Annotated in this window: 54 protein-coding genes (1 of these 54 cut by a window edge); 34 read left to right on the top strand and 20 right to left on the bottom strand. The window is 58.4% G+C overall.

Going from position 1 to position 57,208, the window contains the following annotated elements:
* From MXM41_RS16090 to MXM41_RS16080, 3 genes are all read left to right on the top strand, one after another.
* Positions 1–266: the final stretch of an MBL fold metallo-hydrolase gene (locus MXM41_RS16090; RefSeq protein WP_325933054.1), read on the top strand. Its footprint begins 838 nt before the window's first position; only the last 266 of its 1,104 coding nucleotides appear in the window; its start codon lies beyond the left edge, outside the window; the stop codon is at positions 264–266.
* Positions 267–298: 32 nt separating this feature from the next.
* Entirely contained in the window at positions 299–640 is a 342-nt protein-coding gene (locus tag MXM41_RS16085; RefSeq protein ID WP_325933053.1) for a RamA family antibiotic efflux transcriptional regulator, read from the top strand.
* 234 nt (positions 641–874) lie between these two features.
* Positions 875–2,443, top strand: a complete 1,569-nt coding sequence (locus MXM41_RS16080; RefSeq protein ID WP_325933051.1) for an alpha/beta hydrolase-fold protein — start codon at positions 875–877, stop codon at positions 2,441–2,443.
* On the opposite strand, the gene MXM41_RS16075 is transcribed toward MXM41_RS16080, so the two are convergent.
* Complete coding sequence (locus MXM41_RS16075; RefSeq protein ID WP_325933050.1) at positions 2,429–2,677, bottom strand: DUF1158 domain-containing protein; 249 nt, start codon at positions 2,675–2,677, stop codon at positions 2,429–2,431. The two genes, MXM41_RS16080 and MXM41_RS16075, sit on opposite strands and share 15 nt — an antisense overlap.
* 492 nt (positions 2,678–3,169) lie before the next feature.
* Between MXM41_RS16075 and MXM41_RS16070 the strand changes: the two genes are divergently transcribed.
* The 3 genes from MXM41_RS16070 to MXM41_RS16060 all read left to right on the top strand — a co-directional run bounded on the left by MXM41_RS16070 (position 3,170) and on the right by MXM41_RS16060 (position 10,549).
* Positions 3,170–5,881, top strand: a complete 2,712-nt coding sequence (locus MXM41_RS16070) for a cation-transporting P-type ATPase (protein WP_418936798.1) — start codon at positions 3,170–3,172, stop codon at positions 5,879–5,881.
* A 462-nt stretch (positions 5,882–6,343) separates the two neighbouring features.
* A complete protein-coding gene (locus MXM41_RS16065) occupies positions 6,344–7,405 on the top strand; it encodes an efflux RND transporter periplasmic adaptor subunit (protein ID WP_325933048.1) in 1,062 nt (353 codons plus the stop codon).
* 9 nt (positions 7,406–7,414) lie between these two features.
* Positions 7,415–10,549 carry an efflux RND transporter permease subunit gene (locus MXM41_RS16060; RefSeq protein WP_325933047.1) on the top strand — a complete coding sequence of 1,045 codons (3,135 nt, stop codon included), beginning with the start codon at positions 7,415–7,417 and terminating at the stop codon, positions 10,547–10,549.
* Here the strand turns inward: MXM41_RS16060 and MXM41_RS16055 are convergent.
* The gene (locus MXM41_RS16055) at positions 10,500–11,621 is read right to left on the bottom strand and encodes a YbdK family carboxylate-amine ligase (protein WP_325933046.1); all 1,122 of its coding nucleotides are present in this window, start codon (positions 11,619–11,621) and stop codon (positions 10,500–10,502) included. The genes MXM41_RS16060 and MXM41_RS16055 overlap by 50 nt on opposite strands.
* A 144-nt stretch (positions 11,622–11,765) precedes the next feature.
* Between MXM41_RS16055 and MXM41_RS16050 the strand changes: the two genes are divergently transcribed.
* The 6 genes from MXM41_RS16050 to MXM41_RS16025 all read left to right on the top strand — a co-directional run bounded on the left by MXM41_RS16050 (position 11,766) and on the right by MXM41_RS16025 (position 14,923).
* Positions 11,766–12,011, top strand: coding sequence for a YmjA family protein (locus MXM41_RS16050; RefSeq protein ID WP_325933045.1), 246 nt, complete (start codon positions 11,766–11,768; stop codon positions 12,009–12,011).
* 94 nt (positions 12,012–12,105) lie between these two features.
* A complete protein-coding gene (locus MXM41_RS16045; protein WP_103178570.1) occupies positions 12,106–12,594 on the top strand; it encodes a cold-shock protein in 489 nt (162 codons plus the stop codon).
* A gap of 190 nt (positions 12,595–12,784) precedes the next feature.
* Positions 12,785–13,498 (top strand): GNAT family protein, encoded by a 714-nt coding sequence (locus MXM41_RS16040; RefSeq protein ID WP_325933044.1) that lies wholly within the window; start codon positions 12,785–12,787, stop codon positions 13,496–13,498.
* A gap of 553 nt (positions 13,499–14,051) precedes the next feature.
* Positions 14,052–14,261: a hypothetical protein gene (locus MXM41_RS16035; protein WP_325933043.1), complete on the top strand. Its 210-nt coding sequence runs from the start codon at positions 14,052–14,054 to the stop codon at positions 14,259–14,261.
* A gap of 47 nt (positions 14,262–14,308) precedes the next feature.
* Positions 14,309–14,524 carry a hypothetical protein gene (locus tag MXM41_RS16030; RefSeq protein WP_325933042.1) on the top strand — a complete coding sequence of 72 codons (216 nt, stop codon included), beginning with the start codon at positions 14,309–14,311 and terminating at the stop codon, positions 14,522–14,524.
* 246 nt (positions 14,525–14,770) lie between these two features.
* Entirely contained in the window at positions 14,771–14,923 is a 153-nt protein-coding gene (locus tag MXM41_RS16025) for a Hok/Gef family protein (RefSeq protein ID WP_325933041.1), read from the top strand.
* Between the two features lie 96 nt (positions 14,924–15,019).
* Here the strand turns inward: MXM41_RS16025 and MXM41_RS16020 are convergent, their stop codons facing one another.
* From MXM41_RS16020 to MXM41_RS16005, 4 genes are read right to left on the bottom strand one after another with little or no spacing between them, the layout of a single operon-like run.
* Positions 15,020–16,519, bottom strand: coding sequence for an FGGY-family carbohydrate kinase (locus tag MXM41_RS16020; protein WP_325933040.1), 1,500 nt, complete (start codon positions 16,517–16,519; stop codon positions 15,020–15,022).
* A 14-nt stretch (positions 16,520–16,533) separates the two neighbouring features.
* Complete coding sequence (locus tag MXM41_RS16015; protein ID WP_325933039.1) at positions 16,534–17,952, bottom strand: L-fucose/L-arabinose isomerase family protein; 1,419 nt, start codon at positions 17,950–17,952, stop codon at positions 16,534–16,536.
* Between the two features lie 34 nt (positions 17,953–17,986).
* Positions 17,987–18,937: a transketolase family protein gene (locus tag MXM41_RS16010; RefSeq protein WP_325933038.1), complete on the bottom strand. Its 951-nt coding sequence runs from the start codon at positions 18,935–18,937 to the stop codon at positions 17,987–17,989.
* Positions 18,930–19,760, bottom strand: a complete 831-nt coding sequence (locus MXM41_RS16005; protein ID WP_325933037.1) for a transketolase — start codon at positions 19,758–19,760, stop codon at positions 18,930–18,932. The genes MXM41_RS16010 and MXM41_RS16005 overlap by 8 nt, the downstream gene beginning before the upstream one ends.
* 317 nt (positions 19,761–20,077) lie before the next feature.
* Between MXM41_RS16005 and MXM41_RS16000 the strand changes: the two genes are divergently transcribed.
* From MXM41_RS16000 to MXM41_RS15985, 4 genes are all read left to right on the top strand, one after another.
* Positions 20,078–21,031: a sugar-binding transcriptional regulator gene (locus MXM41_RS16000; RefSeq protein ID WP_325933036.1), complete on the top strand. Its 954-nt coding sequence runs from the start codon at positions 20,078–20,080 to the stop codon at positions 21,029–21,031.
* Positions 21,032–21,435: 404 nt separating this feature from the next.
* Positions 21,436–21,573, top strand: coding sequence for a hypothetical protein (locus MXM41_RS15995; protein WP_325933035.1), 138 nt, complete (start codon positions 21,436–21,438; stop codon positions 21,571–21,573).
* A gap of 5 nt (positions 21,574–21,578) precedes the next feature.
* Complete coding sequence (locus tag MXM41_RS15990; RefSeq protein WP_325933034.1) at positions 21,579–22,829, top strand: PAAR domain-containing protein; 1,251 nt, start codon at positions 21,579–21,581, stop codon at positions 22,827–22,829.
* A complete protein-coding gene (locus tag MXM41_RS15985) occupies positions 22,822–23,214 on the top strand; it encodes a DUF943 family protein (RefSeq protein ID WP_325933033.1) in 393 nt (130 codons plus the stop codon). The genes MXM41_RS15990 and MXM41_RS15985 overlap by 8 nt, the downstream gene beginning before the upstream one ends.
* Before the next feature lie 226 nt (positions 23,215–23,440).
* Here the strand turns inward: MXM41_RS15985 and MXM41_RS15980 are convergent, their stop codons facing one another.
* The 11 genes from MXM41_RS15980 to hypA form a co-directional block, all read right to left on the bottom strand.
* Complete coding sequence (locus MXM41_RS15980; protein ID WP_325933032.1) at positions 23,441–24,529, bottom strand: ABC transporter permease; 1,089 nt, start codon at positions 24,527–24,529, stop codon at positions 23,441–23,443.
* Position 24,530: 1 nt separating this feature from the next.
* Positions 24,531–26,057 carry a sugar ABC transporter ATP-binding protein gene (locus MXM41_RS15975; RefSeq protein ID WP_325933031.1) on the bottom strand — a complete coding sequence of 509 codons (1,527 nt, stop codon included), beginning with the start codon at positions 26,055–26,057 and terminating at the stop codon, positions 24,531–24,533.
* The gene (locus MXM41_RS15970; RefSeq protein WP_325933030.1) at positions 26,057–26,665 is read right to left on the bottom strand and encodes a DUF2291 family protein; all 609 of its coding nucleotides are present in this window, start codon (positions 26,663–26,665) and stop codon (positions 26,057–26,059) included. The genes MXM41_RS15975 and MXM41_RS15970 overlap by 1 nt, the downstream gene beginning before the upstream one ends.
* Before the next feature lie 11 nt (positions 26,666–26,676).
* Positions 26,677–27,618 (bottom strand): D-ribose ABC transporter substrate-binding protein, encoded by a 942-nt coding sequence (locus MXM41_RS15965; RefSeq protein WP_325933029.1) that lies wholly within the window; start codon positions 27,616–27,618, stop codon positions 26,677–26,679.
* Positions 27,619–27,753: 135 nt separating this feature from the next.
* Positions 27,754–28,398, bottom strand: coding sequence for an enterobactin synthase subunit EntD (entD, locus tag MXM41_RS15960; protein WP_325933028.1), 645 nt, complete (start codon positions 28,396–28,398; stop codon positions 27,754–27,756).
* Positions 28,399–28,455: 57 nt separating this feature from the next.
* Positions 28,456–30,540, bottom strand: a complete 2,085-nt coding sequence (gene flhA, locus MXM41_RS15955) for a formate hydrogenlyase transcriptional activator FlhA (RefSeq protein ID WP_325933027.1) — start codon at positions 30,538–30,540, stop codon at positions 28,456–28,458.
* A gap of 51 nt (positions 30,541–30,591) precedes the next feature.
* Positions 30,592–31,602, bottom strand: a complete 1,011-nt coding sequence (hypE, locus tag MXM41_RS15950) for a hydrogenase expression/formation protein HypE (protein ID WP_325933026.1) — start codon at positions 31,600–31,602, stop codon at positions 30,592–30,594.
* Positions 31,599–32,720 (bottom strand): hydrogenase formation protein HypD, encoded by a 1,122-nt coding sequence (gene hypD, locus MXM41_RS15945; RefSeq protein WP_325933025.1) that lies wholly within the window; start codon positions 32,718–32,720, stop codon positions 31,599–31,601. The genes hypE and hypD overlap by 4 nt, the downstream gene beginning before the upstream one ends.
* Positions 32,720–32,998: a HypC/HybG/HupF family hydrogenase formation chaperone gene (locus MXM41_RS15940; protein WP_325933024.1), complete on the bottom strand. Its 279-nt coding sequence runs from the start codon at positions 32,996–32,998 to the stop codon at positions 32,720–32,722. Before MXM41_RS15940 ends, hypD begins: the two co-directional genes overlap by 1 nt.
* Positions 32,989–33,861, bottom strand: a complete 873-nt coding sequence (hypB, locus tag MXM41_RS15935; RefSeq protein WP_325933022.1) for a hydrogenase nickel incorporation protein HypB — start codon at positions 33,859–33,861, stop codon at positions 32,989–32,991. Before hypB ends, MXM41_RS15940 begins: the two co-directional genes overlap by 10 nt.
* A gap of 3 nt (positions 33,862–33,864) precedes the next feature.
* On the bottom strand, positions 33,865–34,215 hold the full coding sequence (hypA, locus tag MXM41_RS15930; protein WP_325933020.1) for a hydrogenase maturation nickel metallochaperone HypA: 351 nt from the start codon (positions 34,213–34,215) through the stop codon (positions 33,865–33,867).
* Between the two features lie 232 nt (positions 34,216–34,447).
* Here hypA and MXM41_RS15925 point away from each other — a divergent pair, with 232 nt between their 5' ends.
* The 11 genes from MXM41_RS15925 (at position 34,448) to MXM41_RS15875 (ending at position 43,417) form a co-directional block, all read left to right on the top strand.
* Positions 34,448–34,906: a transcriptional regulator gene (locus MXM41_RS15925; protein ID WP_325933018.1), complete on the top strand. Its 459-nt coding sequence runs from the start codon at positions 34,448–34,450 to the stop codon at positions 34,904–34,906.
* A gap of 77 nt (positions 34,907–34,983) precedes the next feature.
* Positions 34,984–35,589, top strand: a complete 606-nt coding sequence (locus MXM41_RS15920; protein ID WP_325933016.1) for a 4Fe-4S dicluster domain-containing protein — start codon at positions 34,984–34,986, stop codon at positions 35,587–35,589.
* Positions 35,589–37,421, top strand: a complete 1,833-nt coding sequence (gene hycC / locus MXM41_RS15915) for a formate hydrogenlyase subunit 3 (RefSeq protein WP_325933014.1) — start codon at positions 35,589–35,591, stop codon at positions 37,419–37,421. The genes MXM41_RS15920 and hycC overlap by 1 nt, the downstream gene beginning before the upstream one ends.
* Before the next feature lie 2 nt (positions 37,422–37,423).
* Positions 37,424–38,347: a respiratory chain complex I subunit 1 family protein gene (locus MXM41_RS15910; RefSeq protein ID WP_325933013.1), complete on the top strand. Its 924-nt coding sequence runs from the start codon at positions 37,424–37,426 to the stop codon at positions 38,345–38,347.
* Positions 38,348–38,362: 15 nt separating this feature from the next.
* Positions 38,363–40,072, top strand: coding sequence for a formate hydrogenlyase subunit HycE (gene hycE / locus MXM41_RS15905; protein WP_325933010.1), 1,710 nt, complete (start codon positions 38,363–38,365; stop codon positions 40,070–40,072).
* Positions 40,073–40,081: 9 nt separating this feature from the next.
* Complete coding sequence (locus MXM41_RS15900; protein ID WP_325933009.1) at positions 40,082–40,627, top strand: formate hydrogenlyase complex iron-sulfur subunit; 546 nt, start codon at positions 40,082–40,084, stop codon at positions 40,625–40,627.
* Positions 40,624–41,388 (top strand): NADH-quinone oxidoreductase subunit B family protein, encoded by a 765-nt coding sequence (locus tag MXM41_RS15895; RefSeq protein ID WP_325933008.1) that lies wholly within the window; start codon positions 40,624–40,626, stop codon positions 41,386–41,388. The genes MXM41_RS15900 and MXM41_RS15895 overlap by 4 nt, the downstream gene beginning before the upstream one ends.
* Positions 41,388–41,798, top strand: a complete 411-nt coding sequence (locus tag MXM41_RS15890) for a formate hydrogenlyase maturation HycH family protein (protein WP_325933007.1) — start codon at positions 41,388–41,390, stop codon at positions 41,796–41,798. The genes MXM41_RS15895 and MXM41_RS15890 overlap by 1 nt, the downstream gene beginning before the upstream one ends.
* Positions 41,791–42,246 carry a hydrogenase maturation peptidase HycI gene (hycI, locus tag MXM41_RS15885; RefSeq protein ID WP_325933006.1) on the top strand — a complete coding sequence of 152 codons (456 nt, stop codon included), beginning with the start codon at positions 41,791–41,793 and terminating at the stop codon, positions 42,244–42,246. Before MXM41_RS15890 ends, hycI begins: the two co-directional genes overlap by 8 nt.
* Before the next feature lie 262 nt (positions 42,247–42,508).
* Positions 42,509–42,841 carry a DUF1493 family protein gene (locus tag MXM41_RS15880; RefSeq protein ID WP_325933005.1) on the top strand — a complete coding sequence of 111 codons (333 nt, stop codon included), beginning with the start codon at positions 42,509–42,511 and terminating at the stop codon, positions 42,839–42,841.
* A gap of 168 nt (positions 42,842–43,009) precedes the next feature.
* On the top strand, positions 43,010–43,417 hold the full coding sequence (locus MXM41_RS15875) for a cell envelope integrity TolA C-terminal domain-containing protein (RefSeq protein WP_325933302.1): 408 nt from the start codon (positions 43,010–43,012) through the stop codon (positions 43,415–43,417).
* A gap of 82 nt (positions 43,418–43,499) precedes the next feature.
* Here the strand turns inward: MXM41_RS15875 and MXM41_RS15870 are convergent, their stop codons facing one another.
* Both MXM41_RS15870 and MXM41_RS15865 read right to left on the bottom strand, forming a co-directional pair.
* Positions 43,500–45,350, bottom strand: a complete 1,851-nt coding sequence (locus MXM41_RS15870; protein ID WP_325933004.1) for an ATP-dependent nuclease — start codon at positions 45,348–45,350, stop codon at positions 43,500–43,502.
* A gap of 347 nt (positions 45,351–45,697) precedes the next feature.
* Positions 45,698–46,153: a hypothetical protein gene (locus tag MXM41_RS15865; protein WP_325933301.1), complete on the bottom strand. Its 456-nt coding sequence runs from the start codon at positions 46,151–46,153 to the stop codon at positions 45,698–45,700.
* A gap of 595 nt (positions 46,154–46,748) precedes the next feature.
* On the opposite strand from MXM41_RS15865, the gene MXM41_RS15860 reads away from it, so the two are divergent.
* The 7 genes from MXM41_RS15860 to fdhF (MXM41_RS15830) all read left to right on the top strand — a co-directional run bounded on the left by MXM41_RS15860 (position 46,749) and on the right by fdhF (MXM41_RS15830) (position 56,581).
* Positions 46,749–47,438: a hypothetical protein gene (locus MXM41_RS15860; RefSeq protein WP_325933002.1), complete on the top strand. Its 690-nt coding sequence runs from the start codon at positions 46,749–46,751 to the stop codon at positions 47,436–47,438.
* A 216-nt stretch (positions 47,439–47,654) separates the two neighbouring features.
* Positions 47,655–48,134: an Hcp family type VI secretion system effector gene (locus MXM41_RS15855; protein WP_325933001.1), complete on the top strand. Its 480-nt coding sequence runs from the start codon at positions 47,655–47,657 to the stop codon at positions 48,132–48,134.
* Positions 48,135–48,292: 158 nt separating this feature from the next.
* On the top strand, positions 48,293–48,838 hold the full coding sequence (gene hydN / locus MXM41_RS15850; RefSeq protein WP_325933000.1) for an electron transport protein HydN: 546 nt from the start codon (positions 48,293–48,295) through the stop codon (positions 48,836–48,838).
* 37 nt (positions 48,839–48,875) lie between these two features.
* On the top strand, positions 48,876–51,026 hold the full coding sequence (fdhF, locus tag MXM41_RS15845) for a formate dehydrogenase subunit alpha (RefSeq protein WP_325932999.1): 2,151 nt from the start codon (positions 48,876–48,878) through the stop codon (positions 51,024–51,026).
* The gene (gene hypF / locus MXM41_RS15840) at positions 51,027–53,249 is read left to right on the top strand and encodes a carbamoyltransferase HypF (protein ID WP_325932998.1); all 2,223 of its coding nucleotides are present in this window, start codon (positions 51,027–51,029) and stop codon (positions 53,247–53,249) included. It begins immediately after the preceding gene.
* Between the two features lie 20 nt (positions 53,250–53,269).
* Positions 53,270–54,283 (top strand): HoxN/HupN/NixA family nickel/cobalt transporter, encoded by a 1,014-nt coding sequence (locus MXM41_RS15835; protein WP_418936797.1) that lies wholly within the window; start codon positions 53,270–53,272, stop codon positions 54,281–54,283.
* A gap of 150 nt (positions 54,284–54,433) precedes the next feature.
* Positions 54,434–56,581, top strand: coding sequence for a formate dehydrogenase subunit alpha (gene fdhF, locus MXM41_RS15830; protein WP_325932996.1), 2,148 nt, complete (start codon positions 54,434–54,436; stop codon positions 56,579–56,581).
* A 407-nt stretch (positions 56,582–56,988) separates the two neighbouring features.
* Here fdhF (MXM41_RS15830) and MXM41_RS15825 read toward each other — a convergent pair.
* On the bottom strand, positions 56,989–57,208 hold a 220-nt coding region (locus MXM41_RS15825; protein ID WP_325932994.1), incomplete at its 5' end, for a hypothetical protein.

The following is a 57,208-nucleotide window of genomic DNA, read 5'->3' as shown; positions in this document are numbered from 1 at the left end:
TGGAGAACGGCCAGTACGACCAGGACTGGAAGTACATCCACATGCAGCCAGCCGAAACGGCGCAGGCGGCGGCGGATCTGAATGCCAGCGCGGTAGTACCGGGCCATTCCGGGCGCTTTGTGCTGGCAAAACACACCTGGAACGATCCACTGATCCAGCTTACGCAGGCCAGCAAAGATAAAAAGTATCGCCTGCTGACCCCGGAGATTGGTGAGCCGGTCAGGGTGGATGATGCCACGCAACAATTTCGCGCGTGGTGGGAATAATGTTAAATCGAAGAGCAGAGGGGGAGAGCAGCATGACAATTTCCGCTCAGGTTATCGACACTATCGTCGAGTGGATCGACGATAACCTTCATCAGCCGTTGCGTATTGATGAGATCGCCCGCCATGCGGGCTACTCAAAATGGCACTTACAGCGGCTGTTTATGCAGTATAAAGGTGAAAGTCTGGGACGTTATATACGTGAGCGTAAGCTGCTGCTGGCGGCGCGGGATCTGCGTGAATCGGATGAAAAGGTTTACGACATTTGCCTGCGTTATGGCTTTGACTCCCAGCAGACTTTCACCCGCGTGTTTACGCGCACCTTCAACCAGCCGCCTGGAGCCTATCGCAAAGAAAATCACAGTCGGGCACATTAAACACACTGCATGCAGGCCGGGTAAGGCGTAGCCGTCCCCGGCAATAACATTTTTCCCGTTATACCCACCGTCACCGTACGACCTCTCCCACAGAAGTACGCTGTATCGCTTGCCGTGCGGCAACGTACTGGATTTCCGCCGCAGCGAACTGCCAGGCCCGATCACAGATGATATTGCAAATTATTACCATTTGCATTAGCGTTGATGGCAAATTTCGTCGGGGAACACGCGGTAATGAAAAGGACATGGAGTGGATTGTTATTAGGAGTGGGAGCGCTGCCCGCCCTGGCGGCAACCTGTGAACAGTCGTCCCTGCAGGGAGAGGTACAGGGAAGGTTTGATGCCAGCGGTGAAGTCTGTTTTGTGCTGCCTTCACTCAGTGAAAACTATGTTTCTGCCACGCTGAACGGCGTGACCGATGCCCGCCTGCTGGACGAACAAAATCGCCGTATTCGCACCCTGATCGACAAGGGGCCCGCCGACGGTGAGCACCATCTTCTGTTTGCCCTGCCGGTGAGGCAGGGCAGCGCGCTGCTGCTGCACGGTGAAGCAGGTAAACCCTGGCGTTTTCAGTGGCGGATAAAAGAGACCTCTGCGTTACCGCGCGTGCAAATGCTGACGCCTGAAAGCCCGACGCTGCAGGCGCTGGCAAAATCGATTTCTGCCGGTGGGAGTACCGATGCGTTCTGGCAGGCGCAAATTCGGCAGGGAACGCCGATGGTGGAGCCGGTCGATGCGCGCCATAAGCGTGTCACCTTCCTGTGGCGCGGCGCGCGCGAAAACGTCTTTATCCTCGGTTCGCCGGCGGGCGATCACGATCCGCTGTTCCGTCTGGGCAAAAGCGACGTCTGGTTTCGCAGCTACGTCGTACCCGCCGATACGGTGATGCAGTACAAACTCGCGCCGGATGTGCCAGCGATCGACGGCTCTCCACGCGACAGGCGACGGGCGATCCTCGTCAGCGCCCAGGCCGATCCGCTCAATCCGGACACCTTTGGTAATCAGAAGGCGGATCGCTGGAACCGCTATTCGCTGCTTGATCTCAGCCCGGCTCGCTATTGCTCGATGCAGGCCACGACGCAGCCGCTGGTACAGGGCGCGCTGAGCCGCCAGAGGCTAAGCAGCAACATTCTGGGTAATACGCGTGAAGTGACGATCTACAGGCCGCGCAGTAGTCAGCCTGCACGCTGGACGTTAATCCTCTTCGACGGGCAGATCTATCAGGACGAGTACCATTTCGCCAACGTGCTGGATGGCCTGATTGCCCGCCATCATCTCCCGCCGGTTAACGTGGTATTTATCGACAGCCTCGATCATCCCCGACGCGGTAAAGAGCTGCCGCCGAACCCGGATTTTGCCGACTTTATGGCGCATGAACTGCTGCCCTGGTTGCGCGGGCAGGGGATAGCCATGCAGCGGCAGAAAACGGTGCTGGCGGGATCCAGCTACGGGGGGATTGCCTCTTCCTGGGTGGCGCTGCGCTATCCGCGTCTGTTTGGTAATGTGCTGAGCCTTTCCGGATCATACTGGTGGGCACCAGAAGGCGAAGCGCCCGGCTGGCTGACGCGTCAGTATCAGCAGTCTCCACAGTATCCGGTACGCTTCTGGCTCCAGGCCGGAAAATTCGAAACCACGGGGCCGGGCGGGGGGATCTACCGTACCACGCGGGATTTTGAACAGGTTCTGCAGCAGAAAGGCTATCGCGTCAGCTTTCATCCGTGGTCCAGCGGCCACGACTATGCGGCCTGGTGTGAAGCACTGATCCACGGCATGCGCGATTTCGCCGGCTTACGACGCCAGTGAAAACCAGCGGCGCCAGATGAAGCGCAGAACAAAGAATTCAATGGCGCCGAGCAGTAAAAACCACAGGCAGAAGATGATGGTATAAAGCTGATTGAGATCCATCAGATGGAAGGTGCTCATCAGCTTTTGCGCCACTACCAGCCCCAGCGACGGCGCAGGCAGCAGTAAAACGGAGATAAAGGCCATCAGCAAAATTCCGCCAGCCGTTAACAGCGATTCTAACGGGTGTTTCATGAGAATGTTAATCGTCAGTTAAAAATAACATTGTCATGGATAGGGCTTCGTAAAGCAATATCAACCGTCAACGGCGCACAGGATAAATAATCCTGCGTTAATACACTGAAATTTGCCTGCGAGAAAATAATTAATTCATTTAATCTGCACTAATGTAAATTACTGTCATCCTCCGGCAAATGCTTTTACAAAAGTATAGGTGCTCATTCCAATTAACGTCGCAATAACAATGGCAACGAAAATATATAACGCCAGGCGTCGTCCGCGATAAATTCCAAACATGGTTCCCTCTCGTTTAGTTTCGGTTTAGAAATAATTTGTAAAAATCGCCTTATTGAAATGAAACGTTATCTGTTGAATGCCGTCGACAGCAATAATAGTGCGATAAATTAATTTCCCTGACAACTTATTATTGTCGGCAGATTTATAAAAGCAGACATGGAATTCAGGCTTTTGCTCACCGCAATCTGAAGGAGCTGAAATATGACCAAAATGCATCACACCCAGACGCCACCACCCACCCAGGGCACTACGCCTGACCTCGCTTATCAGCAGACCGTAGAGCAGACGCTTGCCGCCCAGCAGAGCACGGCGGCGGGTCTGAGCCGCGCACAGGCGCAGGCGCGCCTGCAACAGCATGGCCCCAATGCCCTGCCGGAGAAAAAAGCCCGCCCGGCCTGGCTGCGTTTTCTGGCGCATTTTAACGATGTCTTAATTTATGTCCTGCTGGCCGCCGCGGTATTAACCGCAATAATGGGCCACTGGGTCGATACCCTGGTTATTCTGGGCGTGGCGGTTATTAATGCATTAATTGGTCATATTCAGGAAAGCAACGCCGAAAAATCACTGAACAGTATCCGAAATATGCTCGCCAGCGAGGCGCGCGTTATTCGTGACGGCGATCATGAAACAATACCCACAACTGAAATAGTCCCCGGGGATATTATTGTTTTACGGGCCGGGGATCGTATTCCGGCGGATATGCGTTTAATTGAGGCGCATAATTTACGCGTGGAAGAGGCGATTCTGACCGGTGAATCCACGGTAGTGGATAAACACACCCAGCCGCTGAGGGGTGAATTACCGTTGGGCGATCGCACCAATCTGGTGTTCTCCGGCACCACGGTGAGCGCAGGCGGCGGCATCGGGGTGGTGACCGCCACCGGTCAGGAGACCGAACTGGGCCACATTAACCAGATGATGGCCGGGATCGAAAAACACCGCACGCCGCTGCTGGTGCAGATGGACAAGCTCGGCAAGGCTATCTTCGGGCTGATCATGGCGATGATGGCCGCGCTGTTCGTCTTCAGCCTGCTGCTGCGCGACATGCCGCTCGGCGAGCTGCTGCTGTCGTTGATCAGCCTGGCGGTAGCGGCGGTACCGGAAGGGCTGCCTGCCATCATCTCAATTATCCTGTCGCTGGGCGTGCAGGCGATGGCCCGCAAGCGCGCCATTATCCGTAAACTGCCCACTGTCGAAACCCTGGGGGCGATGACCGTGGTCTGCTCGGATAAAACCGGCACCCTGACCATGAACGAGATGACCGTCAAGGCAATCATCACCGCCGACAGCTGCTACCGCGTTGAGGGTGACAGCTACGCCCCGCAAGGCAATATCTGCCTGGAGGGCAGCGATGAGCCGGTGAAAATCCAGCCGGGCACGGTACTGGAGCAGTACCTGCGCACTATCGACCTGTGTAACGACAGCCAGATGATTCAGGACGAGCGTGGCCTGTGGGGCATCACCGGCGGGCCGACCGAAGGCGCGCTGAAGGTGCTGGCCGCAAAAGCACGGCTGACCCCCGTTACCGCCACGCTTATCAACAAGATCCCGTTTGACTCGCAGTACAAATACATGAGCACCCACTACCGGATCGGTGGCGAGGAGCAGATCCTGATCACCGGCGCGCCGGACGTGATTTTCGCCCTCTGTGCGCAGCAGCAGTCCCGCAACGGCGCCGAAGCCTTTAACCGCACCTACTGGGAAGCCGAGATGGAGCGCTATGCCCGTCAGGGGCTGCGGATGGTGGCGGCGGCGTTCAAGCCAGCGAACGGGGAGCAGACGTTAACCCACGACGACCTCAGCCACGGCCTGATCTTCCTCGGCATCGCCGGGATGATGGATCCGCCGCGCCCGGAGGCGATCGACGCCATTCACGCCTGCCAGCAGGCAGGGATCCGCGTCAAGATGATCACTGGCGATCACCCGCAGACGGCGATGAGCATCGGCCAGATGCTGGGCATTGCCAACAGCGCCCAGGCGGTAACCGGCTATCAGCTTGAGCATATGGATGATGGCGAGCTGGCCAAAGCGGCGGTGGAGTACGATATCTTCGCCCGCACCAGCCCGGAGCATAAGCTGCGCCTGGTGAAAGCCCTGCAGGAGAAAGGCGAGATCGTCGGCATGACTGGCGACGGGGTAAACGATGCCCCGGCGCTGCGCCAGGCGGACGTCGGCATCGCGATGGGCATCAAGGGCACCGAAGTGACCAAAGAGGCGGCGGACATGGTCCTGACGGACGACAACTTCGCCACCATCGCCAGCGCGGTGAAAGAGGGGCGTCGCGTCTACGACAACCTGAAGAAGACCATTCTGTTCATCATGCCGACTAACCTCGCGCAGGGTCTGCTAATTGTGATTGCCCTGCTGGCGGGGAACATGATCCCGCTGACGCCGGTGCTGATTTTGTGGATGAACATGGCGACCTCCGCCACGCTCTCCTTCGGGCTGGCGTTTGAGGCCGCCGAGCGCAACATCATGAAGCGCCCGCCGCGTCAGACCGGGCAGCACGTGATGGATGCTTATGCCGTCTGGCGCGTGGCCTTTGTCGGCACCCTGATCGCCGTCGCCGCCTTTGCGCTGGAAGCCTGGCTGGCTCCGCGCGGCCACAGCGCCGAGTTCATCCGCACCGTACTGCTGCAGATGCTGGTCTGCGCCCAGTGGGTCTACATGATTAACTGCCGCAACACCGAAGGCTTCTCACTGAACCGCGGTCTGCTGGCGAACAAAGGGATCTGGCTGGTCACCGGCGTGCTGTTGCTGTTGCAGCTGGCGATTATCTACCTGCCGTTTATGCAGATGCTGTTCGGCACCGAAGCCCTGCCGCTGCGCTACTGGGGTGTGACTCTGGCGACTGCGGGCGCGATGTTCTTCATCGTCGAAATCGAGAAGCGACTGACTCGCCGGTTCCGTAAGGCTGTATAACAAAAACTAACCCCTCACCCTAACCCTCTCCCCATAGGGGAGAGGGAACCGCCCGGTTTTCTCCCTCGCTCCTGTGGAGAGGGAACCGCCCGGTTTTCTCCCTCGCTCCTGTGGAGAGGGAACCGCCCGGTTTTCTACCTCGCCCTATGGAGAGGGAAACGCCCGGTTTTCTACCTCACCCCTGTGGGGAGAGGGAAGCGCCCGGTTTTCTCCCTCGCTCCTGTGGGGAGAGGGAACCGCCCGGTTTTCTCCCTCGCCCCTTCGGGGAGAGGGAAGCGCCCGGTTTTCTCCCTCGCTCCTGTGGAGAGAGGGAACCGCCCGGTTTTCTCCCTCGCTCCTGTGGGGAGAGGGAAGCGCCCGGTTTTCTCCCTCGCTCCTGTGGGGAGAGGGAACCGCCCGGTTTTCTCCCTCGCCCCTTCGGGGAGAGGGCCGGGGTGAGGGGAAAAACACTGAGAGACTCCCATGAAATATCCACTCCTGTTCGCGCTACTCGTCTGCACCCTGAATTCCGCTTTCGCCGCCATTCCGGTGCGCGTCGCCACCGTTGAGCAAACCGCCCACGCCGCGGAGCGGCAAATCCCCGGCCGCGTGGAGGCCATTCACAGCGTTGAGCTACGGGCCCGCACCGAAGGTGTCATCACGCGGATCCACTTTCGTGACGGGCAGTACGTGAAAAAAGGCGACGTGCTGTTTGAACTGGACGATGCCGAGCCGCGTGCCGCCGTGCGTCTGGCGCAGGCGGAGGTAAAGAGCGCGGAAGCCACGCTGCGTCAGGCGCAGCAGCAGCTTTCACGCTTCGAGAGTCTGGGCAGCAATAACGCCATCAGCCGCCACGACGTGGACAACGCCCGGATGCAGCGCGACGTGGCCAGCGCCGCGCTGGAGCAGGCACGGGCCCGGCTTGAGGCCCGCAACCTGACCCTGACTTACACCCGCATCAGCTCGCCCATTGACGGGCGCGTGGGGCACAGCCCGTTCCACGCGGGCAGCCTGGTGAATCCCGCCAGCGGCGTGCTGGCCGACGTGGTGCAGCTTGATCCCATCCGCATCGCTTTTGCGCTGGAAGAGGGGGCGTTTGCCACCAAAGCCGGGCAACATGCGGATATCCACGCCATGAAGAGGGCCTGGCAGGCGCTGATCGACAGCAACGGCCAGCGCGTGCGCGGCGAACTCACCTCGGTGGACAACCGCATCGACCCGCGTACCGCCAGCGTGATGCTGCGCGCCGAATTTGCCAACCCGCGCCATCAGCTACTGCCCGGCGGCAACGTCAACCTGTATCTGCGCCCGGCAAGCCCCCAGCCTGTGCTGACGCTGCCTGCCGCGGCGGTTCAGCAGAACGGAGAGGGTTTTTTCGCCTGGGTGGTTAACGCCGACGGCAAAGCCGAAAAGCGTCAGCTCAGCATTGCCGGGCAGATCGGCCAGCTGATGCGCATTGCTTCCGGCGTCCAGGCCGGTGAGCGAGCCATCACTGACGGTGCGCAGCGCGTGCAGCCTGGCGCAGCCGTCCAGATACTCAATTAAGGAGCCCTCATGCTGACGTTTTTCATCAAGCGCCCGCGCTTCGCGATGGTGATTGCGCTGGTCATTACCCTGCTGGGTGCCATCGCGCTGAGAATGATTCCGGTGGAGCAGTACCCGCAGATCACGCCGCCGGTTGTCAATGTCAGTGCCTCATGGCCCGGCGCCAGCGCGGCTGACGTGGCACAGGCCATCGCCACGCCGCTGGAGACCCAGCTTAACGGCGTGGATCGTATGCTGTATATGGAATCCACCAGTTCCGACGAAGGCAGCTACAGCCTGAACATTACCTTTGCGGCGGGCACCGACCCGGATCTCGCCGCCATCGACGTGCAAAACCGCGTGGCGCAAGCCGTAGCGCAGCTGCCCACCGAGGCCCAGCAAAATGGCGTGCAGGTGCGCAAGCGTGCCACCAACCTGATGATGGGGGTAAGTCTTTACTCACCGAATAACACCCACACGCCGTTGTTTGTCAGCAACTACGCCAGCACCCAGGTGCGCGAGGCGCTGTCCCGCCTGCCGGGAGTCGGGCAGGTGCAAATGTTTGGCGCCCGGGACTACAGCATGCGCATCTGGCTGCGGCCGGATCGCATGAACGCCCTGAACGTCACCACCGACGACGTGGCTCAGGCGCTGCGCGAGCAGAACGTGCAGGGGGCGGCAGGCCAGGTCGGCACGCCGCCGGTGTTTAACGGCCAGCAGCAGACCCTGACCATCAACGGGCTGGGGCGCTTAAACCGGGCCGAAGACTTTGCCGGGATCATCATTCGCGCGGGGGAGATGGGCCAGCTGGTGCGCCTGAAGGATGTCGCCAGCATTGAGCTGGGCTCGCGCAGCTACAGCTCGGGCGCCCGGCTGAACGGGCATGATTCCGCCTATCTTGGCATTTATCCCACGCCGTCCGCCAACGCCCTGCGGGTGGCGGAATCGGTGCGTGCAGAGCTGGAGCGCCTTTCGACGCGCTTCCCGGACGATCTCACGTATGAGGTCAAATTCGATACCACCACTTTTGTCGCCGCCACTATTAAGGAGATCGGCGTCTCGCTGGCGCTGACCCTGCTGGCCGTCGTGGTGGTGGTCTCGCTGTTTCTGCAGAGCTGGCGCGCCACGCTGATTGTGACCCTCGCCATTCCGGTGTCGCTGGTGGGAACCTTTGCGGTGCTCTACGCGCTGGGCTATTCCGCCAACACGCTCAGCCTGTTCGCCATCATTCTGGCGCTGACCATGGTGGTGGATGACGCCATCGTCGTGGTGGAGAGCGTCGAGACGCTGATGGCGGAAGGGCTGAGCCGCACGGCGGCCACCGCGCTGGCGCTGCGCCAGATTGCCGGGCCGGTGATTGCCACTACCCTGGTGCTGCTGGCGGTGTTTGTGCCGGTGACGCTGCTGCCGGGGATTGTCGGGGAGCTGTACCGTCAGTTTGCGGTCACCCTCTCGACGGCTGTCACCCTCTCAAGCCTGGTGGCCCTGACCCTGACGCCCGCCCTGTGCGCCATGCTGTTGCGCCCGCGCCCTGAGCGTCCGGCAGCGTTCTTCCGCGGTTTCAACCGTGGTCTGAACGCCACGCGCAGTGTTTACACCCGTATCGTCAGCCTGGTTAACCTGCGCCCGTGGCTGGCGTTGCTGACGACCGCTGGCGCGGCTGCGGTGGTGGTATTCAGCTTTACCGCCATGCCCAAAGGCTTCCTGCCGCAGGAAGATCAGGGCTACTTCTTCGCCAGCGTCCAGCTGCCGGAAGCGGCCTCGCTGGCGCGTACCGAAGCGGTGATGGCGACGGCGCGGGGGCTGATCGCTAAAAATCCGGCGGTAGAGGATATCATTCAGGTTTCCGGGTTTAACCTTCTCAACGGCACCAGCGCCTCGAACGGCGGCTTTATCTCCGTGATGCTGAAAGACTGGCGCGAGCGACCGCCACTGGATGAAGTGATGGGGACGTTACAGCGTCAGCTGCTGGCCCTGCCGGAAGCGACCATCATGACCTTTGCGCCGCCGACGCTGCCAGGGTTGGGCAACGCCTCCGGCTTCGATCTGCGTATTCAGGCCCTGGCGGGGCAGAGTCCGGCGGAGCTGGAGCGCGTGACGCGTGAAGTCGTCATGAAAGCCAACCAGCATCCGCAGCTGAGCCGGGTGTTCACCACCTGGAGCAGCAACGTGCCGCAGCTGACGCTGACCGTGGATCGCGAGCGGGCCGCGCGGCTCGACGTGCCGGTTTCGCGCATCTTCAGCAGTCTGCAAACGGCCTTTGGCGGCACCCGCGGCGGGGATTTCAGCATCAACAACCGCGTGTATCACGTGGTCATGCAAAACGAGATGGCGTGGCGCGAGCGGGCGGAGCAGATCGGCGAGCTGTTCGTGCGCAGCAACAACGGTGAGCGGGTGCGCCTGAGCAACCTCGTCACCATCACCCCAACCGTCGGCGCGCCCTTTCTGCAGCAGTACAACCAGTTCCCGTCGGTGTCGGTAAGCGGTTCGGCGGCGGAAGGGGAGAGTAGCCGCACGGCGATGGCGGTGATGGAACAGCTTCTGGCGGAGCACCTGCCAGCCGGGTACGACTACGTCTGGAGCGGCATCTCGTATCAGGAGCAGCAGACCGGTAACCAGGCCGTCTGGATCGTACTGGCGGCGGTGGTTATGGCGTGGCTGTTCCTCGTCGCCCAGTATGAGAGCTGGACGCTTCCGGCAAGCGTGATGCTTTCGGTACTGTTTGCCCTCGGCGGAGCGCTGGTTTGGCTGTGGATAGCCGGATACGGCAACGATGTTTACGTGCAGATTGGCCTGGTCTTACTGATCGCCCTCGCCGCGAAAAATGCGATCCTGATCGTCGAGTTTGCCCGCGCGCGGCGCAATGAGGGGATGACGATTGTCGATGCGGCCCGCGACGGGGCCTCCCGCCGTTTCCGGGCGGTGATGATGACCGCCGTGTCGTTCATTATCGGCGTTTTACCGATGATGCTGGCGACCGGGGCGGGTGCCCAGAGCCGCCGAATCATTGGTACCACGGTGTTCAGCGGGATGCTGGTGGCCACCCTGGTAGGGGTTATCTTTATCCCGGCGCTGTTTGTCCTGTTCCAGCGCCTGCGGGAGTGGGGGCACCGGCTTACGGACCCGTCGCCCACACCTCGCAGTGTTTCTGCACCAGAGAAATAAGTGAGCCGCCGTCCGCGATAAAGTCTCGCATATGCTGTGCCTCGCTCTTGCCCTGCTTTAACCGCAGGGCAATTTCCTGGATTGCACTGGACGCCCCCAGCTTTTCGGCGGAGGGCGCCACGCGCTCCAGCAGCCAGGCGATATCTTCGGCGATAGTTTTCTGCTCCCCGGTATGGACGTCCGTCAGGATCCCCTCCAGCCCATAGCGGCAGGCCTGAAAGCGGTTAAAGCGATAGAGCAAAAAATCACGCTCCTGATGCTTATAAGGCCGGGTGGTCAGCAGCCAGTGGGCGGTGGCCTGAATCAGCCCGGTGATATTAATGGCATGGGCGAGGGTGAGCGGCGTATCCATTACCCGCACCTCCACGGTGCCAAAATGCGGGCTCGGGCGAATGTCCCAGTGCAGATCTTTAATGCTGTCGATCATGCTGGTGTGGCTCAGGCGGCGGAACAGTCCTTCAAACTCCTGCCAGCTGTTGACCCATGGCATCAGGCCGTTATCCGGGAAGCCGGAGAAAATATTGAGCCTTGATGAAGCGAACTTCGTATCGGTGCCCTGCATATAGGGTGAGGTGGCCGCCAGGGCGATAAAGTGCGGCACAAAGCGCGACAGCCCGTGCACCAGATAAATGGCGTCATCCCCGGTTCGACAGCCCACATGCACGTGCTGGCCGAACACCGTCGCCTGCAAAATCAGATAGCCAAAGCGCTCCAGCGTGGCGTTATAGCGTTCGTCCTCGCATACCTCCTGACGCTGCCACTTCTGAAACGGGTGCGTGCCGCCGCCGCAGATCTGGATATGGTGCTGCGCCGCCGCGCGCAGGATGCTCTGCTGCATGGCAGAAAACTGTGCTGCCGCCTGGTCGATGTTGTGACAGATGCCGGTGGCGATCTCCAGCATGCTTTCGGTGATATCGTGCTTTACTTCCCCGGCTTTGATGTCGTCTTTGACGGCGGTGATAAGCGCGGAAGAGTCCTGGCTCAGATCGTAGCCCGGCGGGTTAACCACCTGCAGTTCCAGTTCGATGCCGAGGGTGAAGGGGTCAGAGGAATGAAAGTCGGGTAAAGGCATGGCGCACTCCGTTGTCGTTGATGAGTTGAGTATAGACAACGGGTGAGGTTCCCCCTCAGCCTCAAGAGAAGGTTACTCCCGGGAAGGCAAAACCCTGTAAGAATGCTAAAATCCTGGCAATAACTGACACCCGGAGGACGCCCTATGAGCAACGACGTACCGATTAAATATTACGACATCGTGGATGAGTACACGACGGAAGCCGCCGAGCCGGTAGACGAGTCAGAGCGTGATTCGCTGGCGCTCTATTTCCAGCTGCTGATCGCTCGCCTGATGAACAACGAAGAGATCAGCGAAGCAGCGCAGACCGAGATGGCGGTGGAAGCGGGTATCAACGCCCAGCGCATTGATGATATCGCCAATTTTCTTAACCAGTGGGGCAATGAGTAGTTCTGCATTAAAGACGTGGTCTGCGCAGGCATTGTGCTTTACACTGCGCGCGGCAAAAATTGAGTGAGCAACGATTAATTAGGCGGTAACGGCGATGGCGATGAACGGAACAATCACAACCTGGTTTGCGGATAAGGGCTTTGGATTTATCAAAGATGAAAACGGCGATAACCGCTATTTTCATGTGATTAAGGTCGCCAACCCTGACCTGATTAAGAAAGATGCCGCGGTGACCTTTGAGCCCACCACCAACAACAAAGGCTTGTCAGCCTATGCGGTGAAGGTGATCCCGGAGAGCAAATACATCTATCTCGACGGCGAACGCCATAAAATCACCTCCATTAAGTCTTACCTGGTTTACAGCGAAGAAGAGCCCGCCGAAACCCGGATTGATAAAGAGAACGGTGTGCTGTCAGTAAAGAGCCTGATGGGCAATATTGCACCGAAATCAACGGCAAAAGCGGGCGAGATGCGCACGGTAAGAAAACTGGCTATCACCACCTTCCAGGGCAAAACCTTTATCTTCTCGGAAGATGAGATTGACCTGGACGCCACGGTGAAAATGCTTAAAAACCTGAAGTAATCTTCACCCTGCCGGGTGGCGCTAACGCTTACCCGGCTTCGAACCACAACGACGCCCCCCATCAGCGACCTTCTCTCCTCCGTCGCCATCCCTGAACAATCTAAAAAAATCAGCCTGCGCAACAGTAGTGTTATACAGATAATGCTGTATTGTGAAATAACAAACTGTTAACAAAAAAAGGGGTGTCAGCGTGCCGGAGATGAATATCTGGGGGCAGATGGTTAACGATCCTGTTCCCGGCTGGCAGGGAGCCAGCGTATTAGCGCCAGGAGTGCTGGAAGGGCGTTTTTGCCGCCTTGAACCGCTAGATGCGCAAAAGCATGCATGCGATCTGTTCGGGGCTTATGCGCTCGGCGACGACAGCGACTGGACCTGGCTTGCCAGCAATCAGCCGGCCAGCGTTGAAGAGACTGCCGGGTGGGTACAGGGCAAAGTGCAGGATAAAGGGCTGGTGCCTTTCGCGGTGATCGCGCGTCAGAGCGAGCGTGCTGTCGGGCTGGTCTGCTATATGGCCATTGAGCCGCAGCTGGGCTCGGTGGAGATAGGGCATGTCACCTGGTCGCGTAAAATGAAAAATAGCCCGCTGGGCACCGAAGCCGTCTGGCTGCTGCTGAAACATGGCTTTGAGCAGGGCTACCGTCGTATCGAATGGAAGTGCGATTCGATGAACATCGCCTCCCGCCGGGCCGCTGAACGGCTGGGGTTTACCTGGGAAGGGCGGCTGCGCCAGAAGCTGGTGCGTAAAGGCCGTAACCGCGACAGCGATATGCTTTCAATCATTGACGGCGAATGGCCGGACCGGGATGCGGCCCTGCGCGGCTGGCTGGCGGCGGACAATTTTGATGACCAGGGGCGACAAATCAGGCGCCTTGAGGCGTTTCACGCTCGCCCCGAAACGGCATGATAGTAAGCTTATCGCAGGCGCTTCTCTGAAGAGAGGTGCCTGCGGCGTGCCGTTTTCATTTGACTAATGTCAAACTTTTATAACTTATTTAATTGTCTTAACTATGCGATTTTGTCATTGTTTTTAAAAAGTTGTTACAGAAACATCTAATCATGCGGTAGTCTTAAAGATGTTAAATTTTACGATGGGTGCCGCAAGTCATTCTCGCTTCAGTTCATAACACACTTACCCTACGTTTCTTATCATGACCCCCTTCTCACTTTTGTAATGCTTTGGTACAGCATACAATTATGCTGATACAGGAAAGATTTCACACTGTCCAGACAATGAAGTCTTCATGATTAAGACTGGTTGTAAACATAAGTGTTTATAGTTATGCTTTTTATCATCAGACAGGATGATCACTTTCAACTGAAAAATACCTGTCATTAAGGTCTTGTTGATTTAACACTTATTCTACAAAAATCCTCTCCGATACAGAGTGTTGACTTGTTTTAGACAGACTTTCATATTTCAGGAAGTGAAATAACTGCATGCTTAAGACGGAGGGAGTGTGGACAAAATCAGAAGCTATCCATCAAAGCGCAGGCCGCGGGGAGAAAGTAAAAATGCCCGGTTAACCATGCTGAGCGCACGCATCGATGATGAACTTTGCGAATACGTTCAGGCTACGGCTTACGAAACGCGAAAAAGCAAACAGGACATTATCGCTGAGGCCTTGATGCTTCATCGGCAGCACCATCAGGTCAATCCCGGAGGCTGACGAATGCCCCAGTGTACAGGTTCGTCAAAAGAAAAAGATTTTACAGAATGACGGTTCTACGCGCCTGGCGTCTGCTGACCTGGGTTACGAGCCTCACGCTACTGTTAACCATGGCTGTCATGACAGGATCGATTTTGACGCTGGGACTGACGCAGGTTCTCTTTCCCGGTTCGCTGGAAACTCACATGACGTCACTGACGCACGCCGTACAGTTTGTGCTTCTGGCGTTTCTGCACTCTGCACCCGTGATGGTGTCGGTTTAACGTCTGAAAAGGCAAAATCTAAACGTTTTCTGAAAGAGAAACTTAACTGGCTAAATAACCAGTAAAAAGGCGGTTTTTTCACCCGCCCGAGCGTAGTATTGCGGCGGGTGCCTGATGCTTTCTGAGCTCAGGCTGGTGCGGAGATGCAGAAAGCAAAAGCCCCGGAGATGTTTCCATCAACCGGGGCTACCACTCCAAACCCAAACAATTTGGATGGTAGCCTCTTCTTAGCAAGGAGGCAATGACATGCTTAACAAGTACGCCTTTTGGGCGATCCTGGTGCTGGCTTTAACGGTGCTGGGCGTCACGTTTCTGGTTCGTGAGACGTTATGCGAACTGAGCGTTAAGGAGCGTGATGTGGAAGTGAAAGCTGTTCTCGCTTACGAAGTGAAGAGGTAGCGGTACGCGGGGAGCAATCCCCGCCTATCCGGTTGTCGGTTTGGTACAGGCACCCGTTTATTTGCCCCGTCTGGCTTACCCCCAGGCGGGGCATTTTTACATCCGTACCCGCTTAACCGTCGCCTGCCAGTCCTGCCAGCGGCTCTGCAACCGGGCGTGGCGCGCCATATCCGGTGTAAAGGTGACATGCTCCGGCAGATACTGGCGCAGCTGGGCGGTCGACAGGTTAAACAGCGCCTTACGGGCCAGCAGGGCGGCCCCCATCGCCGAGAGTTCCGCCACGTCGCTGCGCATTACCGGGCAGCCGAGAAGATCCGCCTGGTACTGCATCAGCCAGTCGTTTTTCGTCGGGCCGCCATCCACCATCAGCGCGTTCAGGGTGAAGCCCGGATGGGCGCGCATCGCCTGCACCACGTCGGCAATCTGATAGGCGATCGATTCCAGCGCCGCGCGGATCAGGTGCGCACGCTTCACGCCGCGGCTCAGGCCGTGGATCATCCCGCGGGCATTTTCGTCCCACCAGGGCGCGCCAAGGCCGGTCAGCGCCGGCACAAAATAGACCCCGAGGGTGGAGTCCACCGAGCGGGGGAGGGTGTTCAGCTCATGAGTCAGTTCCGCCTGCGACAGCTCGCTTAAGCCGGTGCTGTCCGCCATCCACGCCACCGCGTCGCCGGTATGGGGGATATTGCCCTCCAGCCCGTAGACCAGCGTCTCGCCGTCATGCCAGGCCACGGTGGTGGCCAGCGCGCTCACCTCGCTACGGGCGGAGGCCACCGGGGCCATCACCGACGAGCCGGTGCCGTAGGTTGCTTTCACGCAGCCTTCGGCGCCCAGACCGTGGGCAAAGAGCGCGGCGTGAGAATCACCGATCATCGCCATCATCGGCACTCCGTCAGGGATCGACGGGCAGCCGCGGGTATAACCAAACAGGCCGCTGGAGGGTTTAATCTGCGGCAGCGCCGCGCGCGGGATGCCAAACAGCGCCAGCATCTCCGGGTCCCAGTCGGCGCTGTGCAGGCTCATCAGCTGGGTGCGGGCGGCGTTGGCGTAGTCGCAGCTAAACGCCTGGCCCTGCGTCAGGTGCCACAGCAGCCAGCTGTCCACGGTACCAAGGCAGATCTCTCCCCGTGCCGCGCGCGCTGCGCCGTCGGGGGTGTTATCAAGCAGCCAGCGCATTTTAGAGGCAGAGAACAGCGGCGCGATGGGCAGGCCCGTTGCCGCTTTGATCTGCGGGCCGTGGCCCTGCTCACGCAGCTGGTGGCAAAAAGCCGCGGTGCGGGAACATTGCCAGCTCAGCGCCGGGGCAAGGGGGTTGCCGGTCGCCCGATCCCAGCCCACCAGGGTCTCACGCTGGTTGCTGATCGCCAGGGCAGCCACCCTCTGCGCCCCGACGGTGGCAATCGCCCGCGCCAGCACCTCAAGGGAGGCGTCCACCAGCAGATCAGCGGACTGCTCCACCCAGCCTTCGTACGGGGTCTGGATCGCCAGCGCCCGCGAGAAGCTCGCCACCACATGCCCGTTGGCATCCAGCGCCACCGCTTTGGCATTGGTGGTGCCCTCATCAAGGGCGATGATAATGTCCTTGTTCACCGACATAGCGGCCTCCAGCCTTAACGATGAAGGTAAGTTGAGACGCCGAGGTAGCGGGTAAAGGCCTCATGCAGGATCTCCGCGCTGGCGGAGTGGTTCATCGCCACGTGATGCTCAAAGCCGTTGCGGCAGATCCAGTTCAGCAGGTTCTCCAGATGCGGCACCTGGATCACGGCCCGGCAGCCCACCGTATCCAGCGGATCGTCCACCGACTGGCCCTGGCCGACGTAGGCTTTGATTTCCCCGGTCAGATCGTCGGTGCTCAGGCGGAAGTAGGTCAGCGGTCCGCTTTTCAGGCGACCGTGGACCGCGCCGCAGGTGTTCTCTTTCCCGACCGTGGTGCCGATGATATCGGCGGTGCCCATGTGCGGGGATTCAAGGCTGGATGCGGCGAAGTTACCGCAGTGGAACAGCACGCATTTGTCGCGATCGTCGCCGAAGTTGTTGTTCCAGTCGGCAATCGACGCCGGGTTCATATTGCTGCTCGCCAGAGCGTACATGGAGAGCGCCCCCATCACGTCCACTTCACAGGCGCTCGGCATCAGCTGGCCGGACATCACGCTCATGATCGAACAGACGTTAATGCCCAGGTTCTCCTGCAGCGAGGTCCAGCACTGGATGGCGGTGGTGTCGATGTCGTTGGCGACCACCCACTCGCTTATCACCACAAACAGCTTCGCCATGGTCACCAGCTTCTCTGGCGGAATGCGGCTGGCGTCGGCGTTGTCGATCAGGATCCGCCGTTTTTCATCCACGCGGATGTCGTCATCGCGCAGGGTTTTGATCCGGGTAAAGACTTCGGACAGGTCGAGGGTCTCCACGGCGATGCCGAGGCGCTCCAGCAGCTTCTCGCTGTAGCGCACGGTATTAAAGCCTGCCGGACGGGCGCCAATCGCTCCCACGCGCACGCCGCGCATGCTGCTCACCACACGGCACACCTGTTCGAAGCGCTGCAGATCCTGTGCAAAGACCTCACCGGAAAGGGCGCAAACGTGCTGGGTGGTAAGGGTAAAAGGAATACCGTACTGGCGCAGGTTGTTGCACAGGGAGATTTTGCCGCAGAAGCTGTCGCGCCGCGTCGCCAGCCCCATTTTATCGAGGTTGTCCTCCTCGGCCTGCACCAGCACCGGCACGTTCAGGCCGGAGAGACGCAGGGTTTCGGCGATGGCTTTTTCATCGCCAAAGTTAGGCAGCAGCACCACCACGCCGTGGATGCTGTCGCGGTGAGCGCGGAACAGTTCGGCACAGGCTTTGGCATCCTGACGCGTCTCCACCCCGCCGAGTTCGGTCTGGCTGGGATCGAGCATAATAGTGTTGATACCCAGACGGCCAAACAGGGCGATCGCCTGCTCGCGCGCTTCCGCCACCAGGTAGCTCGGGAAGAAACCCCGGTTGCCGATGATCACGCCCATCGTCAGTTGTTGAGGAATTCGGGACATTGCTTTTCTCTCCAGTAAGATGTTGTTGTTATTTTCAGCAAACCTGTCGCGTCAGCATCTCCCGGGCGTGTTTCACCACCCCGGCGACATCGATCTCATGGCGTGCCCGCGTTGACGCTCTGTCGGCGGCAATCGCGTACTCTCCGTCCGGGATCCCCAGGCGTTTCAGCGGTACGGCGCAGCCCGCTTCGGCAAGCACTTCAGCGACCAGGCTCCCGACACCGCCGTTGACGTTATGCTCCTCGACGCTCACCACCGCCCTGCAGGGGGCAATGGCGGCCAACAGCTGTTGGGTATCACAAGGACGAATAGATGGAACGCTGATAACAGTGGCGTCAATACCTTCTTCCGCGAGTTGTGCGGCGGCTTCCACAATTTCATGTACCGTTGAGCCCAGTGCCACCAGAGCCACGTCAGGGCCTACGCGCAGCACGTCAATTTTGCCCGGCGTAAAACGGTAGGTCTCGTCATGCAGTTCCGGCAGGTTTTTGCCATCGAGACGGATATAAACCGGGCCGACGTGATCGAGGGCGTAGTCGATGATCTGGCGGCACTCGTTCGGGCTCGACGGGGCATAAATTTCGATATTGCCGAAGCCGCGCATGATGGCGATATCGTCGATGCTGTGGTGGGTACTGGCGAGCGGGCCGTAGCTGGCTCCGGCGTTCAGGCCGAACAGCTTCACGTTAGTGTTGTTGTAGCAGATGTCGACCTTGATCTGCTCGTTAGCGCGGGAAATCAGGAACGGCGCCGCGTTGCAGGTAACGGCAATTTTGCCGCCAATCGCCAGTCCCGCCGCCGTGCCCACCAGCGTCTGCTCGGCGATACCGACGTTCACCAGCCGGCCCGGGAAACGCTGCATAAAGGGGGCGATTTTCGCCGTAGAGGTGGAGTCAGCCACTACCGGGACCAGGTCCACGCCGCGTTCAACGGCGTCAATAAAGGCATTCACCATCACCGTGGCGAGGTGTTCGCTATTACTCATCTTTCAGTTCCTCCAGCGCCAGTTCAATTTCTTCCCCTTTCGGCACCCGGTGGTGCCATTCAGGCCGTCCCTGAATAAAGGATATTCCCGCCCCCTTGGTGGTGTGGGCGATCACCACATGGGGTTTGCCGTTGGGCTTCAGCCCTTCGAGCGTCTCCACCACGTCCGCCATGTCGTTGCCGTTGCAGGCGGTCACCTCCAGGCCGAACGCTTTCCATTTCTCGTCCAGCGGATCGGTATTGAGGATCTCTTTAGTAGAGCCCGCCAGCTGCAAATTGTTTTTATCGTTGATAATAAAGAGGTTATCCAGCTGATAGTGGGCGGCCACCAGCGCGGCTTCCCAGTTGCTGCCTTCCGCCAGCTCCCCGTCGCCGGTCACCACAAACACCCGGCGCTTGCTGTTGTTGCGTTTCGCCGCCAGGGCGATCCCCACCGCCACCGGCAGGCCGTGGCCCAGCGCGCCGGTATTGAGCTCAATGCCCGGCGTTTTATGTTTCACCGGATGGCCGGGCAGGTGAGAGTCGGCGTGCTGATAGGTAGATAACCACTCGACGGGGATAAAACCGGCTTCGGCCAGCACGCAGTAGTAACCGCCCACCGCGTGGCCCTTCGACTGGATGTAGATATCGCGCTCATCGCTCTCCTGAAGCTGCGGGGAGCAGTTCAGAATGCGAAAGTAGAGGGCGGTGAGCAGTTCGACCTGCGAGAGATCGGCCCCGGTATGGCCGCCCGCCGGGCTTTCGGCATTCAGCACGATGATCCGACGGCGAATCGAGCGTGCCCGGGTTTCGAGCTCCGCGATGGAGAGCGAAAACGGATTCATAACATACCTCCTGAATTTATAATCTGTTGTGAATAATTATTCCAGCCGGATAAATGAACCCCCTGAGCAGAATGAACGGTATAAATTTCATTCTCGAAAACAGCGGGTTTATGACCTTCTTGAATATATATTCAATGCTGATTTATTATTCATGTAACTTAAGATATGCCCAGTCAGCGGGTTTGTCTACGGTTTGTCCGGGCAAATTTCGGAGAAAGGAGAAAAGGATCACATTTGCCCGGCGGATCGGGCAGGCCCTTGCTTGTTAAATATTCAGTGATGAATAAAAATAACGACAGCCGATTAAGGGGAACGTTATGTCGAAACAGGATGAACAGCGATTGCTGGTGAAGATCGCCACACTCTACTACAGCGAGAATAAAAAGCAGTCCGAGATTGCCTCCCTGCTGCACCTCTCACAATCCTTTGTGTCGCGGGCGCTGACGCGCTGCCAGAAAGAGGGGCTGGTCAAAATCACCGTCGTTCAGCCCACCAATATTTTCGTCTCGCTGGAAAAGGCGCTGGAGGAGCAGTACGGCATCCGTCAGGCCATCGTGGTGGACGTGGGCGAAGACCCGACCAGCGCCCAGGTTAAGCACGCCATCGGCAGCGCGGCGGCGCACTACGTTGAAACCCGTCTGCGTCCGGAAGACCTGGTAGGGATCTCCTCCTGGAGCAGCACCATCCGCTGCATGGTGGATGAGATGCACCCGCAGAATATCCGCGCCGCGGGGGTCATTCAGCTGCTGGGCGGCGTAGGCCCCAACGGCAACGTTCAGGCGACCATCCTTACCCAGCAGCTGGCGGCGCACCTCGGCTGCCCGGCGGGGTTACTGCCGTCCCAGAGCATTGAACACTCGGTGGAAGAGCGCGCCCGGCTGGTGAGCAGCCCGGACGTGGCGGCGGTGGTGGGCAAATTTGCCGAAGTGGACGTAGCCATTGTCGGCATCGGCGAGCTGGAGCCGTCCCAGCTGCTGAAAAACTCCGGTAACTACTACAACGAAGACATGCTCAAACTGCTGGCCGAGCGCGGGGCGGTGGGGGATATCTGCCTGCACTACTACGATGCCAACGGCGAGCCGGTGCTGAGCGCGGAAGAAGATCCGGTGATTGGCATGGAGCTGGCGCAAATTCGTGCCTGCCCGCAGGTGATCGCCCTGGCCGGCGGGGCGGAAAAACGCAACGCCATTCGCGGGGCGCTGGAAGGAAAATATATTGATGTATTAATCACCGATTACCCGACGGCACGGAGTTTGTTGAAAGGGGCGTAAATCTTTGAATATTGCCCGACGGCGCTTTGCTTGCCGGGCCTACGGGAGCGGTGTGGTGTAATGCCGAACACCGTAACCTTTATTTTCTGGTTGATAGACCGCCAACCCGCCTTATGACGAGATAAGCCAGGCGTGTAGAAACGGGACGTTGTCGCGATACATAATATGCTAAAAATACCGGGCGCTTTCAGCCGGAATGCATCAGTAAATATTTTACCCTCCGCTTAATTTATTTAACATGCGAATGGATTACTGCCGCCGAAATTATTTTTTTAATAATCAATGAGAGTGACTCTTTATTAACTTGATTAACTGTGATGCCATTTGCAAAAATACGCAGTAGCTTTGTTTAAATAGAAAACTCTTTGATATCAAAGATTATATGACCAAATAAAAGGAATTTTATGTTCACTCAATTCTCCAATGGAAAGACTCCGGAGATCCTGACCGGAATGAATATTTCATCTTTCTATGAAATACAGCGCGCATCCATGCGTCACGGTGTGCCGATGGGCGAATTCTTTCTTGCGGAAAGGGGCTGAAGCTGATGTGGGTCGACAGGGGCTGTACCGTTCACGGCAAAAACGTCGGGCTTGATGGGGATAAAACGTCCACGGGCTCTGTCTGCTATGCCTCCCGCTCTGGCATGTCGGTGATGGGTAAACTTCAACTCTACATCGGAGATAAAACGTCTCCCTGCCCAGAATGCGGCGAGGTCGGGGATATTGTCAGCGGCGATCATCGACAGACAAATGGGTTGGCGGTTGCGGTGGATGGCTCGGCGATCCGCTGCGGGTGCCCGCCAGGGACAAACTGGCTTATTGCGCCGGGTGTGGTGGAGGTGTCAGACCCGCTGAGGATGCCGGTTGCATCCGGGGTAGAGTCGGTGCAGTACGCGCAGACGGCGAAAGCTCGGCCAGCAATGGCTGTACCGGCAAAAGCACCACCCGAACCATTGCCGCTTCCGGCACGAATCTATACCACGCAGCGACTTATGGATGATTATGACGCGAAGGACATGCATTACGGCGATCTAAGCGAAGAGGAGCTAAAAGGGCGCTTTGGCCTGACGGACGTCTCGGCGAAAGTAAACCCGTATACGCTGACCCTTGTCCCGTCAGTTCCTGTCGGTCCGTATGGCGGATTTTATCCGGGCAGCCTGACGGAGGGCAAGCCGGTCGTGGTCAGCCTGGATGAAAGCGCCCGGCTGATGTTTGATGAGTTCAGGGCATTGGCCAGAGTGTTCTCGTTCCATGGGCCATATAAAAACCTCATCATGGAGATGATCAGCCATATGCAGGGCAACAGCGGCAGGCCATATAGCAGCCCATTGCTGGATGAGGCGCTAAAGGAGCAGATCCTGAATGATTATTCGAGTGATAGCTCGTTGTTGAGTCTCAAAAAGGCCCTAAAAACGGTTATTAACTATGAATATGGGGTTATCCCATTAACGGAAGGTATAACGCTTAAAAAAGCTATACAGGATACGATTTTACCAAAATTTACTCGTGCAAAGGATAACTCTAACGGGCTGGTCATCACCGTTCATGATACCTGGGCCACGCATATCACGCTTGAATCACTAGAGGTGGCAGGCGACACCTATCGGGCAAAGGTACACTACCGAGTACAGGATCACTTCGGACTTGATAATGCTGATATTCTGAATTCTGTTTTCCATCAGGGGAGAATTTTCCGGCTCTGGTTTGTTCTGCAGCGGTATGTGAAATATGGCTATAGGCCATTTATCACTGAGATAAATGCGACTGTGGAAATCAGCGGGAGGCAGGATGAATAAACAGCTTATAGCTGGTCTTATTATAATGGCTGCCGGTGGTTCTCTGCTTTGGCAGTACCTGACGCCGGTTGAAATTGTGGCCGTGCATGAGGGGGATACGATTCTGGTCAGGCATTTTCCGTACCTGAAAAGTCGTCAGATTGCCTGGTGGGAAGCCAACAAGAATATGATACAGGCGAAATATGGTATACCGAAGAAAGACAAAGATGGTGGTTTTCAGGTATTTATTTTGGACTTCGGGGATGGCTATCGCATAGATCAAGGGACTGATGAAGACTCTGATCTACGGTGTTTTGATGACATTGACGTGCCCGCCCGGTGTATCGAAAAAAAACGCCTCAGCTGGATTGGATGGAGTCAAAACACAGGTCAATTCTACTGGTGATACTTCAATAAACCACAGGCCATTTATCACCGAGATGAATGCGACTGAGGATATCAGCGGGAGGCGGGGTGAATAAGCAGCTGATAGCGGGCGTTATAGCATCGATAGATTGCGGATAACTGGTCTGGCAGTCCCTGATATCGGTCGAAACAGAATCGTATTCCACAGGGAAAGAAAGCAAACACTAAAAACGGCAACGTGCGTTGCCGTTTTGCTTTTACCTCCGCTATTTCCCCTCCATCACCGCCTTTTGCGCCACCACCGCCGCTTTCTGCTGCATCCGGTTTTGCATCTGGTCGATGATGACCGCCACGATAATCACAATCCCCTTAATCACCATCTGCCAGAACTCGCTCACCCCCATCATCACCAGGCCGTCGGCGAGGAAACCGATCACGAAAGCGCCAATCAGCGTGCCGAGGATGGTGCCGCGACCCCCGGCCAGCGAGGTGCCGCCCAGCACCACCGCGGCGATAGCGTTCATCTCAAAGGCGGTGCCGTTGGCCGGATGGCTGGCCAGCAGCTGCGCGGAGACCACAATCCCGGCGATGGCGGCGCAGAACCCCGACAGGGTATAGACCAGTACCTTCACTTGCTTAACCCGCACCCCGGAGAGCTCCGCCGCGCGCTCGTTATCGCCGATGGCGTAGACGTGGCGGCCAAAGGGCAGGCGGCGGGCGATATAGGCAATTACCAGCGCCAGCACGATCATCATCCAGATGGCCCACGGAATGCCGAGTAGCGTTCCGGCACCAATCTCATCGAAACCGGTATTCCCCAGCTGCGGGTTGCCGGAGAGCCCCGGGAAGGTCTGGCCGTCTGAGGTGAGCATCGACGCGCCGCGCAGCACGTACATGGTGCCCAGCGTGCAGATAAAGGGCGCCACGTTGTAGCGGGTGATGATCCAGCCGTTCATCGCCCCTATCAGCGCGCCAATCAGCAGCACCACCGGCACAATCACCCACACGCTCGGGAAGATGGCGATGCCAAACATCGGCAGCACGATGCCTTTGGTGATCATCCACCCGGCGATCATCCCGCACAGCCCGAGCGTGGCGCCAATGGACAGGTCGATACCGGCGGTGATGATCACGAAGGTGATCCCCAGCGCCAGGAAGGCGTTAATGGCGATGTGCTTAATCATGATCACCAGGCTACCGGTAGAGAGAAAGCCCGGCACGGTCATGGTGAAGAAGCCGACAATCAAAAACAGCGCAATAAAGGTGCGCATTTTCAGCAGCAGCAGGAGGAGTTTTTCCCGGGAAGGCGCGGCCCCTTTATGCGGCGCCAGCGCGACAGACTGTGTTGTTTTCATCTTAGAACCCCTGAGCACTTGCGGTTACCAGTGCCGACTCTTCGGCCCCATCGCGAACAATATCGGCGGTCAGTTTGCCGCCGGACATCACCAGAATGCGGTCAGATACCGCCATAATCTCTTTCAAATCCGAGGTGGAAAAGACCACCGCAATGCCCTCCTCAGAGAGCTGTACCATCATGCGGAACACGTCCGCTTTAGCCCCCACGTCGATGCCGCGCGTCGGCTCATCGAGGAACAGCACCTTCGGGTTGGTCAGCAGCGAGCGGCCAATCACCACCTTCTGCTGATTGCCGCCGCTGAGCGCCTGGATTTCGACCTCCGGCGTGGAGACCTTAATCGACAGGTTGCCGATGGTGCTGGCCACCACCTGCTGCTCGGCCTTTTGCGCGATGGCAAAGCCGCGCTGCAGGCGGCGCCACAGGCTGGCGATGGTCAGGTTGCTGGCCACCGACGAGCCGGGGAATATCCCGGTGCGTTTGCGGTCTTCCGGCACCAGGCTCATTCCCATGCGGATGCGCTCGGCGGTGGTTAAGCGCTGGGGCACCGGCTTACTGTCGAGCCACAGCTTGCCGAGATAGTTGCGCTCGGTGCCGAGCATGCACTCGAACAGCTCGGTACGTCCGGCCCCCATCAGGCCGTAAATGCCGACGATCTCCCCGGCTTTCACCTGGAAGCTGACGTCGTTGACCACGGTATTTCCGGCGGCGTTCACGCAGGTGATGTGCTCCGCCTCCAGCACCGGCGCGCCGAAGGTGCGGCCCGGCTCAAGGAAGTTGCTCACCGGATCGCTGCCGAGCATCTCGCGCACGATCCAGGGCACGTCGATATCCTGCACCTTCGCCTCGGCCTGGAATTTGCCGTCGCGCAGGATGGTGATCACGTCGCCTATCGCCATCAGCTCTTCCAGCCGGTGGGAGATATAGATGATGGAGACCCCCTGGCGGGTCAGCTCGCGGATCACCCGAAACAGGATCTCAACCTCGGTTTTACTGAGCGCCGAGGTGGGCTCGTCGAGGATCAGAATGTCCGCATCCTCGGCCAGCGCTTTGGCGATCTCAATCAGCTGCTGCTGCCCGACCTTCAGGTTGCCCACCAGCTCGCGCGGGGAGATGGGCTGATCGAGACGTTTCAGCAGCGCCGCGGTGCGCGCCTCCTGCTCCGCTTCGTCGATGGGCGTTACCCCTTTTTGCAGCTCGCGGCCGAGAAAAACGTTCTCCGCCACGTTGAGGTTTTCAAACAGGTTCAGCTCCTGGTGCACCATGCCAATGCCGTGGGCAGCGGCGTCACGGGTGCTGGAAAACGCCACCTGTTTTCCGTTGAGCCACATCTCGCCCAGGCTGGGCTGCTGCACGCCAGCGAGGATCTTCATCAGCGTCGATTTCCCGGCCCCGTTCTCGCCGATAATCACGTTCACTTTGCCGCGCCAGACGCGGTAATCGACCTTATCCAGCGCCACGGTGCCGGGAAATAGCATCGAAATGCCGTGGGTGCTGAGGATAATATCGTCTGCCGGGGTATCGCTCATCACGGCGTCTCCTGTTTCAGTTCCAGCGCCGTCGCCTCACTCGCTTTGCCTGCGTTCAGGGTGGCGGCGAACAGCACGGTGGCATTTTTGCCGCTCCAGCTGTCGTCGATTTTTGGCAGATGTTTCACCGCCTCGCGGTTCAGGGCGCGGGAAAGCTGGGCATACTGGACCTGGTTGGTAAATTCATCGAAGCGGAACCCGGCGGCGTCCCGGATGGCGTTGCCGCGCATTACCGGCCCGCTCTGGATCGCCAGCGGCTGGCCGTTCACCGTCATCACCAGCTTCTGCTCACGTTCGTTGCTGGCATCCACGCGCTCCACCTTGCCGGTGAGGCGCACAAAGACGCTCTGCGGTTTGGCGGCGGGGGCGTTCAGCTGGGTGGAGAGAGTGCTGGCGTCCAGCGCATGTTTTTTGGCGCTGTCGAGGACCCGCGGCTGCCAGGTTTGTTGCGCGATCTGCTGTGGGGTCTGGTTGTCAAAGCTCGCTTTGGCGTTGGGATCGGCAGGCATAATCGGCTTGCCGAACTCATCCAGATCCACCACGGTGCAGGCCGTCAGCAACAGGGCGGCTGCGCCTGTCAGCGCGGCGCCCCATTGTGTTAAACGCATACTGCCTCCGCTTATTTGCTGAGGTTAAACAGGTTCAGCTTGCTGGCGTTGGACTCATCGATCAGCACGCAATCCATTAGCTGCTTCTCGTCTTTTTGCGCTTTGCCGTTTTTCAGGTAGTAGTCGGCCTGCTCAACGGCCATCTGCGCCTGCTGCCAGCCCGGCTGCAGCACCGTGGCTTTGATGTTGCCGTTTTTCAGGATCGAGTCGCGGGTGTAGTCGCTGCCGTCAAAGCCGACCACAATCACGTTGTTCTTTCCGGCAGCCTTCAGCGCGGCTTCGGCGCCCAGCGCCATGGTGTCGTTACCGGAGATCACCCCGACGATATCCGGGTTGGTCTGCAGGATGGCTTCCATACGGGTGAAGGCTTCGGTCTGGCTCCAGTTGGCGGTCTGCTGGGCCACCATCTTCATGTCCGGGTAGTCGTCGATAACGTCGTGATAGCCCTGAGAGCGCACGTGGGCGTTGGTGTCCGACGGACGGCCCAGCAGCTCAACGTATTTACCTTTGCCGTCCAGCAGCTTGACGAACTTCTCCGCCCCCAGCTGCGCGCCCTGATAGTTGTTCGAGACAATCTGCGCCACCGCCACGCCGGTTTTGTTGATTTCACGATCGATCAGGAAGGCAGGGACGCCTGCCGCTTTGGCCTTCTCCAGCGGACCGACGGTGGCATCTGCTCCGGCGTTGTCCAGAATGATCGCTTTCGCCTTACGGGCGATGGCGGTCTCAATCAGCTGGTTTTGTTTGTTCACGTCATCGTCGTGGGAGGCGACAAGGGTGGTGTAACCCAGCTCCTTCGCCTTCGCCGCCGCGCCGTCGGCTTCAGCCTTGAAGAACGGGTTGTCGTGTGAGGGGGTAATAATCGCAATGAGTCCGTTATCGGCGGCAAACAGAGAACCGGAAGCGGCGATCATTGAAACCAGTAAAGCGGATTTGACAAAGGTCTTGTTCATTCTTTTTCTCCACATTGAATATTTATTCAATAATGATTTATTATTCAATGTAACGATAAGTCTGCCTGATAAAACTGTCTACGGTTCAGGCAGCTAATTTGTTTAAAAGGAGAAAAGGATCACGATCCTGAGCAATTAATCATCACAAATCAGCGTCACGACGCTGGCGTCCATACGCAGCCAGTGCGCGATAAATCCCTGATTTTGTGCGAAGGGAGGCAGCGGGCGGGTGAGGGTTAAGGCCAGGGTGCTGCCCGTCAACGCCGTGACCCGCGCACACTCAAACCCCATCCAGGCCTGCACATGGGGAAAGAGCGCTTTGAACAGGCTCTCTTTGGCGCTAAAGATCACGGTAAAGGCCAGCGCGAAGGGTAAGCCGCAGTCGGCCAGCACCCGGGCTTCCTGCGAATCAATCACCCCGCCCTGAATCTCACGGGCTTCGTTTTCGGCGATAATCGCTTCACAATCGATCCCAATAAGCCCCCTGTCGCGGCAAATCGCCACCGCCAGCGTGCCGCTGTGGGAGAGGCTGCCGCGCACCCCCGCGGGCCACAGCGGTTCGCCGCTGCTGCCGATGGCGGGAATGGCCTGCCGGTTCAGGGCATGAAAGGCGGCGATGCGCCCGGCCAGATGATCGGCTTTGCGCTTGCGCCCGGCGTCAGCGAGCTGGTGATGGTGCGGGAGCCAGAGCAGATCGGCGTCGCTGAAGGTTGCGGGATCAAAGGTGACGCGGTGCACGGTCTCTCCGGCGAGAAGAAAGGTGGAGTGGATGGTCTGCATGTTCTTCTCGCGCTGGACAAAAGGAGATCTATCGTAGCCTGTTTGCGGCCCGTTTTCTCAGGAAAGGACGTTTTTGTCGATCCCCAGGCGTTTCATGCGCGACAGCAGGGTCGTGCGTTTCAGCCCTAAACGCTGCGCCGCGCCTCTTGGCCCGGCGATCACCCCGTTGGTCTCTTTCAGCACCCGCAGGATGTGCTGGTACTCCTCTTCCCCTTCGCGGATGTCGCTCACTACCGTTTCCGGCGCGGCACCGCTGGCGCGGTGAAAGTCGATTTCCGGCATCGAGAGCTGAAGGACGTTGCCGCGCGTCAGCAGCACCGCCCGCTCAATCACGTTTTCCAGTTCACGCACGTTGCCCGGCCACTCCATCCTGCTGAGCTGGCGCAGGGTGTCCGCCGGAATGCTGTCGATGTTGCGTCCCAGCCGGTGGGCAATCTTGAAGGTGAAGGATTTCACCAGCAGGGGAATATCTTCCGGGCGCTCGCGCAGCGGCGGCAGGTAGATAGGGAAGACGTTCAGGCGGTAGTAGAGATCGCTGCGGAACTCGCGGTCGGCCACCATTTTCGTCAGGTCGCGGTTGGTGGCGGCAATCAGGCGCACGTCGGTGCGGATAATGCGGTTGCTGCCGAGCCGCTCAAACTCCTGCTCCTGAAGCACGCGCAGCAGCTTGGGCTGTAGCTCAATGGGCATATCGCCCACTTCGTCGAGGAACAGGGTGCTTTTGTCCGCCAGCTCAAAGCGGCCAATACGCTGGGCGCTGGCCCCGGTAAAGGCCCCGCGCTCGTGGCCAAACAGATCGCTCTCCAGCAGACCGGCAGGCATCGCGGCGCAGTTCATCTTCACCATCCGGCGTTCGCTGCGTCCGCTCAGGTTGTGGATGGCGCGGGCGATCAGCTCTTTGCCGGTGCCGGTCTCGCCGAGGATCAGCACGGTGCTGTTGCTCTGCGCGACCATCTCCACCTGCTTCATCACCGTCATCATGGCGCTGCTGCGGCCAATGATTTCGCCAAAATCGGTGGCAACGTTGTTGATCTGCTCGGTGAGGGCGAGGTTTTCGTCGATTAACCGCTCCTTGAGATGGCTGATCTCCCGGTAGGAGAGGGCGTTATCCACGGCAATGGCGATACGTTCGGCAATCTGGTTCAGCAGCTTCAAATTGGTGGGAGTGAACACCTGGGCCTGGCACTGCGCCAGCTTCAGGGTGCCGAGCACCCGGTCGCGGAACATCAGCGGGAACAGGCACAGGGTCTGGTCCTGATCGCCCCACATATCAAACAGCATTCTTTCGTAGGGGGCGTGCTGATCCCGGTGATGCAGATTAAGCATCAGCATCTGCTTGTTGCGCATCACTTTTTCCGACAGCGTTCCCTTTTCGTCCACTTCGCTCTGGTCGTGCAGGGGGGCCTCTTTATCCAGATAGTGGGTGGAGTAGACGAGGAGCTTCCCTTTGCGGTCGCTGCGCAGCACCATGCTGATGGAGTCAATGCCGAAGTTGCGCTGAATTTCACGCGACACCTCCATTACCAGTTCATCGAGATCGAGTTTCGACAGCACGGCGTTGGTGATAGCCACCAGCAGACGAAAATCGTTACGCTCCCGCCAGAGCAGGTCATAGTTATCGCTGTTGTGCAGGCGAGCCTGGATCTGCTCGACGGCAAGACCGGCCGCCTGGGTCAGGGTCTGCAGGCAGGAAAAATCACGGTCGGTCCAGGGCTCATCCCGGCTGCGCAGGAACTCGCAGCCGCCAAAGATGCGGCCGTCGGCGGCAATCGGGGTCAGGCAGTAGTGGGCAAACGACGGGTAGCGTTCGAGAGCGGCAAGCTGCGGCCAGGTCTCGTTAAATGTCGCTGCCGTGCAGTGCAGCACGTCCGGGCGCGAAAGCATGCGGCGGAAGGGGCCGTTCGCCAGCAGGGGCTCATCTTCATAGCGGATATCACAGCCCTGGTCGTCGGTGCTGTAGAGATAAACCCGTCGCGACTCCGACTGCCAGAGCAAAATATGGACGCTATCGGCCAGGTTTATCTGCCGGACATGCCGGGTCAGCGCCTGCGCCAGGGCGCAAAGATCGGTCTGTTGCAGCAGGGTGCGGGTAATGTCGAACAATCCGTGATCGACGGGATCGTTCGTGGGTGTATACGACATGCGTTATATCCAGAGTATCCAGAAAAATGAGCGGCTAATGCGTCGCCCGAATCAGCAAATTCGCGGTAAGGGTTCGCTGTGGGGTAAATTCTGCGACCGTTTTACGCCGTATAGTCCGGTAAGTCGTACCCCTTTGTGCTCAACCACCTCACCAATGATAGCGGCATTCATGCCTAAAGGATGATCCCGCAGCAGGGCCAGCACCCGTTCGGCGGCGCTGCGTTCCACCACGATAACCAGCTTGCCTTCGTTGGCGAAGTTGAGCGGGTCGAGACCCAGCAGTTCGCACGCGCCGCGCACGGCGGGCTTCACCGGCAGGCTGCCTTCCGCAATTTCAATGCCGCAGCCGCTGCTGGCGGCAAACTCGTGGGCCACGGCATTCACGCCGCCGCGGGTGGCGTCACGCAGGGCTCTGATGCCGGGCTCTGCGCGCAGCGCCTGGATAAGCGGCGTCAGCACCGCGCAGTCGCTGTGCAGATCCCCTTCCAGACCTAACCCTTCGCGCAGATTGAGGATAGTGGCGCCGTGATCGCCGAGGGTACCGCTCACCAGCAGCACGTCCCCGGCCTGGATCTGGCGCATTCCCCAGTTTAAACCCTCGGGAACAGAACCGATACCTGCGGTATTAATAAACACTTTGTCCGCCGCGCCGCGCGGCACCACTTTGGTATCGCCGGTGACGATGGTGATGCCTGCCGCCGCCGCGGTGGTGGCCATGCTGGTCACGATGCGCTCAAGAATCGCCATCTCCAGCCCCTCTTCGAGGATAAAGCCGCAGGAGAGCCAGCGCGGAATGGCGCCGCTCACGGCAACGTCGTTGGCGGTGCCGCAGACCGCCAGCTTGCCGATATCGCCCCCGGGGAAGAACAGCGGGTCGATCACGTAGCTGTCGGTGGAAAAGGCCAGCCGGTCGCCGTGCGCGGTAAGTTCATGCAGCGGGATACGGGCCTGATCCTCCTGTTCGTCAAGCAGCGGGTTGGCAAAGGCGCGCATGAAAAGCGCGCCGATCAGCTGCTGCATCGCCTGTCCGCCGCTCCCGTGGGCGAGGGTTATCTGTTTCAACTTTCACACTCCTGAGAACGGTACTGATACCAGGCGCTACACGCCCCTTCCGATGACACCATCAGCGCGCCAAAGGCGCTTTGCGGCGTACATTTCCCGCCAAACAGCGGGCACTGCGCCGGTTTGCAGCGCCCGGTCAGCACCTCGCCGCAGCGCGCTTCGGGATCGTCACACACCGCCTGCGCGCTGGGGCTGAAGTGACGCTCGGCGTCAAACTGGCTATAGGCGTCGGTGAGATGCACGCCAGAGTGGGAGATCACCCCCAGCCCGCGCCATTCGCTGTCGCCTTCGACGCCAAATACCTCGGCGATGGCCGCCTGGGCCACGGCGTTGCCCGCTTCCGGGACGATGCGGCGATACTGGTTTTCCACCTGGCTCACGCCGGCAATCTTCTGCTCCACCACCATCAATACCCCCTGCAGGAGATCGACCGGTTCAAAACCAGCCACCGCCAGCGGGCGCTGATGATCGGCGGCGATAAAATCGTAGGCGTGGGTGCCAATCACCATGCTGACGTGCCCCGGCGCCAGGAAGGCGTCGATGCCGTTTTCCGGCTGCGCCAGCAGGCTTTTCAGCACCGGGATCAGCGTAATGTGCTGGCAGAAAAAGAAGAAGTTCTGCACGTTTGCCGCTTTTGCCTGGCGCAGGGTCAGGGCGGTGGCGGGCATGGTGGTTTCAAACCCCAGCCCGAAGAACACCACTTTGCGATCCGGGTTCTGCCGGGCCAGCTTCAGCGCGTCGGCGGGGGAGTAGATGATCCGCACGTCCGCCCCGCGCATCCGGGCGTCCAGCAGCGAGCCGTTTTGCCCCGGCACCCGCATCGCATCGCCGAAGGTGCAGAAGATCACCTCCGGGTGGCTGGCGATTTCGATGCAGGTGTCGATCCGCCCCATCGGCAGGACGCAGACCGGACAGCCGGGGCCGTGAATAAACTCGATGTTGTCGGGTAACAGCTGATCCAGCCCGAACTTAAAGATGGCGTGGGTATGGCCGCCGCACACCTCCATAATGCGCAGCGGACGCGCGGCGGTGTAGTCCAGCAGCCCGGCCCGGGCCTTCAGGGCCGCGATCAGCTGCATCACCTTTTGCGGGTCGCGGTACTCATCAACAAAGCGCATCAGCGATACTCCTCGCCGAACAGCAGCGGGCCCACGTCCGGCTCGACCTCAAACATGTTTTGCAGGGCGGCGAGGGTATCCAGCGCCTCCTCTTCGTTAATTACGCTCATGGCAAAGCCAACGTGCACCAGCACCCACTGACCCAGACGGCTGTGGCCATTTTCGTCGCAGTCGCCAACGAGAGTCAGATCCACATCGCGCAGCACGCCGCAGACCTCGACGCTGGCCAGCATGCCGTCATGAATGGCGCTGATTTTTCCAGGAATGCCTATGCACATCGCTGCGCCTCCAGCCAGGCAAGCCAGGCGTCCATCCCGTCGCCGCGGGTGGCGGAGACCAGCAAAATTTCAATCTCCGGGTTCACTTCCCGGGCGGCGGCGAGGCATTTTTCCACGTCAAAGCTGAGATAAGGCAGCAGATCGACTTTGTTCAGCAGCATCAGGGAGGCGGCGGCGAACATATGCGGGTACTTCAGGGGCTTGTCCTCCCCCTCGGTAACGGAGAGCACAGCCACCTTGTGGCGTTCGCCGAGGTCAAAACTGGCCGGGCAGACCAGATTGCCGACGTTCTCAATAAACATAATGCCGCCCTCATCCAGCGGCAGGCGCTGCATGGCATCCGCGATCATCCGGGCGTCAAGGTGACAGCCCTTGCCGGTGTTCACCTGAATAGCGGGGGTGCCGGTGGCGCGGATCCGCTCGGCGTCGTTCACCGTCTGCTGATCGCCTTCAATCACCGCGCAGGGCACGCGCTGCTGCAGGCGTTTTAAGGTCTCGGTCAGCAGAGTGGTTTTACCCGAGCCGGGGCTGGAGACCAGATTGAGGGCCAGCTGCTTACGGGAGCTGAACAACGCGCGGTTGCGCCGGGCAAGGTCGTTGTTTTTGCCGAGCACGTCCATCTCGATTTCGACCATTTTGCGCTGGCTGAGGCCGGGGGCATGGGTGCCCGCTTCGCCGTGGCCGTAATCCAGTTGCCCCGCCAGCGGCTCTGCCGGGGCAAAATCCCGGGCGTCCACGCGGGTGATGCGCAGCGCCGGGCGAGTGGCCGGCGCAAAGGGGGCGCTGCGAAAAGCGGAGTGAGGATTATGCTCGTCGCCTTCAATATAGAGGTTGCCCTGATCGCAACCGCAGGTGGTACACATGGTTTACTCCTGTTCAATTTCCAGACGCGTGATATGCAGCCCGTCGTCGGCGACGATATTCAGGTTTGCTCCGCTGCACTGCGGGCAGCGCCGCACGCGGTGGGTCACCAGCTCGACATAGGCTTTGCAGTCCTGACACCAGCACTCCGCCTGCTGCTCTTCGAGATGCAGCGCGCAGCCTTCGGCGACCGTCTCCCGGCACACCAGCTCAAAACAAAACTGCAGGGCGCTGCTCTCCACGCAGGAGAAAGCGCCGACGCGTAGCCAGACCCCCGTCACGCGTTTCGCCTGATGCTGATGAGCCTGTTTTTCGATCAATTCCAGCGCCTGCTGGCAGAGGGTGATTTCGTGCATTGTGCTGTTCCCGGTGAAGTCTGGCCGGATTAAGCAATATTGATGCCATGTTTTGGCAACGAGTGGCGAAAGCGGGCAGGGCGCGCGGTCAAAGATGACGAAATGACATGTCATTTTTTGTGATCATGTCGGCTTTAAAATTTATTTTATTTAAAAATCAATGAAATAAAAAATGGCACGAAATGTGCTAAGGGTAGCCAACTCTTTACACATTACGTATCAGGTACGTCACATGACACTTTCCGAATTAAGTGAGAAAGCCAATATCATTGCCGGACAACAGCGGGTGTTGCGCACCCACTGGAACCACTACGGCAATTCGTTAATTCAGGCTATCACCCTCTCTAAAGCCAGCCTGCACCTTAACGTGGGTTGCAATACCGACAGCGGGCTTGGCTTCTGGCTGTTCGACCACTTCCTTATCCGCGTCACGCCGGAGCAGGCGTTCAACGGGCATATCTTCAATTACACCGTTGAGGAGCGCGATAACCCCGAGAGCGTGCTGATTGGCCGCGCCCGCCTGGGTGACGACGGCATGCTGGATGGCGAGATCAATATCGACCAGCGTGAGGCGGTGCTGACCCATTTCCTGAATAACATCAGCGGGGTATACGCCGCGCTATATCAGGCCACACAACGCGGCGAATCCCTGACCCTCGCCGTACTGGCGCAGCATCACGCTGCAGTGTGAAACCGGTGTCGACAGGTGTCGAAAATGACACTTCCGCCCGTTTTTCGTCAAAAATGACTATCACCAGAGGAAACCAGGTGAATCGTTTTGTAATTGCTGATCCCTCGCTCTGTATCGGCTGCCACACCTGTGAGGCCGCCTGTTCAGAAAACCATCGCCTGCATGGCCTGCAAAGCCAGCCGCGACTGAAAGTGATGCGTAACAGTAAAGACTCCGCGCCGCAGCTGTGTCATCACTGCGAAGACGCCCCCTGCGCTCAGGTCTGCCCGGTTAACGCCATTACCCGCGTTGACGGCGCCATCCAGCTTAATGAAAGCCTGTGCGTCAGCTGCAAGCTGTGCGGCATTGCCTGTCCGTTTGGCGCCATTGAGTTTGCCGGCAGCCGCCCGCTGGCGATCCCCGCCAACAGCAACACCAGCAAAGCGCCGATGGCCCCACCGGCGTCGGCCCGCGTCAGCCCGTTCCTCGACTGGGTGCCGGGCGTGCGCGCCATCGCGGTGAAGTGCGACCTGTGCCACTTCGACCCGGACGGCCCGGCGTGCGTGCGCACCTGTCCGACCAAATCCCTGCGTCTGGTCAATAACCAGGACATCGCCCGCGCCAGCAAGCGCAAACGCGAGCTCACCGTCTTCACGGATCTGGGCGATCTGTCGTTATTCCAGTCGCAACAAGGAGAGCGCTGATGAATGCCTTTTCGTTAATTAACCAGGCGCTGGGCTGGTATGCCGCCAGCGCCGTGCTGGCGTTGATCTTCAGCGCCAGCCGCAGGCTCAGCGGGGCCATCACCGGCTTCGGCGGGGCGATTGCCAGCGCTATGGCGGTAACGGCAGGGGCGATGACCCTGCTGGCCGTGCCGCACATCGCGGTGCAGCAGGGGGAGATTGCCTGGCTGCACGTCGGCATTCAGATGAGCGGCATCCGCGCGGTATGGCTTATCGCCATCGGCCTGCCGGCGCTGCTCATCAGCCTGTTTACCGTCGCCTGGCACCGTCACCCGCAGGCTAAAAGCAACGGCCTGCTGACCAATCTGCTGATGGCCGCCGCCGTCGCCGCGATTATGGCCGATAACCTCGGCTGGCTGGTGGTGATGGCCGAAATCATGGCCCTGTGCGCCGCGTTCCTCACCGGCTGCGCCCGGTCCGGCAAGCTGTGGTTTGTGCTGGGGCGTCTGGGGACGCTGCTGCTGGCCTTCGCCTGCTGGCAGGCGTGGCGCTACTACGGCACCCTCGACTTTGCGGCGATGGGGGCGATGGCCTCAGCCCAGGCGCCGGGGGCCAGCATCTGGCTGCCGGGGCTGGCGGGCTTTGGCCTGCTGGCGGGGGTTATCCCGCTGCACGGCTGGGCGCCGCAGGCGCACGCTAACGCCAGCGCCCCGGCCGCGGCGCTGTTCTCCACGGTGGTGATGAAGGTGGGCCTGTACGGCATGCTGACCGTTACCCTCAGCGGGGTGCTGCCTCCGCTGTGGCTCGGCGTGCTGCTGCTGGTGATGGGGATGATCACCGCCTTTGTCGGCGGCCTGTATGCCCTGATGGAGCACAACATCCAGCGCCTGCTGGCGTACCACACTCTGGAAAACATCGGCATCATCCTGCTCGGCCTGGGCGCGGGGGTGACCGGCATTGCGCTGCGCAGCCCGCTGCTGGTGGCGCTGGGCTTTACCGGCGGGCTCTACCACCTGGTGAACCACGGCCTGTTTAAAACCACGCTGTTCCTCGGCGCGGGGGCGGTGTGGTATCGCACCGGCCATCGCGATATCGAGAAGCTGGGCGGCATCGGCAAAAAAATGCCGCTGATTTCCCTCTCCATGCTGGTGGGGCTGATGGCGATGGCTGCGCTGCCGCCGCTGAACGGCTTTGCCGGGGAGTGGGTGATCTACCAGTCCTTCTTCAACCTCGGCGGTCACGAGGCCTTCGTCGCCCGCCTGCTGGGGCCACTGCTGGCAACGGGCCTGGCGATCACTGGCGCGCTGGCGGTGATGTGTATGGCGAAAGTCTACGGCGTCACCTTTCTGGGCGCACCGCGCACCCCTGAGGCAGAAAACGCCTGTTGCGCCCCCTGGCTGATGACTGCCAGCACCGTGCTGGCGGCGCTCTGCTGCGTGGCGGGCGGGCTGGCCGCGCCCTGGTTGCTGCCGATGATTAGCCGCCTGTTCCCGGTCAACGGCGGGGCGGTGAACACCGTCTCCCAGCCGATGATTACCCTCTTGCTGCTGGCGGGGCTGCTGCTGCCGTTTATCGTGCTGGTGCTGTTCAAAGGCGATCGCCTGCCGAACCGCTCCCGCGGCTTCGCCTGGGTGTGCGGCTACGATCACGAGCAGTCGATGGTTATCACCGCCCACGGTTTTGCCATGCCGGTTAAGGAGTCCTTCGCGCCGGTGCTGAAGCTGCGCAAATGGCTGAACCCGGTTCGCTTTATCCCCGGCTGGCAGTGCGACTGCACCGCCGTGCTGTTCCACCGCATCGCGCTGCTTGAGCTGGCGGTGCTGGTGGTGGTTGTCGTCTCCCGAGGAGCCTGAACATGACTTTGATATACGCACTGATTCAGGCGCTGGTGCTGTTTGCCGCCGCGCCGCTGCTGGCTGGCATCACCCGCGTGGCGCGTGCCCGTCTGCATACCCGCCGCGGGCCGGACGTGTTCCAGGAGTATCGCGATCTGATCAAGCTGCTGGGCCGCCAGAGCGTGGCGCCCGCCGCCGCGGGCTGGGTGTTCCGCCTGATGCCGTTTGTGATGGTGGGCGTGATGTTCGCCATCGCCAGCGCGCTGCCGGTGATTACTCTGGCCTCGCCGCTACCGGCGCTGGGGGATCTCATTACCCTTATTTACCTCTTTGCCATCGCGCGCTTCTTCTTTGCCATCGCCGGGCTGGATACCGGCAGCCCGTTCACCGGGATCGGCGCCAGCCGTGAAGCGATGCTCGGGGTGCTGGTGGAGCCGATCCTGCTGCTCGGCCTGTGGGTTGCCGCCCAGGTGGCAGGCACCACCCACATCAGCGCCGTAACCGCGATGATCTACCACTGGCCCGCGGCGCACACCGTGACCCTTTTGCTGGCGATGTGCGCCTGCGCGTTTGCCACCTTTATCGAGATGGGCAAGCTGCCGTTTGACCTCGCCGAAGCGGAGCAGGAGCTGCAGGAAGGGCCGCTGTCGGAGTACAGCGGCGCGGGCTTCGCGCTGCTTAAGTGGGGCATCAGCCTGAAACAGCTGGTGGTGCTGCAGATGTTCGTCGGAGTGTTTATCCCCTGGGGGCAGATGACCCACTTCTCCGCAGGCGACCTGCTGCTGGCGGTGGTCATCGCTGTGGTCAAGCTGGTGGTGGGCGTGCTGGTGATTGCCCTGTTTGAGAACAGCATGGCGCGCCTGCGCTTCAACGCCACCTCACGTATTACCTGGGCCGGTTTTGGTCTGGCATTTTTAGCTTTCGTCTCCTTGCTGGCGGCGTGACTGTAGAGAATACCCATGTCTGAAGAAAAAGTTGGTCAACACTATCTCGCCGCACTGCATCAGGCCTTTCCTGGCGTGGTGCTGGATGAAGCCTGGCAGACCAAAGACCAGATCACCGTCACGGTGAAAATTAACTACCTGCCGGAAGTGGTGGAGTTCCTCTATTACAAACAGGGCGGCTGGCTGTCGGTGCTGTTCGGCAATGACGAACGTCAGCTCTGCGGCAGCTATGCCGTGTATTACGTGCTGTCGATGGAGCAGGGCACCCGCTGCTGGCTCACCGTGCGCGTGGAAGTGGACGCCGATAAGCCGGAGTTCCCGTCCGTCACCCCGCGCGTGCCTGCCGCCGTGTGGGGCGAGCGCGAAGTGCGCGACATGTACGGCCTGATCCCGGTCGGGCTGCCGGACGAGCGTCGCCTGGTGCTGCCGGATGACTGGCCGGATGAACTCTATCCGCTGCGTAAAGACAGCATGGATTACCGCCAGCGTCCGGCCCCGACCACCGACAAAGAGACCTATGAGTTCATCAACGAGCTCGGCGACAAGAAAAACAACGTGGTGCCCATTGGCCCGCTGCACGTGACCTCTGATGAGCCGGGCCACTTCCGCCTGTTCGTGGACGGCGAGAACATCATCGACGCCGACTATCGCCTGTTTTACGTCCATCGCGGCATGGAGAAGCTGGCCGAAACGCGGATGGGCTACAACGAAGTGACCTTCCTCTCCGACCGCGTCTGCGGCATCTGCGGCTTCGCCCACAGCACCGCCTACACCACCTCGGTGGAGAACGCGATGGGGATTGTGGTGCCGGAGCGCGCCCAGATGATCCGCGCCATCCTGCTGGAGGTGGAGCGTCTGCACTCGCACCTGCTCAACCTCGGCCTGGCCTGCCACTTCGTGGGCTTTGACTCCGGCTTTATGCAGTTCTTCCGCGTGCGCGAGACCTCCATGAAGATGGCGGAGATCCTCACCGGAGCGCGTAAAACCTACGGCCTGAACCTGATCGGCGGCATCCGTCGCGATCTGCTGAAAGAGGACATGATCGCCACCCGCCTGCTGGCGCAGCAGATGCGCCGCGAGGTGCAGGATCTGGTGGATATCCTGATGAGCACGCCGAACATCGAACAGCGCACCGTCGGCGTGGGGCGTCTCGACCCGCAGATCGCCCGCGACTTCAGCAACGTCGGGCCAATGGTGCGCGCCAGCGGCCACGCCCGCGACACCCGCGCCGATCACCCGTTTGTCGGCTATGGCCTGCTGCCGATGGAAGTGCACAGCGAGCAGGGCTGCGACGTGATTTCCCGCCTGAAGGTGCGTATCAACGAGGTCTTTACCGCCCTGAACATGATCGACTTTGGCCTCGACAACCTGCCGGGCGGCCCACTGATGGTGGAGGGCTTCACCTATATCCCGAACCGCTTTGCGCTGGGCTTTAGCGAAGCGCCGCGCGGGGATGATATCCACTGGAGCATGACCGGCGACAACCAGAAGCTCTGGCGCTGGCGCTGCCGGGCGGCCACCTACGCCAACTGGCCGACCCTGCGCTACATGCTGCGCGGCAACACCGTCTCCGACGCACCGCTGATTATCGGCAGCCTCGACCCGTGCTACTCCTGCACCGACCGCATGACGGTGGTGGACGTGCGCAAGAAGAAAAGCCAGGTGGTGCCGTACAAGGAGCTGGAACGCTACAGCATTGAACGCAAAAATTCGCCGCTGAAATAAGGACTTGCCATGTTTACCTTTATCAAAAAAGCGATCAAAACCGGCACGGTCACCGAGTCGTATCCCCTGCAGCCGATTGCGGTGGATAAAAATATGCGCGGCAAGCCGGAGCACGATCCACAGCAGTGTATCGGCTGCGCGGCCTGCGTGAACGCCTGCCCGTCCAACGCCCTGACGGTGGAGACGGATCTGCAGTTCGGCCAGCTGACCTGGCAGTTCAACCTCGGGCGCTGCATCTTCTGCGGACGTTGCGAAGAGGTCTGCCCGACCACCGCCATCAAGCTCTCTCAGGAGTACGAGCTGGCGGTATGGAGCAAAGCGGATTTCCTGCAGCAGTCGCGCTTTGATATCTGCCACTGCCGGGTGTGCAAACGCCCCTATGCGGTACAAAAAGAGATTGATTACGCGATCGCCCTGCTGCGCCACAACGGCGACAAGCGCGCCGAATCGCATCGCGAGAGTTTTGAAACCTGCCCGGACTGCAAGCGCCTGCAGGGGCTGACCCCGGCGGACAAAATCCAGCTGACCCGGGAAATGGAGGAAGCGACACGATGAGCGAACTGTTAGGGCCACGTAACGAGCAGGGGATGCCGGTGCCGGTGACGGTGGACGAGTCCATCGCCAGCATGAAGGCCTCGCTGCTGAAAAAAATTAAGCGCTCCGCCTACGTCTATCGCGTGGACTGCGGCGGCTGCAACGGCTGCGAGATTGAGATCTTCGCCACCCTGTCGCCCATCTTCGACACCGAGCGCTTTGGCATCAAGGTGGTGCCATCCCCGCGCCACGCCGATATTCTGCTGTTTACCGGGGCGGTGACCCGCGCCATGCGTTCCCCGGCGCTGCGGGCGTGGGAGTCGGCCCCCGATCCGAAGATCTGCATCTCCTACGGCGCCTGCGGCAACTCCGGCGGCATCTTCCACGACCTCTACTGCGTCTGGGGCGGCACCGACAAAATCGTCCCGGTGGATGTTTATATCCCTGGCTGCCCGCCGTCACCTGCCGCCACCCTGTACGGCTTTGCCATGGCCCTGGGGCTGCTGGAGCAAAAAATTCACGCCCGCGAGCCGGGCGCGCTGGACAACCAGCCTGCTGAACTGCTGCATCCTGAGATGGTGCAGCCTCTTAGAGTGCGCATCGACCGCGCTGCGCGCCGCCTGGCGGGCTACCGCTATGGCCGCCAGATCGCCGATGACTTTATGCGTCATCTGATCGAGGGCGACGAGAGCGTGGCCCGCTGGCTGGCAAACGAGAACGATCCGCGCCTGAACGAGATCGTCGCCAACCTCATTGAGGTGGTCGGGCAGGAGCGTGTGTGATGAGTGAGACGGTGGTATTCAGCCAGCTCAGCCGCAAGTTCATTGATGAAAATGACAACACACCTGCTGATGCCCAGCAGGTGATCTACTACGGGCTGGCCATCGGCCACCACCTGGGGGTGATCGACTGCCTGGAGGCGGCGCTCACCTGCCCGTGGGAGGCCTATCTGGCGTGGATCGCCACCCTGGAGGAGGGGAGCGAGGCGCGGCGCAAGATGGAGGGCGTGCCGCGCTACGGGGAGATTGTTATCGACAGTAACCATATTGTGATGCTGGCCAGCGCCTTCGACGCCGCGATGGCGCGGCAGACGGCGCAGCAGCAGGCGTGGAGCGAAGCCCTGCTCGTGATGCTCCACGCCATTCACCAGGAAAACGCCATCTACCTGATGGTGAGGAGGCAACGTGACTGATGTTTTACTCTGCGTCGGCAACAGCATGATGGGCGACGACGGCGCCGGTCCGCTGCTGGCCGGGATGTGCCGGGAAGCCCCGCGCGGCAACTGGGTGGTGTTCGACGGCGGCAGCGCCCCGGAAAACGACATCGTGGCGATCCGCGAGCAGCGCCCGGCGCGCCTGCTGATTGTGGATGCCACCGACATGGGGCTCAACCCCGGCGAGATTCGCCGCATCGACCCGGACGATATCGCCGAGATGTTTATGATGACGACCCACAATATGCCGCTGAACTACCTGGTGGATCAGCTGCGCGAAGATGTGGGGGAGGTGGTATTTTTGGGGATTCAACCGGATATTGTGGGGTTTTATTATCCGATGACGGAGAAGGTGAAGGGGGCGGTGGAAACCGTGTATCAAAGCCTGGCGGAGAGGGATGGGGTGCTGAGGTTTGGGGAGCTTTGAAGGGGTATTCTGTACGGATCTAAAAACTGAATAGCTGATATTTGCCGAAATCCACAGCGGAACACCAGCAGACCACCTTTAATCCCGAAGCCGCGTAAGCGGCTTTTTTATGCCTGCCGTATAAATCCAGCGCTACCTGACACAAAGATTATTCTGTCCAGTTCTGAGAATCTGGACACGTTCTGCCTTTCGGCATCAAATGGTGCTCTGTGTAATCCGCACTAAAGACCGTATTCAGTTCACATCTTTTTGACGCAAAAATATGACGATCGCTAATGAGGTACTTGAATTATTCAACAAAGAGATCTCGAAGGAACTCGACAATAACGGCAAAGAGGTAATGCTTGTACTGGATTCTGATTTATTTGACGTGCCAGGAGATGATCTACATTACGTTTTGATTAAGTATGAGCAGATATTCAACGTGGATCTGTCAAATGTGAAATGGCGTTACTATTTCCCCTGGCAGAATATTCCTCGGCTTAAACGATGGTTTGGTAACGTTAAACAGAAAGACGTTGAGGCAACCCGCTTATCACTTACTGTACGTATGTTCGCTGAATCTGCCGAAGCGGGTAAATGGTTATTTGATTAAGTTACGCCAGCAGGGTCTGGATATTGAGTTAATACCGTTCAGTTCTGCTGGCTGTTCGAAATATGAACAGTACAATCGGCGGCACCGGTCCGCAGTCTGGTAATGCGTAATGCCGAAAATAACGCGCCAGTAATGTTAAGGGGGCGCATGAGAGGAAGCGTTTACGACATGGGAGTACGCGAAATGCCAGGGAAGATGTTCTTAATTGCAGTGGTGGTCAGCCTGGCGGCAGGGTGTACGCCGTTACAGCCTTCGGGATGCCACAAAACCTCGGCAATAGGGAGTTGCAGTTCTGGCCGCTGGGACGATCAGGATGAGTGGGGCGCTCAGGCGCGAGGGATTAAAGCGGCGATAGAGGATGAAATCGCTGAGCCAGAACGCGGGAAGGGAAAGAAATGCAGGCTGCATATGGAATTTGCCCAAGATGGTAGGGCGTTAAAGGTATCTACAAGTGATGGCGACAAAGAGTATTGTGGGGCGGTGAAAGTGGCAGCCCAAAAAGCGACGTTCCCGGCGTTTACAAATCCGGAGGTATATCGGGATTTTCAGAAGATTGGGTTTGATATGCGGGGGTAGGTGGGTAATTAATTCTGGGATGTCCGCTTTGTGCCAACAGCGGACCTTAGCCTAGGAATATAGTTGTCTCTACATTAATAAATTAAGGAATGATGTTTGCTGGCTCTTCTGCTGGAATCACTTCTTCAGGTTGATCCACAACTTCTGCAATAGAGTTTAATTTGTCTCGAAGCCCTATTATTGTCTGGCGCAGAGGTTCTAACAATTCTGGTTCCCGATCTGCTTGTTGTACTATCCATTCAGCAAATGTATCTTTGCTTTCAGGAACTAGGGTGAGAATATGGTAATGTAAATGATCATCTCTTTCATTTATATAATCGACAATCTTCCCAAAATTATCGGGGAAAAATTCACTATGTGGTGTTTTTGTAACTGTCAAAAAACCTGCTGCTGATGCTCTATGCTTAACATCTGCCTTGAAAATATTCTCCAAACATCCCGGCCAAAAAGATTTTTCCACTCTACAATTGGCCATCAATTGTTGCAGTTCACTAATAAATGGCAATCGACACCAATAAACTTTATTTGAATTGTCTTGAATCCAAACTCCGCCATCACCTAATTTTTTATTTTTATAAAGCTCACGACCTTCTTTATCATTATCAACTAATGCAAAAACAGCTCGACCAGGCGCTAATGTTTGGATAATTTTACCATTACTTGCAAGAGCCTCCATTTTAGTTGTGCCTCCGCCAGATTCGAAAGTGAAAGGCATCTCACCTCCGACAAACAGCTCCCAAGCTTTTGCAAATACAGCTGCATCTGTGGCACCTTCAACAAAAACGATTGATGCGTTATGTTGTAATGATTTTTGTTCTAATGAAACTCTCAACTCTTTTGATTTTTCTATCTCTTCATGAGCCTGCTCTAGGTAACTGCTAATCACTGGAAGATGCGGAGTCTCACCCATTAACTCACTTGGAAGTTGTGTTGAATCTTTGGATAATTCTTTTACAACAGAGTTCAAACGCCCCATATGTTCATGCGTTTTAGAAACAAAATATTTGCTAACCCCATCATCTCTAAGTGAAAAAAAAGCGGGGCTGTGGCTAGTTAAGAATATTTGTTTGTTATTAGCTCTTCCTAGCTCTAGAAATGTTTTAGCTTCTTCAATAGCATTTGCCAGCTCTAAGGAATTTTCAGGTTCTTCAAAACCCCATATATGGTATTCCTTTGAACTATTGTCTGAGAGAAATGAAAGAATCTGAGGGATATGTCTAACCTGAATACCATCGCCGCGTTGCAAAGTCAAACTGTATGAATCACCTTCTTCTGAAGTAACTTCAAAATCCAAGGACTTAAATAAGTCAGTAAGATCTCTAGGTGTAGAAACAGAACTATTAATTTTAAGTGATGTTAAAAGCCCTTGAGTTAATTCTTGAGTTCTATTCCTTAGGGCTTCGGTGAAATTAATTAATGAGCCTGAAAATTCAGCGTGCTCAGAAATAACTTTGTAAATTTCCGCTTGAAGACCTTCAAATATCTTCCTGTCTTTTATTGCAGGAATGTAATGAAATTGTATTTTATTAAGAAACCTAGTTAAGTATTGCTGTAGATTAGGTTGAGTTATTGAGGAGTAAAATTTTGGCTCCTCTTGATTAGTAATGCTCCATTGTTTCTTAACCCAAAATGAGTCTCCTAACGATGCCCTCCAGTTTATTGGGGTTGTGAACCAAATCTTCACATAAACAAACTTTCTTATATCATTTTCCGGTGTTGCTTCTGAGCGGCGAGCATGTGAGAAATCACGTTCAAAACGAAAGGCTTGATTTGGATTTGTTTCATTTCTAAAAAATAAATTTAGAGCTCGCAAAACGTTGCTTTTCCCAGCGTCGTTTCTTCCAAAAATGACATTAGTCCCAGAACAATTATTTAAATCATCTTTATAAATAGAACGGAAATATGCAATCTCCACTTGCTTTATAAGTTTCATAAGTATCATCCTATTAAAAAAGACAGTTCATTTCGGCCTATACTACTTCCTCCCAAGGGAAGTTTATAGCAAAACCAACACAACCAAGCGATCTGATGAAGCAATCTTTAAGTGACTGATTGAACAGGACATGCTCTGAACTAACTATTCGATGTGTTGATGAATAAATCAACTTCCGCTCCTCGCTCTTAACAGACGTTGATTGTTCCTTATACACAACAATCGATGTTGTTGGTTGATAAAATTCCACCACCAGAGATCTAACGCCAGCCCCATCCTCAAACGCATTCAGGGGCTCGCCACAGCCCCCCTTTCACAGTCAGCCTTCACCGCAATTTCACCTGCACTCAATGCACGCTGATATACGGCTCCTTCACAAACTCATTCAGCAGCCAGACCAGATCATGCAGCAGTCCCGCCAGTTCCTTCTCTACGCTGGCGGGCAACGTTCCGCCCAAAATGGCCTGCACCAATGCCAGCGCATAATCCACCTGGGGAGCGGTATCCTGCCAGCAGTCGGGCATACAGGAGGTAAGTGTTTCCCCCTGAATCAAGTGCGCGAGAAGGTGTGGCGGGAGATCCGCATCGCAAAGTTCACGCAACTGGCGCAGGGCGTGCAGTAGACGTTCGCAGAGCGCAGTGCGAGATGATCTGTCGTCAGTTTCGATCAATACGCTCACCAGAGCGGCGCAACGATCGGCGGTCTCAAAGAGATCCGCAGCAGCAGAAAGCGGCGTAGTCAGGGAAGGGGGAATAACCTGTTCGTCAGATTGCGGGTAAGTCAGGGTTGGGATAGTAGTCATCATGACATCCTCTCTGTATTAATTGAATTAACCACCCTAAGAGTTCCTACGCTCGAAGGAGGTAGCACTGACGGAGGTAGGAATGCCGCCTACAGAGAAAACGGCCAGTCTCGCGACTGCTCCGCCAGTGCCACCGTGATTTTACGGGATATGCACTGTCGCGACATATAAATATCGCTCTGTAGAATACGGGTTCCTACGCCCGATTGCGGATGTGCCGCAACGCAGTCACTTTACGAGCCAAATTTCAGGATTAAAAGCCTTAACCTTGTATTCCATAGGGTTACTTTGAGGTTTGCGAGGCGCCTTCCAGAAAGGCCCTGCCGGGGCGCTTCGCTTGCCCGGCCTGGGATGCTAATACTACGGTTTATCATGAAAATGATATTCCTCCTTTTCAACGCCCGCAGCGGAAATATAAAACTATCATCTTTACTTATGTCGATGACCGCACCTATAAATTTTATAACAATTATCCAGAGCATTTAGATGTTCTCTTATAAGCATATTACTTACTAAATGTAATTTGCTTATTTACTCATCAACCATCACCTCTTATAATCGCCTTTGTGACTTAAGCTAAATTGCCAGGGCGGCTATGAACTATAACAATGACGTTATTAGCTATTTACAAGCAAATAATATTCTCGCGTTAAAGCTCGATCGTGCATTAACAGGCGTTAGAGAAGCGGTTTCCACGCAGGTTGAGACTATAGGCGCAGGTGCTAAACGTGCCCTTTATTACACATCCTGTTTTACTGATGATTATCAGGATGTTTGTAGAAACCAAAAGAATGAAGATGATCGTTTTGCAAATGGCGTTGTACAGGTCTTTCAGAACAATGATATTGCCTGTGAAATGCTTCGTATTTATTTCAATGATATATTTCAGTACAAAACGTCTGAGCAGTTAGAGAATATCAAGCGTAAGTTAATGGCGGTTAACGTTCATATTGCCGCAAATGCTCTCACCAGCGCAGGATTCGCGCTAGCGGTCGCTTACTGTGTCGCTATTGGTATGAACTTAAGTCTTGAAATGAGTGCGTCGGTTGGCGGTAAAGCCGGAGGGGTTGTTGCCGTTGTGGGTATGTATGGCGTCGTGCAGAAAGCGGCCGACAGTGCGCAACGTCTGAAATATATCTATCCAGCCTATTACGCAGCGTTGTACTCACGGGAGCTTGAAATGATGTATTTCCTGGTAGAACCATTATTTGAACGAGCCGGAGCATTCTCTCATTCAACATCGGATAGCGATATAGCTGATATCATCACTAAGATGATTAGTTAACCATGATTAATATAATATATAGAATATTCAGGCGGATATTTAAGTCTTTACTCTCTTACTATGGTCCGTCCATTTTAACAATTTTGTTCGCATTGGTGCTGATACATTTTTTTCCAAACGGTCCTTTATGGCCTATACCTGTGTTTTTTTTAGTTGTTCTAATTTTCATTAAGTGGTAAAGCTCAATTTAAATTTTTGAAATAATAAGGACGTTATATGTCGACACCCGCCCATTTATGGCTTGAAGATGAAAATGGCTCTCCAGTTGTAGGTGGCTGCATTATGCCGCTACGGTTAGGCTCAATTGAGCTTAAGTCGTTCTCCCACGGTGTCACCATTCCGGTGGATCCGAATCTGGGAAAGCTTACCGGGACGCGTGTCCATCGCCCCGTCACTATAGTAAAAGAGTTCGATCGGACCACGCCGCTTCTTTATCGTGCAGTATGTGAAGGAAGAACGATGAAGAAAGCCACAATTAAGATGTACCGAATCATTGATTCAGGTATTGAGGCTGAATATTTTAATATCATTCTGGAGAATGTGAAATTTACAACTGTTGCACCCTATCTGGCTCCGAATGGAATGAGTAGCACTCATCTTGAAACGCTGGAGTTACGTTACGAGGCGATCACCTGGAAATATACCGATGGGAATATTATCTACCGTGACTCATGGAATGATCGATGCTGTGCATGAGCGAGTTCATCATTCTAAGCGAAACGCCAAACTGTCATCGTCACTTCTGACGATGACATCAACACCTCACACTAAAATCCTTTTAATTCAAGCAGATAATTTTTGGCTCGATTTATGCATACCTCCGGCAAGATTACAATCATTCCCGGAGATTAAGGATGAATCGCTTTATCATTGCCGATGCCAGCAAATGCATCGGCTGTCGTACCTGTGAGGTGGCCTGCGTCGTTTCCCACCACGACACCCAGGACTGCGCCTCGCTGACCCCGCAGAACTTCCTGCCGCGCATTCACGTCATCAAAGGCGTGAACGTCTCCACCGCCACCATGTGCCGCCAGTGTGAAGATGCCCCCTGTGCCACCGTCTGCCCGAACGGGGCGATCACCCGCGATAACGATTTTGTGCACGTCCACCAGGAGCGCTGCATCGGTTGCAAAACCTGCGTGGTCGCCTGTCCTTACGGCGCGATGGAAGTGGTGCTGCGTCCGGTTGTGCGCAGCATTGGCGCGGGGCTGAACGTGATGTCGGAGAAGGCCGAAGCCAACAAGTGCGATCTCTGCTATCACCAGCCGGACGGCCCGGCCTGCGTTCAGGCGTGCCCGACCAACGCCATTGTCTGCATCGACAGACAAAAACTTGAGCAGCTGAGCCAGGAGAAACGCCGTCGGGCGGCTCTGGACAACGTTTCTTCCATGATGCTGTAACCATTTTCTCTTTTCACTTTTAGCAGGTCTGTTACTGATGAAAAAAATCACCAGCGTTTGCCCTTACTGCGGTGCGGGCTGCAAGTTAAAACTCGTCGTTGAGAACAACAAAATCGTCCGCGCCGAAGCGGCAGAGGGCGTCACCAACCAGAACCAGCTGTGCCTGAAGGGCTATTACGGCTGGGACTTTCTCAACGACACCCGCATCCTGACCCCGCGCCTCACGCAGCCGATGATCCGCTACCAGAAGGGCGGCAAATTTGTGCCGGTCTCCTGGGAGGAGGCCATTCGCTACACCGCGAAGCGGCTGGGAGAGATCAAAGCCAGGTACGGTTCGCGGGCCATCATGACCACCGGCTCGTCGCGCGGAACGGGGAACGAAACCAACTACGTGATGCAGAAGTTTGCCCGCGGGGTGCTCAACACCAACAACGTCGACTGCTGCGCCCGGGTGTGTCACGGCCCGAGCGTGGCCGGGTTGCAGGAGACGCTCGGCAACGGGGCGATGAGCAACTCCATCAGCGATATCGAGCACTCAAAGTGCCTGCTGATCTTCGGCTACAACTGTGCCGACTCGCACCCCATTGTCGCCCGGCGGGTGATCAAGGCGAAACAGCACGGCGCGAAGGTGATCGTCTGCGATCCGCGCAAAATCGAGACCGCACGCATCGCCGACCGCCATCTGCAGATCAACAACGGCTGCAATATGGCGCTGGTGAACGCCTTCATTTATACGCTACTGGAGGAGAACCTCTACAACAGCGACTACGTGGCGCGCTACACCGACGGGCTGGAAAGGCTGCGTGAAACGGTGCGCGACTACGCCCCGGAAAACGTCGAGAGCATAACCGGTGTTACCGCGACGCAGATCCGCCAGGCGATGCGCATTTACGCCGCCGCGCCGTCCGCCACCGTGATGTGGGGGATGGGCGTCACCCAGTTCGGGCAGGCGGTGGACGTGGTGAAAGGGCTCTCGACGCTGGCGCTGCTCACCGGCAACCTCGGGCGCGAACACTGCGGCGTCGGCCCGGTGCGCGGCCAGAACAACGTCCAGGGTGCCTGCGACATGGGCGTCATTCCCAACCAGTTCCCCGGCTATCAGGATGTGACCGATCCGCAGGTGCGGGAGAAATTCGCCCGGGCGTGGGGCGTCGATCCTGCGCGGATGGATGACCAGGTGGGGGTGCGCATCACCGAAGTGCCGCACCTCGCCCTGGAAGGGAAGGTGAAAGCCTATTACATCATGGGGGAAGATCCGCTCCAGACCGAGGCGGACCTGGGCCTGGTGCGCAAAGGCTTTGCGGCCCTCGACTTTGTGGTGGTGCAGGACATCTTCATGACCAAAACCGCCGAGGCGGCGGACGTGCTGCTGCCCGCCACCTCCTGGGGCGAACACGGCGGGGTCTTTACCTGCGCCGACCGCGGCTTCCAGCGCTTTGAAAAAGCCGTTGAGCCAAAAGGCAACGTCAAGCGCGACTGGGAGATCGTCAGCCTGATCGCCACAGAGATGGGCTACCCGATGCACTATCGTGACAACCAGCAGATCTGGGACGAGATGCGCGCGCTCTGCCCGCTGTTCTACGGCGTCACCTGGGAAAAAATGGGCGAGCTGGGGCACGTTCAGTGGCCATGCCCGACCCTCGACCATCCGGGCACGCCGTGGCTTTACGAAAATAACCGCTTCGATACGCCAAACGGCAAAGGTCAGCTGTTTGCCGCCCCGTGGCGCCAGCCTGCGGAGGTGCCTGACGCAGAGTACCCGCTGGTGCTCTGCACCGTGCGCGAGGTGGGGCACTACTCCTGTCGCTCCATGACCGGCAACTGCGCCGCGCTCCAGGCGCTGGCGGACGAGCCGGGCTTCGTGCAGATGAACCCGCAGGATGCCGCAAAACTGGGCGTTCAGGATCGCCAGCTGGTGTGGGTCAGCTCCCGTCGCGGGAAGGTGATCAGCCGGGCGGACGTCAACGAGCGCATCAATCAGGGGGCGGTGTATATGACTTATCAGTGGTGGATCGGTGCCTGTAACGAGCTGACCCAGGACAACCTCGACCCGGTCTCAAAAACGCCGGAAACCAAATACTGCGCCGTCAAAATCGACGCCATCGCCGATCAGCCCTGGGCGGAACGCTACGCCCAGACCACCTATCGCGACATGAAAACCCGCCTGCGAGAGGCGGTGGAGAGTTAAATGAGTACAAAGGGCACGCAGGTGCGCATTCGCGGCAAAGTTCAGGGGGTGGGGTTCCGCCCCTGGGTCTGGCAGGTGGCGCAGCGGCTGGGGCTTCAGGGCGACGTCTGCAACGACGGGGCAGGGGTGGAGGTGCGCCTCGTCGGTGAGGCGCAGGCGTTTATCCGCCAGCTTGCCGTCGGCTGCCCGCCGCTGGCGCGTATCGACGACATCCAGCAGCAGCCCTGGCAGTGGGCGCAGCCCCCGGTGGAGTTTACCATTCGTGCCAGCGCCCACAGCCAGATGACCACTCAGGTGGTGCCGGATGCCGCCACCTGTCCGGCGTGTCTGGCGGAGATGAACGACCCGCGCGAGCGCCGCTATCGCTACCCCTTTATCAACTGCACCCACTGCGGGCCGCGCTTCACCATTATCCGGGCGATGCCCTACGACCGCCCGGCCACCACCATGGCGGGGTTTACGCTCTGTCCGGCCTGCGGGGCGGAGTACCGCAACCCGGCGGACCGGCGCTTTCACGCCCAGCCGGTGGCCTGCCCGGAATGCGGGCCGCAGGTAAGCTGGGTATGCGGCGAGGAGCACGAGGAGCGGGAAGCCGCCCTGGCTGCTGCCGTGGCGCTGCTGAAACAGGGCGGGATCGTGGCGATAAAAGGGCTGGGTGGCTTTCACCTGGCCTGCGATGCGCAAAACGCCGCGGCGGTAAACCGGCTGCGGGAACGTAAGCGCCGCCCGACCAAACCGCTGGCGGTGATGATCCCCGCGCGTCTGGCGGCGTGGCTGCCTGACGGGGTGCAGGCGCTGCTGCGCTCCCCGGCCGCGCCGGTGGTGCTGGTGGCAAAACACACACTGTTCTGCGAGGCCATCGCCCCCGGGCTTAACGAGGTGGGGGTGATGCTGGCCGCCAACCCGCTCCAGCATCTGCTGATGCAGGATCTGGATCGCCCGCTGGTGATGACCTCCGGCAACCTCAACGGCTGCCCGCCTGCGCTCACCAACGAGCAGGCCCTGCGCGATCTCGACGGGATCGCCGACGGCTGGCTGCTGCATAACCGCGATATCGTCCAGCGGATGGACGACTCCGTAATGCGCGCCAGCGGCGAAATGCTGCGCCGCGCCAGAGGTTTTGTGCCGGACGCGCTGCCGCTGCCGCCCGGTTTTGAGAATGTGCCTTCGCTGCTCTGCCTCGGTGCGGATCGCAAAAATACCTTCTGCCTGGTGCGCGGCGACCAGGCGGTGCTGAGCCAGCATCTGGGGGATCTGCATGATGAGGATGCGCAGACGCAGTGGCAGCAGGCCCTGACGGCCATTCAGGCCATCTGGCAGTTTACCCCCGGGCGGGTGGTGACCGACGCCCATCCCGGCTATCGCTCCACGCAGCTCGGCCAGCAGATGCCGTACCCGCAGCATCAGGTGCTGCATCACCACGCGCACGCCGCGGCCTGCATGGCGGAACACCGCTGGCCGCGGGACGCGGGGGATGTGGTAGCCCTGGTGCTGGACGGCATTGGCCAGGGGGAAAACGGCGCGCTGTGGGGCGGGGAGTGCCTGCGGGTGAACTACCGCACCTGCGAAAAGCTGGGGGGACTGCCGGCGGTGGCGCTGCCCGGCGGCGATCTGGCGGCGCGCCAGCCCTGGCGCAACCTGCTGGCCCAGTGGCAGAAGTTTGTCCCGGAATGGCCGACGCTGCCGCAGGCCGCACTGCTCGAGAATAAACCCTGGCAACCCCTGGCCCGGGCCATCGAACGCGGGATCAATGCCCCGCTGGCGTCGTCCGCCGGGCGGCTGTTCGATGCCATAGCCGCGGCGCTCAACTGCGCCCCGGAACAGATTAGCTACGAAGGGGAGGCCGCCTGTCGGCTGGAGGCGCTGGCCCTGAGCGCCGTGCCGCAGAGCCATCCGGTCACGATGCCGGTGCGTGACGGCGAGCTGGATATGGCCACCTTCTGGCGGCAGTGGCTGGGCTGGCAGGCGCCGGACAACGCGCGGGCGTGGGCCTTTCACGACGCGCTGGCCAGAGGGCTGGCGACGCTTGTGGGCGAGCAGGCCCGGCGGCTGGAAATTTCAACCGTTGTGTGCAGCGGCGGGGTGATGCACAACCGCCTGCTGCGGGAACGCCTGCAGTGCTGGCTGAGCGATTTTACCGTGCTGTTTCCCGGGCGGCTTCCCGCCGGTGACGGGGCGGTGGCATTTGGGCAGGCAGTGATTGCCGCCGCGACTTTTCTTTAAATCTGGATCTGACTATGTACATGAAATATTTCAATAACCATCCTAAAGCTATTGCGCTGATGCTGGCGTTAATCGCCACCAATATCCTTGCCTGGGGGGTGGCGTTTTACCTCTTTCACGCCACGCCGTCGCTGCTGGCGGCCAGCCTGCTGGCCTGGTGCTACGGCCTGCGTCACGCGGTGGATGCCGACCACATTGCCGCCATTGATAACGTCACCCGTAAGATGATGCAGCAGGGTAAACGCCCCAGCGGCGTGGGGGCCTGGTTCTCGCTGGGGCACTCGACGATTGTGGTGCTGGCTTCCATTGCCATCGCCGCCACCGCCACGGCGTTCAGCCGCAATATGGAATGGTTCCACGAAACCGGCGGTACCATCGGCACGGCGGTCTCTGCCTTCTTCCTGCTGGCGATGGCGCTGGTGAACCTGGTTATTTTGCGCGACGTCTGGGGCAGCTTTAACAAAATGAAGCGCGGCGAAAGCGTGCCGGAAGAGGTGTCGTTTGCCCACGGCGGGGTGATGAACTGGCTGTTCCGCTCGGCGTTTCGCCTGGTGACCCGCAGCTGGCACATGTATCTGGTTGGCTTCCTGTTTGGCCTCGGGTTTGATACCGCGACCGAGATCGGGGTGCTGGGGATCTCCGCGGCGGGTGCCTCCAGCGGCATGTCGGTGTGGGCGATCATGGTATTCCCGCTGCTGTTCACCAGCGGCATGGCGCTGATCGACACTCTCGACAACCTGATTATGGTGGGCGCGTACGGCTGGGCCTTTAACAAGCCGCAGCGCAAGCTTTACTACAACATGACCATTACCGGCACCTCGGTGGTGGTGGCGCTGTTTATCGGCGGGCTGGAGGCGCTGGGCCTGCTGGCGGATAAGCTGGGCCTTGAGGGCGGCTTGTGGAATGGCGTTGCGGCGCTGAACGACAACCTGGGCAACGCCGGGTTTATCGTGGTCGGGCTGTTTGTCGCCTGCTGGATTATCTCGCTGATTAACTACCGCTTTAAAGGCTACGATGCCCTGGTGGTACGCTAACGTCATCCCTGTCCGTTCGTCATGACACTTTTGACGAACGGACGCCTTCCCGCCATTTATCCATCTGTTTTTCAATAGCTTAATTTTAATTTTCAGGCTGGCATAGTTAATGCATACCGCTGGGGACATATTACCAACGGAGTAACACCGATGAAGAAAGTCGTCACGGTTTGCCCCTATTGCGCATCGGGTTGCAAAATCAACCTGGTGGTCAATAACGGCAAAGTCGTCAAGGCTGAAGCAGCCCAGGGTAAAACCAACCAGGGCGATCTCTGCCTGAAGGGGTATTACGGCTGGGATTTTATCAACGACACCAAAATCCTCACCCCGCGCCTGAAGTCACCGATGATCCGTCGCGAGCGCGGCGGCAAGCTGGAGGCCGTCTCCTGGGACGAAGCGCTGGATTACGTCGCCACTAAACTCAACGCGATTAAAGCCGCACATGGCCCGGACGCGATCATGACCACCGGGTCATCCCGCGGTACCGGGAATGAAACCAACTACATCATGCAAAAATTTGCCCGCGCGGCAGTCGGCACCAATAACGTCGACTGCTGCGCGCGCGTCTGACACGGCCCATCGGTTGCAGGTCTGCACCAGTCGGTCGGTAACGGCGCTATGAGCAACTCCATTGTCGGCATTGAAAAAGCGGACATGGTCTTTATTTTTGGCTACAACCCGGCGGATTCCCACCCTATCGTGGCGAACCGCGTGATCAAGGCCAAACGCAACGGGGCGAAGATTATCGTCTGCGATCCGCGCAAAATTGAAACCGCGCGCATTGCCGATATGCATCTGGCCCTGAAAAACGGCTCCAACATCGCGCTGCTTAACGCGATGGGGCACGTGATTATCGAAGAACAGCTGTACGACCGCGCGTTTGTGGCGGCACGTACCGAGGGCTTCGAAGAGTATCGCAAGATCGTCGAGGGCTATACGCCGGAATCGGTCGAGGAGATCACCGGCGTGAGCGCGGCGGAGATCCGCCAGGCGGCGCGGATGTACGCGGCGGCAGAAAACGCGGCGATCCTCTGGGGTATGGGCGTGACCCAGTTCTACCAGGGCGTTGAAACCGTGCGCTCCCTCACCAGCCTGGCGCTGCTCACCGGCAACCTCGGCAAGCCGTACGCGGGGGTAAACCCGGTGCGCGGGCAGAACAACGTGCAGGGTGCCTGTGATATGGGGGCGCTGCCGGACACCTATCCGGGCTATCAGTACATCAATGACCCGGAAAACCGGGCCAAGTTTGCCAAAGCCTGGGGCGTGGATTCACTGCCGGCCCATACCGGGTATCGCATCAGCGAGCTGCCTCACCGGGTGGGCCACGGGGAAGTGCGCGCGGCTTACATCATGGGGGAAGATCCGCTCCAGACGGATGCCGAACTCTCTGCGGTGCGTAAGGCGTTTGAGGGGCTGGAGCTGGTCATTGTGCAGGATATCTTTATGACCAAGACCGCCGCCGCTGCCGATGTGATCCTGCCGTCCACCTCCTGGGGTGAGCACGAAGGGGTTTACACCGCCGCCGACCGCGGTTTCCAGCGCTTCTTTAAGGCGGTGGAGCCGAAGTGGGATCTGAAAACCGACTGGCAGATCATCAGCGAAATTGCCACGCGGATGGGCTACCCGATGCACTATGACAACACGCAGCAGATCTGGGACGAGCTGCGTCATCTGTGCCCGGATTTCTATGGTGCCACCTACGAGAAGATGGGCGAGCTGGGCTATATCCAGTGGCCGTGCCGGGACGAGTCCGAAGCCGATCAGGGGACGGATTACCTGTTTGAGAAGGAGTTCTCCACCCCGAACGGGCTGGGGCAGCTCTACACCTGCGACTGGGTTGCGCCGATCGACAAGCTGACGGAGGAGTATCCGCTGGTGCTCTCGACCGTACGTGAAGTGGGCCATTACTCGTGCCGTTCGATGACCGGGAACTGTGCGGCGCTGGCGGCGCTGGCCGATGAGCCGGGTTATGCGCAGATCAACACCGCGGATGCGGCGCGTCTGGGCATTGAGGACGAAGCGCTGGTGTGGGTGACGTCGCGTAAAGGCAAAGTCATTACGCGTGCGCAGGTGAGCGATCGTCCGAACAAGGGTGCGGTCTATATGACCTACCAGTGGTGGATTGGGGCCTGTAATGAGCTGGTGACGGAGAACCTGAGCCCGATTACCAAAACGCCGGAGTATAAGTATTGCGCCGTGCGCGTGGAGCCGATTGCTGACCAGCAGGCTGCGGAACAGTATGTGATTGATGAGTATCATAAGCTGAAGAAGCATCTCAGGGAGATGGCGGTAGGGTGATGGGGGGATGGTGTAGGCCCGTGCAAGCGTAGTGCCGCCGGGCGGGGTTGATCCCCTCTCCCCTTTGGGTTGAGGGATCCCCACAAAAAATACTGGCACGGTCGGCTCCCTCTCCCCTTTGGGGAGAGGGTTGGGGTGAGGGGAACATGCGGCTGCGGTGGGGGTTCCGTTCACCTTACGTTCGCTGCTTCTCTGTAAACCACGTCACCGGTGAACGTGCCAGGGGGGCTCGCCGCCTCCCCCCTGGCAACCCCGGCTCCCGGCCAGGAAAATCGCCGCTTCGCGGTGGCCCTCAGCTTATTCCCTCCGGCTATCGGGTCGGGGGCGATCCTGGATCCCTGTAGGTCGCCCCCTCTCGGCGCATCCCTGCGCCTCGCCCCGGCCTGCGGTCAACGCTTCGGCGATTTTCAGCCGGACACGGGCGTCGCTGTAAGTCTCTTATTCTTATTGAGTTTCATTGTTGCTTTGATTTTTTGCGAGGCGGCTTCTGAGAAGGGATCCCCCACAAAAAATACTGGCACGGTCGGCTCCCTCTCCCCTTTGGGGAGAGGGTTGGGGTGAGGGGAACATGCGGCTGCGGTGGGGGTTCCGTTCACCTTACGTTCGCTGCTTCTCTGTAAACCACGT

This window comes from Leclercia adecarboxylata (assembly GCF_035787115.1).
Lineage (GTDB): Bacteria > Pseudomonadota > Gammaproteobacteria > Enterobacterales > Enterobacteriaceae > Enterobacter > Enterobacter adecarboxylatus_E.
The sequence above is the reverse complement of the archived record's forward strand: the minus strand, read 5'-3'. Positions and strand labels throughout refer to the sequence as shown.

Bases quoted from the DNA above. Each gene is read 5' to 3' on its own strand.
- MXM41_RS16085 (WP_325933053.1), top strand. From the start codon at position 299: ATGACAATTTCCGCTCAGGTTATCGACACTATCGTCGAGTGGATCGAC.
- MXM41_RS16080 (WP_325933051.1), top strand. From the start codon at position 875: ATGAAAAGGACATGGAGTGGATTGTTATTAGGAGTGGGAGCGCTGCCC.
- MXM41_RS16075 (WP_325933050.1), bottom strand. From the start codon at position 2,677: ATGAAACACCCGTTAGAATCGCTGTTAACGGCTGGCGGAATTTTGCTG.
- MXM41_RS16070 (WP_418936798.1), top strand. From the start codon at position 3,170: ATGCATCACACCCAGACGCCACCACCCACCCAGGGCACTACGCCTGAC.
- MXM41_RS16065 (WP_325933048.1), top strand. From the start codon at position 6,344: ATGAAATATCCACTCCTGTTCGCGCTACTCGTCTGCACCCTGAATTCC.
- MXM41_RS16060 (WP_325933047.1), top strand. From the start codon at position 7,415: ATGCTGACGTTTTTCATCAAGCGCCCGCGCTTCGCGATGGTGATTGCG.
- MXM41_RS16055 (WP_325933046.1), bottom strand. From the start codon at position 11,621: ATGCCTTTACCCGACTTTCATTCCTCTGACCCCTTCACCCTCGGCATC.
- MXM41_RS16050 (WP_325933045.1), top strand. From the start codon at position 11,766: ATGAGCAACGACGTACCGATTAAATATTACGACATCGTGGATGAGTAC.
- MXM41_RS16045 (WP_103178570.1), top strand. From the start codon at position 12,106: ATGGCGATGAACGGAACAATCACAACCTGGTTTGCGGATAAGGGCTTT.
- MXM41_RS16030 (WP_325933042.1), top strand. From the start codon at position 14,309: ATGACGGTTCTACGCGCCTGGCGTCTGCTGACCTGGGTTACGAGCCTC.
- MXM41_RS16025 (WP_325933041.1), top strand. From the start codon at position 14,771: ATGCTTAACAAGTACGCCTTTTGGGCGATCCTGGTGCTGGCTTTAACG.
- MXM41_RS16020 (WP_325933040.1), bottom strand. From the start codon at position 16,519: ATGTCGGTGAACAAGGACATTATCATCGCCCTTGATGAGGGCACCACC.
- MXM41_RS16015 (WP_325933039.1), bottom strand. From the start codon at position 17,952: ATGTCCCGAATTCCTCAACAACTGACGATGGGCGTGATCATCGGCAAC.
- MXM41_RS16010 (WP_325933038.1), bottom strand. From the start codon at position 18,937: ATGAGTAATAGCGAACACCTCGCCACGGTGATGGTGAATGCCTTTATT.
- MXM41_RS16005 (WP_325933037.1), bottom strand. From the start codon at position 19,760: ATGAATCCGTTTTCGCTCTCCATCGCGGAGCTCGAAACCCGGGCACGC.
- MXM41_RS16000 (WP_325933036.1), top strand. From the start codon at position 20,078: ATGTCGAAACAGGATGAACAGCGATTGCTGGTGAAGATCGCCACACTC.
- MXM41_RS15995 (WP_325933035.1), top strand. From the start codon at position 21,436: ATGTTCACTCAATTCTCCAATGGAAAGACTCCGGAGATCCTGACCGGA.
- MXM41_RS15990 (WP_325933034.1), top strand. From the start codon at position 21,579: ATGTGGGTCGACAGGGGCTGTACCGTTCACGGCAAAAACGTCGGGCTT.
- MXM41_RS15985 (WP_325933033.1), top strand. From the start codon at position 22,822: ATGAATAAACAGCTTATAGCTGGTCTTATTATAATGGCTGCCGGTGGT.
- MXM41_RS15980 (WP_325933032.1), bottom strand. From the start codon at position 24,529: ATGAAAACAACACAGTCTGTCGCGCTGGCGCCGCATAAAGGGGCCGCG.
- MXM41_RS15975 (WP_325933031.1), bottom strand. From the start codon at position 26,057: ATGAGCGATACCCCGGCAGACGATATTATCCTCAGCACCCACGGCATT.
- MXM41_RS15970 (WP_325933030.1), bottom strand. From the start codon at position 26,665: ATGCGTTTAACACAATGGGGCGCCGCGCTGACAGGCGCAGCCGCCCTG.
- MXM41_RS15965 (WP_325933029.1), bottom strand. From the start codon at position 27,618: ATGAACAAGACCTTTGTCAAATCCGCTTTACTGGTTTCAATGATCGCC.
- entD (WP_325933028.1), bottom strand. From the start codon at position 28,398: ATGCAGACCATCCACTCCACCTTTCTTCTCGCCGGAGAGACCGTGCAC.
- flhA (WP_325933027.1), bottom strand. From the start codon at position 30,540: ATGTCGTATACACCCACGAACGATCCCGTCGATCACGGATTGTTCGAC.
- hypD (WP_325933025.1), bottom strand. From the start codon at position 32,720: ATGCGCTTTGTTGATGAGTACCGCGACCCGCAAAAGGTGATGCAGCTG.
- MXM41_RS15940 (WP_325933024.1), bottom strand. From the start codon at position 32,998: ATGTGCATAGGCATTCCTGGAAAAATCAGCGCCATTCATGACGGCATG.
- hypB (WP_325933022.1), bottom strand. From the start codon at position 33,861: ATGTGTACCACCTGCGGTTGCGATCAGGGCAACCTCTATATTGAAGGC.
- hypA (WP_325933020.1), bottom strand. From the start codon at position 34,215: ATGCACGAAATCACCCTCTGCCAGCAGGCGCTGGAATTGATCGAAAAA.
- MXM41_RS15925 (WP_325933018.1), top strand. From the start codon at position 34,448: ATGACACTTTCCGAATTAAGTGAGAAAGCCAATATCATTGCCGGACAA.
- hycC (WP_325933014.1), top strand. From the start codon at position 35,589: ATGAATGCCTTTTCGTTAATTAACCAGGCGCTGGGCTGGTATGCCGCC.
- MXM41_RS15910 (WP_325933013.1), top strand. From the start codon at position 37,424: ATGACTTTGATATACGCACTGATTCAGGCGCTGGTGCTGTTTGCCGCC.
- hycE (WP_325933010.1), top strand. From the start codon at position 38,363: ATGTCTGAAGAAAAAGTTGGTCAACACTATCTCGCCGCACTGCATCAG.
- MXM41_RS15900 (WP_325933009.1), top strand. From the start codon at position 40,082: ATGTTTACCTTTATCAAAAAAGCGATCAAAACCGGCACGGTCACCGAG.
- MXM41_RS15895 (WP_325933008.1), top strand. From the start codon at position 40,624: ATGAGCGAACTGTTAGGGCCACGTAACGAGCAGGGGATGCCGGTGCCG.
- MXM41_RS15890 (WP_325933007.1), top strand. From the start codon at position 41,388: ATGAGTGAGACGGTGGTATTCAGCCAGCTCAGCCGCAAGTTCATTGAT.
- MXM41_RS15880 (WP_325933005.1), top strand. From the start codon at position 42,509: ATGACGATCGCTAATGAGGTACTTGAATTATTCAACAAAGAGATCTCG.
- MXM41_RS15875 (WP_325933302.1), top strand. From the start codon at position 43,010: ATGGGAGTACGCGAAATGCCAGGGAAGATGTTCTTAATTGCAGTGGTG.
- MXM41_RS15870 (WP_325933004.1), bottom strand. From the start codon at position 45,350: ATGAAACTTATAAAGCAAGTGGAGATTGCATATTTCCGTTCTATTTAT.
- MXM41_RS15865 (WP_325933301.1), bottom strand. From the start codon at position 46,153: ATGACTACTATCCCAACCCTGACTTACCCGCAATCTGACGAACAGGTT.
- MXM41_RS15860 (WP_325933002.1), top strand. From the start codon at position 46,749: ATGAACTATAACAATGACGTTATTAGCTATTTACAAGCAAATAATATT.
- MXM41_RS15855 (WP_325933001.1), top strand. From the start codon at position 47,655: ATGTCGACACCCGCCCATTTATGGCTTGAAGATGAAAATGGCTCTCCA.
- hydN (WP_325933000.1), top strand. From the start codon at position 48,293: ATGAATCGCTTTATCATTGCCGATGCCAGCAAATGCATCGGCTGTCGT.
- fdhF (WP_325932999.1), top strand. From the start codon at position 48,876: ATGAAAAAAATCACCAGCGTTTGCCCTTACTGCGGTGCGGGCTGCAAG.
- hypF (WP_325932998.1), top strand. From the start codon at position 51,027: ATGAGTACAAAGGGCACGCAGGTGCGCATTCGCGGCAAAGTTCAGGGG.
- MXM41_RS15835 (WP_418936797.1), top strand. From the start codon at position 53,270: ATGAAATATTTCAATAACCATCCTAAAGCTATTGCGCTGATGCTGGCG.